Here is a 56237-nt window from a genome sequence, read left to right on the forward strand (position 1 = left end):
CGGCCACTCCTCGGAAGCCACTGAAGACAAGACCCGATAAGCCACATCCGGCCCTCCCGGGCCGCCTAACAACTTACGGAGACCCGATGAGCGACTCGGTACGGCATGAGGTCCGCGATCACGTCTCGTACGTCACCCTCGACCGGCCCGAGGCCCTCAACGCCCTCGGACCGGGGCAGCGGGACCGGCTGATCGAGCTGCTGGGCCAGGCGTCGCGGGACCCGGACGTACGGGCCGTGGTCCTCACCGGGACCGGGCGCGGTTTCTGCGCGGGTGCGGACCTGCGCGGCGGCTCGGGCGGCGGGGAACGCGTCCCGGGGGACGTCGCCCGCACCCTCCGGCTCGGCGCCCAGCGGTTGATCGCCGCCGTGCTGGACTGCGAGAAGCCGGTGATCGCCGCCGTGAACGGCACGGCGGCGGGGCTCGGCGCGCATCTCGCGCTCGCCTGCGACCTGGTACTGGCCGCCGAGTCGGCGCGGTTCATCGAGGTGTTCGTGCGGCGCGGGCTCGTACCGGACGGCGGGGGCGCCTATCTGCTGCCCCGGCTGATCGGTCCGCAGCGGGCCAAGGAGCTGATGTTCTTCGGCGACGCGGTCCCGGCGACGGAGGCGGAGCGGCTGGGGCTGGTCAACCGGGTGGTGCCGGACGGCGAGTTGGAGAAGACCGCGCGCGAGTGGGCGACACGGCTGGCCGGCGGGCCGACCCGGGCGCTGGTGCTGACCAAGCAGCTGGTGAACGCCTCACCGGACACCGACCGTGCGGCCGCCTTCGCGGCGGAGGCGGCCGCGCAGGAGATCAACATGACGACCGAGGACGCCCCGGAGGGGCTGCGGGCGTTCGTGGAGCGGAGGGAGGCCCGCTTCCGGGGGCGGTGAGGGTCAGGACTCGGCCGGCTTCAGGATCCGCAGCGTGCCCGAGTCCGGGTCGCCGAAGAGCACGAACAGCCGGGGGGCGCCCTCGGTGCCGGTGATCGACCAGTGGGTGTCCTCGCCGCAGTCGCCGTCGAGCTCGAGCAGGACGCCGGCGCGCCCGTCGTTGCCCGAGTCCTCGTTGGGCTCCCAGGTACCGGAACCTTCGCACACGACGTAGTCCTCGACGTGGTGGTCGTCGAAGGGGGGCTCGGTGGGCAGCTTGACGGCCTCGGCGCTGCCGTCGGGGCGCAGCCGCAGCTCGGCCCCGCTCGGGCCGTGCCAGACCCCGGCCAGCTGGGCGGGGGTCAGCTTCGGGGGCTCGTACTCCTGGATCAGGCCGGTCTCGGTGGCGAGCACCCCGCCGCCGAACGCCAGCAGGAAGAGCACGACCGAGCCGAGCACCGCCCGCAACCACACCCCCCACTGCCGCCAGCCGCGCCTGCGGGCGAGGCCGACCCAGAGGGTGGGCAGAAGCCCCAGGGCGGCCACGACGGGCACCGAGGTGCCGAGCGACCACCCGAAGAGCGGACCGGTCAGCGCACCCCAGAACAGGGCCGGGACGACCGGTGCCACCACATGCCGGACCCACCCCGGGCCACCCAGCCGCCGGCCCGAGAGCCGCGCGAGCACCACCGAGGGCAGGGTCAGCGCGAACGCCGAGAGCACGCCGAGGATCGGCAGCAGCAGCGGTGCGAAGAGGAGGAAGCACAGCGCGCCGAGGGCCCCGCCCGTACCGGCCCCGTAGTCCTCCTGAGTGGTGGTCGAGCAGATCCACCACAGCAATCCGGCCGCAGGCAGCTGGGCGCCCCCGAGGGCCGCCGCCGCGCTCAGGTCATCGGGCGTCCAGGTCGGCCTGGCCTCCCGCTGCGTTCCATAGGTCTGTCCCCACCCCACGGGGGGGCAGCGTACGCGCACACTTTCGGCCATCCACCGGCCCTCTTCCTATCTGATATACCGTCAGCTTCAATGGAGGGGTGATGGGACACGCAGGGGCGGCGGCCGCCGCCGTCCGTTACCTCAGGTCGGTTCCGGCTCCGGGACCCGTGCAGGCGCTGCCGCGCCCGGAGTTGCGGTGCGTCCGGGAGGACGAGCGGGCACCGGTGGACCCGGCGGAGTTCCGGCGGGTGCTCGGGACCTTCGCGACCGGAGTGACCGTGATCACCGCGCCGGCCGCCGAGGGCGCCGGCTCCCCCGCCGGCTTCGCCTGCCAGTCCTTCTCCTCCCTCTCCCTCGACCCGCCCCTGGTCTGCTTCATGGTGGGCCGTACGTCGGCCACCTGGCCGCGCATCGCCCGCGCGGGGGTCTTCTGCGTCAGCGTGCTGAGCGCCGGGCAGGGCGCGCTGTGCCGGTCCTTCGCGGTGAGCGGCGCGGACAAGTTCGCGGGGGTGGCGTACGACCCCGCACCCGTCTCCGGGTCCCCGCGGCTCACCGGTGCCACCGCCTGGATCGACTGCACGGTCCACGCCGTGCACACCGGGGGCGACCACCTCGTCGTGGTGGGGCGGGTGGACGCCCTCGGAGCCGGGGAGCGGAGCGACCCCCTGATTTTCCACCGCGGGCGGTTCGCCCGGCTCGAGGCCGATTTCTAGGGCTTGGCGGGGAGTCAGGACACGGCGAGTGCGGGGACCGCCGGGCGCCGCCTGATCACCAGGGCCATCAGGGCCGCCGCCGCGCACAGGGTGCCGGAGGCGTACCAGACCATGTCGTAGGTGCCGAAGACGTCGCGGGCGACACCGCCGAGGAAGGCGACGAGGGCCGCGCCGACCTGGTGGGAGGCGAGCACCCAGCCGAAGACGATGGCGCTGTCCTCGCCGTACTGCTCCCGGCACAGGGCCAGGGTGGGCGGGACGGTGGCCACCCAGTCGAGGCCGTAGAAGACGATGAAGAAGATCATCGGCGGGTGGACGGACGGTCCCAGCAGCATGGGCAGGAAGAGCAGCGAGACGCCGCGCAGGGCGTAGTAGACGGCGAGCAGGCGGCGCGGTTCGAAACGGTCGGTGAACCAGCCGGAGGCGATCGTGCCGACGACGTCGAACACGCCGATGACCGCGAGCAGCGAGGCCGCCGCCGTGACGGGCATGCCGTGGTCGTGGGCCGCGGGCACGAAGTGCGTCTGGATCAGGCCGTTGGTGGAGGCCCCGCAGATCGCGAAGGTGCCGGCGAGCAGCCAGAACGGGCCGGTGCGCACGGCGGAGCCGAGGACCGCGAGCGTGCGGCGGGCGGCGCCCGTGACCGGCGCCGGCTTCGGCACGAACTCCGCCGCGCCGTACGGCTTCAGGCCCACGTCGGCCGGATGGTCGCGCAGCAGCATCCACACGAACGGGACGACGGCGAGCGCGGCGAGGGCGACCGTCACGGCGGCCGGCCGCCAGTCGTACGCCTCGACCATCCAGGACAGCAGCGGCAGGAAGATCAGCTGGCCGGAGGCGGAGGCGGCGGTGAGGATGCCGCTGACCAGCCCGCGCCGCTCGGTGAACCAGCGGTTGGTGACCGTCGCGGCGAAGGCGAGGGCCATCGACCCCGAGCCGAGGCCCACCAGCAGGCCCCAGCACAGCAGCAGCTGCCAGGCCGCCGTCATCCACACGGTCAGGCCGGAGCCGAGCGCGATCACCGTCAGCGCGACGGCGACCACCCGGCGGATGCCGAAACGGTCCATCAGCGCGGCGGCGAAGGGTGCGGTGAGGCCGTAGAGCGCGAGGTTGATGGAGACGGCCGCGCCGATCGTGCCGCGCGACCAGCCGAAGTCCTCGTGCAGGGGGTCGATGAGCAACCCCGGCAGGGAGCGGAAGGCGGCCGCGCCGATGATCGTGACGAAGGTGACGGCGGCGACGAACCAGGCCCGGTGCACACGGCGGCGCCGGGCGGGCGGGGCCTGGAGGGGAGCTGCGGCTTCACTTGTCTGAGTCACGTCCTAGAGCGTCCTGTTTCCGGGCTCGCCCAGCGAGTGGCCCGGGGGACAGCATTCGCTAGGATCGGGCCATGACCGTCGGCCAGGATTTCCGCCCGCACCGGATCGTCGTCCTCGCGCTGGACGGCCTGCTCCCCTTCGAGCTGGGCATCCCGCACCGGATCTTCGGCCGCCCCCGGGACGCCGAGGGCCGGTACCTGTACGAGGTCGTGACCTGCTCCGTCCGGCCACCCGGCCCGGTCGGGACGGACGCCGACTTCGAGGTGCACGTGGCGCACGGCCCGGAGGCCCTGGAGACGGCCGACACGGTGATCGTCCCGGCGTCGTACGAGCTGGGACCGGTCTACGAGGAGGGCCGGCTCACCGACGAGCTGTCCGCCGCGCTCGCCCGCATCCGCCCCGGCACCCGCCTCGCCTCCATCTGCACCGGCGTCTACGTCCTCGCCGCCGCCGGATACCTCGACGGCCGCCCGGCGACGACCCACTGGGCGGACGCCGACCGCTTCCAGCGCATGTTCCCGCGGGTCAGGATGGACGCGGACGTGCTGTTCGTCGACGACGGGGACGTGCTGACCTCGGCCGGGGTGGCCGCCGGGATCGACCTGTGCCTGCACATGGTGCGCCGCGACCACGGCACGGCCGTCGCCAACGACGTGGCCCGCCGCACGGTCGTCCCGCCCCACCGCGACGGCGGTCAGGCCCAGTACATCCACCGCCCCGTCCCCGACCCCCAGCTCGCCACGACCACCGCGGCCCGTGCCTGGGCCCTCGGCCGCCTGCACGAGCCGATCCAGCTGCGGGACATGGCCGAGCAGGAGGCCATGTCGGTGCGCACCTTCACCCGCCGTTTCCGCGAGGAGGTCGGCGTCAGCCCCGGCCAGTGGCTCACCCAGCAACGTGTCGAACGCGCCCGCCACCTCCTGGAGTCCACCGACCTCTCGGTCGACCAGGTGGCCCGTGACGCCGGCTTCGGCACGGCCCAGTCGATGCGCCAGCACCTGCAGGCGGCGGTCGGGGTCACGCCGACCGCGTACCGGCGGACCTTCCGGTCTGGGGGCAGCGGTACCGAGGACCGCGGCGGGGTCGTCGTCCTGCGCTGACCGGCCGGCGCGTGTCTCGCCCCACCAGCCGATCGCCGTCAGCAGCACGGTCATGGCCACCCCCGCCAGGATCGCCGTCGAGGGGGCGGTGACGGGGAGCAGGGCACCGGCGAGGGAGCCCGTGGCGGCGTAACCGGTGCCGACGGCGGCCTACACGACCGAATGGCCGGCGGCCAGGGAACCCGGCGGGAGGACCTCGCGCAGACATGGGCGGCGGCGAGGGCCGCGCCCAGGGAGTGGCCGCCGGGGCGTTCGCGGACGAGGAAGACCAGGGCCAGGGGGCCATGGCCACCGGCATGCGGGCGCCGACGGCCACACAGGACCAGGTCAGCACCTGTTTCGAGGCGACGTCGCGGTAGGTCATGCGATGACGGTAGGGGCCGCCGCCGACAACCGCCGACGGATTGTCCCCCGCCTGTGGACAACGTCGGCGCGGCCCCACCTCAGAACGTCAGCACCGCCCGCGCCACCCGCCCCGCCTCCGTGTCCGCCCGCGCCTTCTCGAAGTCCTCCACCGGGTAGGCCGCCGTCACCAACTCGTCCAGGAGCAGGCGGCCCTGGCGGTACAGCTCGGCATAGCGGGGGATGTCCCGCTGGGGGCGGGAGGAGCCGTAACGGCAGCCGAGGATCGCCTTGTCCAGGAACATGGAGGAGACGACGAAGGACGCCTCCGCGCTCGCCCGGGGCACACCGAGCAGGACGGCCTGGCCGTGGCGGTCGAGGAGGTCGACCGCCTGGCGGATCAGCTCCACTCGGCCGACGCACTCGAAGACGTGGTCGGCCCCCGTCGGCAGGATGTCCCGTACACCTTCCGCGGAGGTCAGGAAGTCGGTCGCGCCGAACTGCCGGGCCACCGCCTCCTTCGCCGGGTTGGCGTCCACGGCCACGATCCCGAGGGCCCCGGCGAGCCGGGCGCCCTGCAGGACGTTCAGGCCGATGCCGCCCGTGCCGATGACGACCACGCTGTCCCCGCGGTCCACCCGGGCCCGGTTGAGGACCGCGCCGACGCCGGTCAGCACCCCGCAGCCGATCAGCGCGGCCGACGGCAGCGGGACGTCCTTCGGGATCCGCACCGCCTGCACGGCCTTGACGACCGTACGTTCCGCGAAGGCCGAGTTGCAGGCGAACTGGTGGACCGTCCGGTCCCCGCGGGTGAAGGGCTTGCCGGGGCGGCCGATCGCCTGGCGGCACATCGTCGGGCGGCCCCGGTCGCAGTCCGGGCAGGTGCCGCAGTTGGCGAGCGTGGACAGGGCCACGTGGTCACCGGGGGCGACATGGGTGACGCCCGCGCCGACCGCCTCCACCACCCCGGCACCCTCGTGGCCCAGCACCACCGGGACCGGGAAGGGGATGGTGCCGTCCACCACCGACAGGTCGCTGTGGCACAGACCGGCCGCCGAGATCGCCACCAGCACCTCGCCGGGCCCCGGGTCCCGTACCCCCAGGTCGTCCACCACCCGGACCTGTTTGCCGTCGAACACCACGCCACGCATCACACGACCCCCCTCGGCTCTTTCGGCAGACCGAGCACCCGCTCGGCGATGATCGTGCGCTGGACCTGGTCCGAGCCGCCGTAGATGGTGTCGGCCCGGGAGAAGAGGAACAGGTGCTGGTCGGCGTCGACGTCGTACGGCGCCGACGGCGACCAGTCGGTGGGGCCGGCGGCGGCCCCGGCGCCCCGGACCCGCACCGCGAGCTCCCCGAGCCGCTGGTGCCAGTTCGCCCACAGCAGCTTGGCCACGCTGGGGGCGCCCGGGTCACCGGAGCCGCCGAGGGTGCGCAGGGCGTTCCAGCGCATGGTGGTCAGCTCGGCCCACTGGCGGACCAGCCGCGCACGCACGACCGGGTCGTCGACGGCGCCCGTGCGTGCGGCCGTCCGGACGACTCGTGCCAACTCCTCGGCGAAACCGATCTGCTGCGCCAGGGTCGACACCCCGCGCTCGAAGCCCAGCAGGCTCATCGCCACCCGCCAGCCCTGCCCCTCCCCCCCGACGACGTGCTCCACGCGCGCGCGTGCCCCGTCGAAGAAGACCTCGTTGAAGTCGCTCGTGCCGGTCATCTGGCGGATGGGCCGGACCTCGATGCGGCCGGGTTGGTCCATGGGGACGAGCAGGAAGCTCAGCCCGTGGTGGCGACGGCTGCCCGGTTCCGTGCGGGCCAGCACGAAGCACCAGTCGGCCTCGTGGGCGAGGGAGGTCCAGATCTTCTGCCCGGTGATCCGGTAGTACGTTCCCTCGCGCGCCGCCGAGGTGCGTATGCCGGCCAGGTCGGACCCGGCGCCCGGTTCGCTGTAGCCCTGGCACCACAGTTCCTCACCGGCGGCGACCGGGGGCAGGAAGCGGGCCTTCTGCTCATCGGTGCCGTGAGCGATCAGGGTGGGGGCGAACAGATTCTCGCCGATGTGCCCGGAGCGCGGTGGCGCGGCCGACCGGGCGTACTCCTCGGCCCAGGCGACCTGCTGGGTGAGGGTGGCCGTGCGGTTGCCGTATCCGGCCTCGGGCCAGCCGAGTCCGATCCAGCCGGCTGCGCCGAGCGTCCTTTCCCATGTACGGCGATCCGTGACGGAACTGGCGTGTGCCCCCAGCCAGGCGCGGGCCTCGGCACGGAACGCCTCGTCCTCGACGGTGAATCCAAAGTCCACAGGGCCTCCTTCGTGCCGATCACGCCACCTACCTCAGGGGCGCGGGAAACTGCGCGACACACCGCGGCGATCCCGCGGCCGCCGACGCTCGAAGAGCCCCGGGCTCTCAGGCGTTCGGGCGAGAACCCGTCCGAGCCGCCCCCTCCATCGCCGCCAGCTGCGAAAGCATCGGCATCGGATCCACCCCCACCGACCCCGGCAGGAACTCCGCGATCGTCTCCGGCGTCCACCCACCGGAGGCATACGCAGCGCGGAGTTCGCGGGGCTGCGCCCAGACCGCGATCTTCGGTCCGGCGATCGTGTACACCTGCCCCGTGATCCCCTGGTCCTTCGCCGGTTCGGACAGCAGGTAGACCACCAGCGCGGCCACGTCCTCCGGCTCCCCGATCTCCTTCAGCTCCATCGGCACGTTCGCCGACATCCGCGTGCGGGCCACGGGGGCGACCGCGTTGGCCGTGACGCCGTACTTGTGCAGCCCCAGGGCCGCGCTGCGGACCAGCGAGATGATCCCGCCCTTCGCGGCGCTGTAGTTGGCCTGCGAGACCGAACCCTGGTGGTTGCCGCTGGTGAAGCCGATGAGGGTGCCCGACTTCTGCTTGCGCATGACGGCGGAGGCGGCCCGGAAGACGGTGAAGGTGCCCTTGAGGTGGGTGGCGACCACCGGGTCCCACTCCTGCTCGGACATGTTGAACAGCATGCGTTCGCGCAGGATCCCGGCCACGCAGACGACCCCGTCCAGGCGGCCGTAGCAGGACAGGGCGGCCTCGACGACCCGCTGTCCGCCCGCCATGGTGGAGATGTCGTCGGCGACCGCGACCGCCTCGCCGCCCGCCGCCCGGATCTCCTTGACGACGGCGTCGGCGATCTCACTGGTCGGCGAGGTGCCATCGGTGGACACCCCGTAGTCGTTGACGACGACCTCGGCCCCCTCGGCCGCCGCCGCGAGAGCGACGGCTCGCCCGATACCCCGTCCGGCGCCCGTCACGGCGACCACCCTGCCTGCCAAGAAGTTCCCCACGCCCGGCCCCTTCCCGAAGTTTCTGACGGACCGTTAGATTTTATGACTCGTCAGATGCGCGGACACAAGCCCCGGGGAGGCACCGGATGTCACCGCCGACGCTGCATCCTGCGTTCCATGACATCGCCAAGCGCGTGAACAACTGGGGGCGTTGGGGGGCGGACGACGAGATCGGGACTCTCAACCTGATCACCGACGCGGTGGTACGCGAGGCCGCGGCCTGTGTGCGCTCCGGGCGCCGGGTCCCGCTCGCACTGCCACTGCAGCAGGACGGGGTGCAGACGGGCATGATCCCCGGGCGGGTCAATCCGCTGCACGCGATGGTGCAGCTCAACCAGGAACTGTTCGGGCCCGGCACGGTGGCGTGCAGCGACGACGCGGTGACCATGGGGCTGCAGGCGGGCACCCACTGGGACGCGCTGACCCATGTCTCGCACTCCGGGAAGCTCTACAACGGGCGCCCGGCGCACACCGTCACCGCGCACGGGGGCGCACGGTTCAGCGGCATCGACAAGGCCCGGCATGTCGTCTCGCGCGGGGTGCTGCTGGACGTGGCACGCGCGCGTGGCGTGGACCGGCTGGAGGGCGGGCACGCGGTCACGCCGGAGGACCTGGAGGCGGCCGAGGAGTTCGGCGGGGTGCGAGTGCGGGCCGGGGACGTGGTCCTGGTGCGGACCGGGCAGGTGCGGGTGTATCTGGCCGGGGACAAGCACGGGTACGGCTATCCGTCACCGGGCCTGTCGGTGCGCTGCCCGGAGTGGTTCCACGCGCGCGATGTGGCCGCGGTCGCGAACGACACGCTCACGTTCGAGGTGTTCCCGCCCGAGATCGAGAACCTGTGGCTGCCCGTGCACGCGCTGGACCTGGTGGAGATGGGGATGCTCCAGGGCCAGAACTGGAATCTCGAAAAGTTGTCCACAGCCTGTGGAGAAGAGAGCCGGTACGCGTTCCTGCTGTCGGCGATGCCGGAGCCGTTCGTCGGCGCGACGGGGACACCGGTCGCGCCGATCGCCGTCCTGTGAAGTCCGGTTGGCGGCGCGCCCCCCTGCGTTCGACTTCGCGCCGCCATCCCGTGCGACCCACACTCGGCGAGGACCGCTGTCACCCGAGTCCCCGCCGTCCCCTCACGGCGAATCGTTGCCCACAAGCGTGGTCATACGGTCACAAGCCGTCAACGCCAGTACGGCGAATTATTACTTACGCCCTTTTCGTGACGACGGCGCACGGGTGCACCCCCGGCGCACCACCGCACCGGGCGCCTACACCGCTTCGAACGCGAGGTCCTCGTACGCGGACCGTCCGCCCCCGTACGCCACCGCTGCGCCCTCCCGGGGCTGCGAGCAGCGGTCCAGCTCGCACCAGATGCTCTTGCCCGAACCCTCGGGGCTCCAGCCCCAGCGGTCGGCGAGGCAGTCGACGAGTGCCAGGCCCCGGCCGCCGGTGGCGTCACCGCCCGCACAGCGCGGGACGGGCGCACGGGAGCTGGTGTCGGCCACCTCGAGCCGCACCGTGGCCGAGGCGGCCGACCCGGTCGCCGTACCCGGCAGGGAGAGCCGCAGCACCGCCGGACGGCCGGTGTGCACCACGGCGTTGGTCACCAGCTCGGAGACGAGCAGGACCAGGGTCTCGGCCAACGTGTCGTCGGCCCCTATCCCGAGCCCGGCGAGACGCGACCGGGCCCACCGTCTGGCCCGTCCCACCTCCGCAGGGTCGGGCCGGATCTCCAGCTGCACTTGAAGCACCTGCACCGCTCACACCATCCGAACCGGCGGACTCATGACCCCACGCCACACGAACGCCACAGCGGAAGCCGCGACGAGCATCACGACGAGGGCCACGATCGTAGCCATTTTCTGCATGGCCAGGACAACGGCCAGAGCAAGGGTCACGGAACGTGATTCCCTTACGAGACAGCATGGTTGACGTACAGTCACCCCAACAAGCGCTTCGGGCATATTCCAGCGCGAAGGAGTACGCGTGCGGCATACTGTGCGACGCGTGTGCCGGGGAGTCGAACAAGCGGGGGCACAAGCCCTTACCGCCCTGCCAGCAGCGGCGCGCACCGCGCGGCCCGGGGTCGCCCCAGGGGCACCACCGGCACGGCTCGTGCTCGCAGCCACTCGCATCCCACACAAGGTACCGGAGGGGGCAGCCGACTCCAGGCTGTGACGAGTCACGCAAAGGACACAACACGGTATCAACGCTCAGTGATTCCGGTAGGCCACGATCCGCGACATCCAGGGCCATCGATTCGCCGACCGGCCCCTGGCAGCGCGGTGCCGTACGGTCAGGCCACCAGGTCGGCGGCGAGCGCTTCCTCACTCTCCGTGTTCCCGCCGCCCCGCCGGGCCCGCACCCAGGCCCGTTTGAGATGCAGATGGACCTCTGCCTCCCAGGTGAAGCCCATACCGCCGTGCACCTGGAGGCAGTCGCGCGCGCCGCGCACGGCCGCCTCGTCGGCGAGCAGCCGGGCGGCGGCGATGTCGGCGGGGTCGGCGGTCACGGCGGCCGCGTAGACGGCGGCGCGGGCCGTCTCGGCCCGCACCAGCAGCTCGGCGCACAGGTGTTTGACCGCCTGGAAGGCCCCGATCGGCTGCCCGAACTGCTCACGCGCCCGGGCGTGTTGCACGGCCAGCTCGCACGCGCGCGTGGCCGTGCCGAGCTGCTCGGCGGCGGTGAGGAGCACGGCCTCCGGGTCCGGTGCGCCGGTGCCGGGAACACCGGGAACACCGGGAACACCGGGAACACCGGGAACACCGGGAACACCGGGAACACCGGGAACACCGGGAACACCGGGAAGCCTATGCAGGGGCGTCAGCGGGTCCACCGAGCGCAGCGCCACGGCTTTGGAGGTGTCCCCTCGGACGACGTCCGCCGCGTCCAGCCACTCCACCAGGGAGCCGTCCGCGCGGGCCACCACGGTCTCCCCGGTGGCCGCGCCCGGTACGGTCCCGGCGGCGAGGTGGGTGGCCAGCACGGGTCCCGGCAGCAGCGCGCGGCCGGTCTCCTCGAAGACCAGCACCGCCTCCGGCAGGCCGAGGCCGACCCCGCCCTCCGCCTCCGGCAGCCGCAGCGCGAACAGGCCCGCCGCGCCCAGCTCCCGCCACAGGCCCCGGTCCAGGTGTCCGGGCCGGGCCACGGCCGCGCGCAGCGCGTCCGCACCGAACCGGCGCTCCAGCAGCTGCCGTACGCCGGCCCGCAACGCCCGCTGCTCGTCGGTGAGTCGGAAGCGCACGGTCAGCGTCCCTTCGGCAGGCCGAGGATGCGCTCGGCGACGATGTTGCGCTGGATCTGCGAGGTGCCGGCGGCGATGGTGTACGACAGCGAGGAGAGCCGGTCGAGGACCCAGGGCCGGTCCAGATCGAGACCGTCGGGGCCGAGCGCTTCGGCGGCGGTGTCGTACAGCTCCTGACGGGCGTGCGAGTAGCTCAGCTTGAAGACCGAGCCGCCGACGCCGGGCACTGAGCCGCTCGCCTCCGCCTCGCTCACGTTCCACTGGGTCAGCCGCCACAGCGCGCGGAACTCGGCGTTCAGTCTCCCGAGCCGCCGGCGCAGCACCGGATCGTCCCACCTGCCGTTCTGCCGTGCGGTGCGGGCGAGTTCGCCCAGCACGCGGCGGCAGGCGACGACCTCGCCGACGAAGGCCGTGCCGCGTTCGAAGGACAGCGTCACCATGGTCACGCGCCAGCCGTCGTTCTCCGCCCCCACCCGGTTGCCGGCCGGCACCCGGACCTCGTCCAGGAACACCTCGGCGAACTCGGCCGACCCGGCGAGCGTGCGCAGCGGCCGTACGGTGATGCCGTCGGCGTCCATGGGCATGGCCAGCCAGGTGATGCCCTGGTGCCTGGGCGCCTGCGGGTCCGTGCGGACCAGCAGCTCGCACCAGTCGGCGACCTCGGCGTGCGAGGTCCAGATCTTGGACCCGCTCACCACGTAGTCGTCCCCGTCACGCCACGCGCGCGTGCGCAGCGCGGCGAGGTCGGACCCGGCGTCCGGTTCGCTGAACCCCTGGCACCACACCTCGTCCCCGCGCAGGATGGGCGGCAGCCAGCGGGCCCGCTGTTCGGGGGTGCCCTCGGCGGCGATGGTGGGCCCCGCGTGCAGCAGCCCGACGAAGTTCGCGCCCACGTAGGGCGCGGCCGCCCGCTCGGTCTCCTCCAGGAAGATGAGCCGCATGGTCGGGGAGGCGTCCCAGTGGACGTCGGCGTACCCGGCGTCGTGGAGCATCCGCTGCCAGCCCAGGTCGTAGGCGCGGCGGCCGGGCCAGTCGTCCGGGGGCGGCTTGGCGGGCAGGGTGGGCAGGGCCTTGGCGAGCCACTCGCGCAGCCGGGCCCGGAACTCCTCCTCCTCGGGCGTGTACGAGAGGTCCATTACCTGTCGAGGTCCAGGCCGAGCATGCGGATGGCGTTGCCCCGCATCAGCTTGTGGACGGTTTCGTCGTCCAGGCCCTTCACATGGTCGAGGGCGACCTCCTTGGTGTGCGGGAAGGTCGAGTCGACGTGCGGGTAGTCGGTCTCGAACGTGGCGTTGTCGCGGCCGACGACGTCCAGGGACGCGACCCCGTGCTTGTCGCGGAAGAAGCAGCAGAAGATCTGCCGGTAGTAGTACGTCGACGGCGGTTCCGGGATCAGATCGCGCACCCCGCCCCAGGCGCGGTGCTCCTCCCACACGTCGTCGGCGCGCTCCAGGGCGTACGGGATCCAGCCCATCTGGCCCTCGGAGTAGGCGAGTTTGAGGGTGGGGAACTTCACCAGCACCCCGCTGAAGAGGTAGTCCATCATCGAGGCCATCGCGTTGTTGAAGCTGAGCGAGGCCTGGACGGCGGGCGGCGCGTCCGGCGATGCGGCGGGCATCTGCGAGCTGCTGCCGATGTGCATGTTGACGACGGTCCCCGTCTCCTGGCACACCGCGAAGAAGGGGTCCCAGTACCCGGAGTGGATGGACGGCAGCCCGAGGTAGGTGGGGATCTCGGAGAAGGTCACCGCCCGTACCCCGCGCTCCGCGTTGCGCCGGATCTCCGCGACGGCCGGCTCCACGTCCCACAGCGGGATCAGGCACAGCGGGATCAGCCGGCCCCCGCTGTCACCGCACCACTCCTCCACCATCCAGTCGTTGTAGGCCCGCACGCAGGCGAGGGCGACCTCCTTGTCGTGGGCCTCGGCGAAGGTCTGCCCGCAAAAGCGCGGGAAGGTGGGGAAGCAGAGGCTGGCCTCGACGTGGTTGAGGTCCATGTCTGCGAGCCGGGCCGCGGGATCCCAGCAGCCGCGCCGCATCTGCTCCCGGGTGATCCCCTCCAGGGTCATCTCGTCCCGGTCGAATCCGACGGCGGCGATGTTGCGCTTGTACGGGAACTTCAGGTCCTCGTAGATCCACCAGTCGGTCGGCCGGCCGTCCGGGTCCATGGTGATCTGGTACTTCCCGCCGACGTACGCCAGCTCCCCGATCCCGGCGGTCAGCGGCTTGGGTCCCCGCTCCCGGTACTTCGCCGGCAGCCAGGTCTCGAAGAGGTGGGCGGGCTCGATCACATGGTCGTCGACGCTGATGATGCGGGGCAGTTCGGTCATGGGTCCCCCACCTACATATCTGATGGACCGTCAGATTGGTTTCCAGCAGGCTAGCCCCCGCCCCCTGGACCGACAAGGCGCACGGCCCTACGCTCTGCCCACGATCTGACGCTTCGTCAGCCATGGGGGTCGACGTGAACGACACCGCACACCACCTGAGCGCCTCGCGCACCCTGTGGGAGCTGGTGGACCGCCGGGGCCGACTCACCCCCGACCGGCCCGTCCTGCTCCAGGACGACCGCCGGCTGACCTTCGGCGAGCTGCGGGAACGGGCCGAGCGGGTCGCGGCCGGCCTGTACGGCATGGGGGTGCGCCCGGGCACGGTGGTCGCCTGGCAGTTGCCCACCCGCATCGAAACGGCCCTGCTGTCCTTCGCGCTGGCCCGCCTGGGCGCCGTGCAGTCCCCGGTCATCCCGCTCTACCGGGATCGTGAGGTCGGCTTCGCGCTGCGCGAGTCCAGGGCCGAGTTCTTCGCCGTACCGGGCGTCTGGCGCGGCCACGACCACACGGAGATGGCGCGGCGCCTCGGTGCGAAGGGCGTCTTCGAGGCGTACGAAGACCTGCCCGACGGTGATCCGTCGGTCCTGCCCGCGCCGCCCGCCGAAGGCACTTCGGTCCGCTGGATCTACTGGACCTCGGGGACGACCTCCGATCCCAAGGGCGTGCTGCACACCGACCGCTCCCTGATCGCGGGCGGCTCCTGCCTCGCCCACGCACTGCGTCTCACACCCGACGACGTGGGCTCGATGGCGTTCCCGTACGCCCACATAGCCGGGCCGGACTACACGGTGATGCTCCTGCTGTACGGCTTCCCGGCGGTGATGTTCGAGCAGTTCGCACTGCCGGACGCGCTGGAGGGATACCGGCGGCACGGGGTCACGGTGGCCGGCGGCTCGACGGCCTTCTACTCCATGTTCCTGGCCGAGCAGCGCAAACGGCCCGGAGCGAAGGTGATCCCCTCCCTACGGCTCCTCGCGGGCGGCGGGGCACCGAAGCCCCCTGAGGTCTACCACGCGGTCGTACGCGAGATGGGCGTGCAGCTCACCCACGGGTACGGCATGACCGAGGTGCCGATGATCACCATGGGCGATCCGGAGGACACGCCCGAGAACCTCGCGACGACCGAGGGACGCCCGCCGGAGGGGATGCGGATACGGATCGTGGACGGGGAGGTGCGGCTGCGCGGCGAGGCCGTCTGCCAGGGCTACCTGGACCCCGCCCAGACGGCGGCGGCCTTCGACGAGGAGGGCTTCCTGCGCACCGGCGACCTGGGACACCTGACCGACTCCGGGCATCTCGTGCTCACCGGGCGGCTGAAGGATGTGATCATCCGCAAGGGTGAGAACATCTCGGCCAAGGAGATCGAGGATCTGCTCGCCGCGCATCCGGCGGTGGCGGACGCGGCGGTGATCGGGCTGCCGGACGCCGACCGCGGGGAACTGGTGTGCGCGGTGGTCGAACGATGTTCGGGACGCCACGAGTTGACGCTGGCCGAGGTCGTCTCGTACCTGCGGGCGGGAGGGCTGTCCGTGCACAAGCTGCCGGAGCGGCTGGAGGTGGTGGACGCCCTTCCACGGAACGAGACCCTGCGCAAGGTGCTCAAGCACAAGCTGCGGGAGCGCTTTTCGGGACCCGTCCCTTAGGCGGTCGGGGCGTGGGGGGTGTGCCCATGCCTTCTCGTCCTGCTGCTCGCCGGGATCCCGGGGCCCTTTGCGAGGCGCACCCTGCCATGGGGTACGCGTTCCGGGGCTGCGTGCGCTACTCGGGAACGGTGAAGTAGCGCGCGAACGCCGGGATGATCTCCGCCTCGCCGATCTTGCCGTCGCCGTCCGTGTCGAGTGCGGCGGCGGTCGCCCGGGCGATGCCCTCCGGGACGTGGAAGACCCGCAGGACGCGGATGGTGTCGGAGACGGTGGCCCGGCCGTCCCCGTCCGGGTCCGCCACGGCCAGCGACGCGTGCAGGAAGGGGCGGGCGATCTCGGCGAAGCGGTCGGGGTTGTCGCGCAGGCGCTTGACCGCACCGGTGACGAACTCCTCGCGGGTGATGCGCTGGTCGCCGTCCCGGTCCGCGATGCCCGCCATGCCCTGCCAGAAGGCCTCCGCGCCGGCGTACAGCGCCTGGCCCCTGTCGGAGCGGGCGGGTACGGCGAACTCGGCGAGCAGGGCCTTGGCCGCGGCGTTGAAGTCCTCGCGGTCGATGTAGCCGTTGCCGTCCTGGTCGAAGGTGGCGAACCGGGCGGCGATTCTGCGCTCGTACTCGGTGCTGACCATGTCTGTTCGGGCCGCCTTACGTTGACGTGGGGTTGATCTGGCAGGGAGCGTACGTCGTGGGCGGCGATGAGGTGGCGGGAAAGCGGCGGTTGTGCCAAGACCGGGGAAATTCCGCGACAACCCTGTGGCGGCGGGCGCGGCGACGCTCAGGCCGAGAGGGGGCCCGCCTCGTCGGTGGTGGCGGACTCGACATCGGGGTGGACATCGAAGAGACGGCGGACACCGAGCGCGCCGAGCACCCGGTTGACGTGCGAGCCGTCGTCCGCGCCCCGGTCCGGCAGGATCAACCGCAGCCGCCCCTGGCAGGAGCGGATCAGCCGGCGCGCGGCGATCAGGACGCCGACCCCGCTGGAGTCGCAGAAGAAGACCTCGGAGAGGTCGAGGATCAGACTGTGGTGGCCCTCGGCCACCACATCGTGCACGCCCTGGCGCAACACCGGGGAGGTCATCAGGTCCAGTTCCCCGGACACCCGGAGCACGGCCCACTCACCCTGTTCGACGCCGGTCACCCTGAATGCCACGGCCACGCCCCTCCGCTCGCCGGATCTCGCAGGACCGCCCGGAAACGGAAGCAGTTCCTACGTTTCATTCCGCGCGGCTGCCCAGCGGCCGTTCCCTGAAACTTCGAGCAGCAAACGGCGGGCGATCGACAAGGGGCCTATTTCAGTCACTATCGATCCTGTTCGATCGAAGATAGACACGATTCGAGTGAAGGATGCGTGAAGAGGGCACTATCACCTGCGACGCCTCCGGGGGCGCACATTGGCACAAAGGGGCGTGCGCTGTCATACGTGCCGACTACATTCGAGATGACGGTGCGGAGACGCTGGACAGGCAGGACAGGACCGAGGGGAGGGCAGCATGGCGCACAAGGGGGTACCGCCCCGCTGGGACCGCAAGATGCAGCAGCGGCTCGCGCGGGGTGAGGCGGCCGCCCTCGGCGAGCTGTACGACCGGTTCGCCTCCCTGGTGCACAGCCTCGCCCACCGCGTCCTCGGCGACGAGCGGGCCGCCGACGGTGTCACCCGGGAGGTCTTCGCCCACGTCTGGGAACACCCCGACACCTACGACCCCAAGCAGGGTCCGCTGCGCTCCTGGGTGGCCGCGGTGACGCACCGGCTGGCCGTGCAGCGGCTGCGCGCCACCGAGACCGCCGCGCTCACCCGGGGCGAGAGCGGCTCCGCGCAGGAGCTGGAGAGCCTGGAGAGCAAGGTGCGCCGCGCCTCGGTCGCCGCCCGCGCCGACTACATCGTCCACTCCATGCCCGCCCCGCTGCGCGCCGCCCTGGAACTGGCCTACTTCCAGCGCCGCGACTACCGCCAGACCGCCGCCGACCTGGGCGTCACCGAGGACGAGGCCCGCCGCCGGCTCCGCCTCGGGCTCCAACTCCTGTCCACCGCCCATGACGTGGGCACACCGCCTGGGTACGGGGGCGCGGTGTGAGCGGGACAGGAGGCTTCGAGGCACACGACGGTCACGACGAGGACGCGGGACGGGACGAGTACGGGGGCGCGTGGGTGACGGGCTCCGGTGACGTGCCGCCGGGCGTCGGCGGGCCCGGACCCGACCGGTCGCCGCCCCGGATACCGCTGCCCCGCGCCTCCGTCGAGGACAGCGGCAGGCCGTTGCCCGACCTCACCGACCTGGGGAACCGCGCACCCGTGCCGCTCGACCTGTCGCACGACGTCCTGAAGTCGCTCCTCGGGGCCTGGGCCCTGGCCGCCTGCTCGGCGGCCGAGACGGCGGCCGTGGAGGAACACCTGGGCAGCTGCGGTTCCTGCGCGGAGGAGGCACTGCGGCTGCGCGAGGCGGTCGGTCTGCTGCACCAGCCCGAGAGCCTCGACCTGGACCCCGCCCTGCGCACCCGCGTCCTGGAGAGCTGCCTGGACCGCAGGCCGCCGCGCATCCCGGTGCCCGAGTGGGCGGCCGCGTACGACGCCGAGACCGCGCGGCTGGACGCGCTGCTGCAGGACTTCGGGGACGCCGAGTGGCATGCGCCGGTGCGGCTGCGGTGGTTCGAGGCCGACGCGGCGACGAGTCGCCGTACCACCGTGGCCGGGGTGATCGCGCATCTGCTGTCGGTGGACGGGCTGGTCGCGGTGGCGCTCGGTCTGGAGGACCCGCTGGCGGAGCTCGTCCAGGAAGGCGCCAAGGGTGAGGCCGGCGAGCAGGGGGCGGCGGGGCCGGCCGGGCGGACCGAGGCGTTCTGGCGTGCGTCCCACTTCCCGCCGACGCGGTCCGTGCGTGGCCCGTGGCGGGAGCAGAGCCACAGCCTCGTACGGACGGTGTCCTTCACGGGCAGCACCGCCGGCGGGCTCGCGGTGCCGTACGGCGACTTCGAACTGCACTTGCACGATGCGATGCTGGACCGCGCCTTCGAGTGCTGGGTGCACGCGGAGGACATCGCGGAGGCGGTGGACTATCCGTACGAGCCCCCCGCGCCGCGTCACTTGAACAGGATGATCGACCTCGCGGCCCGGATGCTGCCCGTCGCGCTGGCCGAGCGGCGCCGGGCGGGGCTGTCCGCACCGGGGCGGACCCCGCACCTGGTGCCCGCGGGGACGCCGGGCCGCAGTCTGCGCCTGGAGATCGAGGGTGCGGCCGGCGGGGAGTGGCTGATCCCGCTGGACTCGCCGGCGGCGGTGGGCTCCGCCGACTTCGAGGTCGCCCATGTCGCCCTCGACGGCGTGGAGTTCTGCCGCCTGGCAGCGGGCCATGTCCCACCGGAGGAGGCCGCAGCGGGACAGGTGGGCGACCGGGAGGCGATCAAGGACGTGCTGTTCGCCGCGGCGGGGCTGAGCCGGATGTGAGCCTGAGCTCCGGCAGGGGGAGTGGTTGCGCGGGAGGCGCCGCCCAGTCCGGGCCGGGGCGCCGCACTGCTGCTCAGTGGACGGAGAACCCGCCGTCCACGAAGATCGACTGGCCGGTGACATAGGCGGAGGCCGGAGCCGCGAGGAACACCGCCGCGCCCGCGAAGTCCTCGGCCAGCCCGTTGCGTCCGACCATCGTGCGCTGCGCGAGCGCCGCCACCTTCTCGGCGTCGGAGGACAGCCGTGCGTTGAGCGGCGTCATCACGAAGCCCGGTACCAGGGTGTTGCACGTGACGCCGTACGGCGACCAGGCCTCGGCCTGGGAGCGGGCCAGCGACTCCAGCGCTCCCTTGGAGACCCCGTAGGCGCCACTCTGCACGAAGGCACGGTGCGCCTGCTGGGAGGTGATGTGGATGATCCGGCCGTAGCCGCGCTCGGCCATGCCGGGCCCGAACCTCTGCCCCAACAGGAAGGGCGCCTCCAGGTTCAGGGCCATGGTGGCGTCCCACACGTCCTCGCCCAGCTCGCTCATCGGCGGCCGCAGGTTGACCCCGGCACAGTTGACGAGGATGTCCGGCTCCCCGAACCTTCCGGCCGCTTCCTCGGCCGCCTCGCGCACGCCGTCACGGGTGCTCAGGTCGCCGCTGACCCCGGCCGCCCGGCAGCCGTCGGCCACCAGCTCGTCGACCGTGTCGGCCAGCTGCGCCTGCTTGCGCGCCACGACCACCACGCTCGCCCCGGCGCGCGCCAGCGCACCGGCGACGGCCCGGCCGATGCCGGAACTGCCACCGGTCACCACGGCGACCCGGCCGTCCAGCGAGAACAGTTCGGAGAGGTAGGCCGCCCGCGAAGTCATGGCCGAAGCGTAGTGCTGTGACCGGAAAGGTTCACCGGCTCGCGGCGTCCGGCACGGCACCTCGCCGCGTTGTCGCATCACCCGAGTACATCCAGTACGCGGGCGATGCTCCGCCTGGCGATGCTCTCCCACTGCCTGAACGGCGTGGGAGGTGCCCCCAGCACCGGACGCCGCGAGCTTTCCGGCAAACCCTGCCAGTCACAGCACTAGACGGCCCTCAGGCGAAGATCACCGTGCGGCGTCCGTTGAGCAGAATCCTGCGCTCCGCGTGCCACTTCACCGCGCGCGCCAGCGCCTGGCACTCCACGTCCCGCCCGATCGCGACCAGTTGGTCCGGCGTCACCCCGTGGCCCACCCGCTCGACCTCCTGCTCGATGATCGGACCCTCGTCGAGGTCGGCGGTGACGTAGTGGGCCGTGGCACCGATCAGCTTGACGCCCCTCGCGTGCGCCTGGTGGTACGGCTTGGCGCCCTTGAAGCTCGGCAGGAACGAGTGGTGGATGTTGATGATCCGGCCGCTGAGCTGCTTGCACAGGTCGTCCGAGAGGACCTGCATGTAGCGGGCGAGGACGACCAGCTCGACGTTCTCCTCGCGCACGATCTCCAGCAGCCGCGCCTCGGCCTCCGCCTTGGTCTCCTTCGTCACCGGGATGTAGTGGAAGGGGATGTTGTAGGAGCCCACCAGCTCTTCGAAGTCGGTGTGGTTGGACACCACAGCGGCGATCTCGACCGGCAGCGCGCCGATCCGCGCCCGGAACAGCAGGTCGTTCAGGCAGTGGCCGAACTTGCTGACCATCAGCACGATGCGCATCTTCTCGTCGGCCCGGTTGATCTTCCAGTCCATGTGGAAGGTGTCACCGATCGCCGCGAAACTCGCGCGCAGCTTGTCCACCGTCACCGGCGCCTCCGCCGAGAAGTGGACGCGCATGAAGAACAGACCCGTGTCGTGGTCGCCGAACTGCTGGCTGTCCTCGATGTTGCAGCCGGTCATGAACAGATAGCTCGACACGGCGTGCACGATGCCCTGCTTGTCCGGGCAGGAGAGCGTGAGGACGTACTGGTCTGCCGGGGCGGCCCCGGGGGCGGACTGCTCGTTCATGCACTACAGCGTCCCATACGGCCGACCCGCCGTGGGCGGTTGTCCCGCAGGGCGGGACAGGTGGGCGCGGCCCGCGGGGCGCCGGGCGCCGTCCCGGGAGGCCGGGCACCGTCCTACGCGGTCCTCGTCATGATCCGCAGTACTTCCAGGCTCCGCGGAGGGGCGTCGGGATCGTCGCCGTCACTCGCCGCGAGGCGCAGGTGCGCGTCCCGGGCCGCCCGCACCGCCTCCGGCCACGCGTGGTGGTCCAGGTAGGCGGCGACCGGCGCGTCCGGGCCGACCTGGTGCATGATCCGCAGCACCCGCAGTACGGCGGTGTCGACGAGCGCAGCCTCCTGCGAGTCCCGGAATATCGTGCCGACGTACTTCTCCGCGGACCAGCTGTCCAGCCAGGTGTCCTCCACCAGCCGGTAGACGGCGTCGGTGACGTCGCCGTACCCCTCCACGCCGGCCAGCCAGACGTCCCGCTGGAACACCGGATCGGAGAGCATGTGCAGCGCGGAGCGCACATTGCTGCGCCAGCGCCACCACGGCATGTCGTTCAGGGGCATGCCGCCCATGGTGGAGGAGCGACGGCCGCGACGGGAAGAGTTCTCCGTACCTTGCACGGTCATCGATCGTACGTTCTCCACCACACCAGCCTCACCGGCCCCTGCAATTCACCTCTGTGTCACCTTTCGTTGACCGAGGGTCACTCCCCGGTTCGCGGTGTGAGGGAATCGTGTGTGTGCATGACCGGCAGGCGATGCTTCCGCAGCACCTTCCCCCTTTCCCTCTCCCGGCCCGTCAGAGCGACCGCCCTCTGTGCGGGCGCACTGGCCGTGTGTGCGTCGCTCACCGCCGGATGCGGGGCCCTCCCCGGTGCCACGGGGGGCTCCGGGGAGGGCCCGATCAAGGTCATGACCTGGGCGCCCCAGGACACCGACGCCACCAACAAGCCCGGCATGCCCGCGATGGCCCGCGCCTACGGCAAGTGGATCAACGCCCACGGCGGCCTCAACGGCCGCCATCTCGAGGTCCTGACCTGCAACGACCACAACGACAGCGTGGGCGCGGCGAAGTGCGCCCGGCGCGCGGCGGCCGAGGGCGTGGTCGCCGTCGTCGGCTCCTACAGCCAGTTCGGCGACTCCTACCGCGCCCCGTTGGAGAGCGCCGGCATCCCCTACATCGGCGGCTACGGGGTCACCAACGAGGAGTTCACCGGCCCGATGTCGTACCCGGTCAACGGCGGCCAGGCCGCCCTTCTGGCCGGCCTCGGCAGGGCGCTGGCCGCCACCTGCGGCCCCATCGCCCTGGTCCGCCCCGACAGCGTCGCCGGCGACCAGCTGCCCGCCCTGTTGGACTCGGGCCTGAAGGCGGGCCGGCACGCGGCGGCCGAGGACCAGCTCGCCGCCGAGAACGCCACCGAGTACGGCAGCCAGGCCGAGCGTGCGCTGGTGTCGGCCACCAAGGACGTGGCGAAGAAGGGCTGTGTGGTACCCGCGCTCGGGGACCGCACCGACACCTTCATGGACTCCTTCCGACGGACCCGCAAGGACTTCACCGCGGTGCGGACGGCGACCGTGCTGGGCAGCGTCGACCAGACGGTGATCAACGCGACGGGCGGCGCGTCGGGCCCGTACGAGGGTGCGTACATCACCGGCTGGTACCCGCCGGCGTCCGACTCGCGGTGGGACCCGATGAAGAAGGTGATCAACGAGGAGGCCTTCGGCGACAACCGCATCGACCCCGCGGACGCCGGAGTGCAGACCACCTGGATCGCCTACACCGTACTGAAGGCCGTCCTGGCGAAGATCGGCGACAGGGAAGTGAGCGCCGACAGCGTGCGGCACACCCTCGACGACGGCCTGAAGGTGTCCACCGGCGGCCTCACCCCGGCCCTGCACTGGCCCTACGAGGGCAAGCTGGCCGGGCTCGGCCTTCCGCGGCTCGTCAACGCCGACGTGACCCTCCAGGTGGTCCAGGACGGCCGGCTGGTCGCGGCGAAGAAGACCGCGGGCTCGGGCATCGACGGGATCACCGACATGACGAGCACGCTGGAGAGCGCCGACCTGGACTGACGCGGCTGACGCGACCGGCCCGGCTCCCCGGCACCCGCCTCCCTCACAGCTGGGTGGGCTGGCGCCGGGTCAGGCCGTACTTCTGCGCGATGGTGTTCCACAGCCCCGCCGCCTTCACCTTCTGCGCGCTGGCCGTACCGCTCTCCCGGTTGCCGGCCTGGACCTCACCGGTGACGCGGGCGTGGCCCTTCTTGCAGCCCTTCTTGCCGCCGACCTGGTCGGCCCAGGCCGCGTAGTGGTTGTCGGCGGCCGCGGACGCCTGCCAGGCCTGGGTGAGCGCGGCGGTCAGCTCGGCGTTGCCCGGCAGCTTGTCGACGGGCAGCTTGCCGAGCCGGGTGACCAGGTCGGCACGCTGCTTGGCCGCGTCCCGCAGGTCGGATGCGGCCTGGCCGAGGTTGTTGCACCGCCTGACGTTCCCCACCGCCTGGATCACCGAGGCACGGCTGCTGCCGCTGTCGGCGAGCAGCTTGTCCAGGGCGACCGCCTGCTGCTGGGCGGGGTCGGCGGCGGCCGAGGTGGAGTCCTGGGTGGCCGGGGCGGAGGCGGCGCCGGTCTTGTCGTCGCCGCCCTTGTCCCCGCCACCGCCGCTGAGCAGCGCGCCGGCGCCGACACCCAGGACGACGATCACGACGCCCACGGCGGCGATCAGCGGCACCCGAGAGCCCCCGCGGCCTCCCCGGCGGCCGCCGTCGTCGTCCACGGGCGCGCCGTACGACGACTGCTGCGTCGGCCCCGGGTAGGCGTTCGGCGGCTGCACGCGCGGCATCTGCTGCGTGGCACCGGCCGGGCTCTCGCCGCCCCCGGGCCCGCTGCGGAAGAGGTTGTCGAACTCGGCGGGCGGCTGCCGGTCGCCGCCCGGCGCCTGGGCGGAGTACGGCGGGATGTACTGCGTGGCCTGCGCGTCGGGGTGCGCGGCCGGCGCGGCCGGCTGCTGTGCGCGCCCCAGGTACCGCGTCTCCTCCCCGGCCGACTCGGGCGGCAGCGCGCCGGGGGCCACCGGCGGGATGTACTGCGTGGCGCCCTGGTCCGAGGCGGCCGCCGGGACCGGGGGCAGGTACTGGGTCGCGGCCGCATGCCCCGCCGGGACGGGCGGGAGGTACTGGGTCGCGCCCTCGTCCGCGGGAGCAGGGGCGGCGGAAGCCGGCGGGATGTACTGCGTCGCGCCGTCGGCCGCGGGGGGCAGGGGCGCACTCTGCGCCGGGTACGCGCCCGGGGCGGCGGCCGGGGGCAGGGGCGCGGGCTCGGCCGGGTACTGCCGCTGCGGCTGCTGGTACGGGGCGGGGGCGCCGTAGGCGGGCTGCTGGGCCTCGCCGTACGCCGGCTGCGGGCCGCCCGGACCGTGGGCCGGAGCCTGGCCCACGGAGCCGTGGGCCTGACCACCGTGGTCACCGGAGCCATAGGCCTGACCGCCCTGGTCGCCGGAACCGTAGGTCTGACCGCCCTGGTCGCCGGAACCGTAGGTCTGACCGCCCTGGTCGCCGGAACCGTAGGTCTGACCGCCGTACGTCGGAGCCGGTGCGCCCTCCGGAGGGAGCGGGCCGGGGCCGTTGCCGGCGGGCTGCTGCTGGTCCGGGGTGCCCCACTGCCGGGCGGGCGCCGGGGGCCAGCCCTGGTCCTGCTGGGGCGGCTGCTGCACGCCGGGGCCCCACGGGCCGCCCCAGGCCTGCCCACCGGCCGGCACCGCGGAGGCCGGGGTGCCGGTCATGCCCGGCAGCAGGGGCTCGCCTCCGTCGGAGGGCAGCACGATGCCTTCGCGCGCGGGCCGCGCCGAGGGCTCCTCGCCCTGTCCACTCTGCGTCACCGGGACTCCTACGAATGGGGGACCTTCGGAATCGTCGGCTCACGCTACCGGGTCTCCCGAGCCCGGTGCCACGCAGCTCAGGGCGCGATCTTTTTCCCTGTGACAGCGGTAACAAAACCGCCCCGCGGCACGCTGTATCAGGCACCCTTCGCGCGTCCGGGTGCCGTTTCCCGTGCGTTCACGCAACCGCGGGGCCGGTGTTCATGCGGCCTGCTGGAGTTCGAGGCGGGCCCCGAATTCCCGTACGACCGCTTCGTCACGGAAGGGTTCGAGGCGCTGCTGGAGGTCTTCCAGGTACTCGGCGCCCCGGTTGGAGCGGAGCGTCTCCAGCAGTTCCACCGCCTTCATCCCGGTGCTGCACGCCTGTTCGATCTCGCGCTGCTGCACCTGGGCCGTGGCGAGCAGCACATGACCGATGGCGCGGCGCCGGGCCCGGGACTCGGGGTGTCCGGCCAGCGACTGCTCGGCGTACCGGGCCGCGGCCTCGGGCTGCCCCAGGTCACGGTGGCAGTGCGCCAGTTCGTCGGCCAGGTAGGCCTCGTCGAAGTGGGCGATCCACACCGGGTCCTCCCCGGAGGCCGCGTCCGCCTGTTCCATCGCCGAGATCGCCCGCCCCGACGCGGCCTGTGCCGCACGGACGTCACCGAGCAGGGCGTGCCCACGGGCCTCGGCCGCGTGGAACATCGCCTCCGCACGCGGGGTCACGCGCCCGCGCGCCCCTTCCTGCGCCGCCCGCGCCAACTGGGAGATCTCACGAGGGTTCCCGAGCTGTGCGGCGAGGTGGCTCATGGAGGCGGCGAGGACGTAACCGCCGTAACCGCGGTCACCGGCGGCCTGCGCGAGGCGCAGGGACTGGATGTAGTACCGCTGGGCCAGGCCCGGTTGCCCGGTGTCGACCGCCATGTACCCGGCCAGCTCGGTCAACCGGGCCACGGTGGCGAACAGTTCACGCCCGACCGCCTCGCGGTACGACCCCGCCAGCAGCCCGGAGACGACGCTGTTGAGGTAGTGCACGACGACCGGGCGCACATGCCCGCTGCCGTACTGGTGGTCGAGGTCCACCAGCGCCTGGGTCATGGACCGTACGGCGGCCACGTCGGACGGGCCCACGCGCGGGCCCGCCTGCCGGGCCACCTGGGCGTCCGGCACCGAGATCAGCCAGTCGCGGCTGGGCTCGACCAGCGCGGAGGCGGCGACGGAGGAGCCGGACAGGAAGTCCCGCCGGCCCACGTCGCTGCGCCACAGCTCGCAGACCTGCTCGATGGCCCCCAGTACCGTCGGCGAGAACTGGAGACCGACCCCCGAGGCAAGGTGCTTGCCGTTGGCCATGCCGATCTCGTCGATCGTGACCGTACGGCCGAGCTTGCGCCCGAGCGCCTCGGCGATGATCGCCGGGGCCCGGCCCCGCGGCTGCTGGCCGCGCAGCCAGCGGGCCACGGACGTCTTGTCGTAGCGCAGGTCGAGACCGTGCTCGGCGCCGCACATATTGACCCGCCGGGCCAGCCCGGCGTTCGAGCACCCCGCTTCCTGGATGAGTGCCTGCAGCCGTTCGTTGGGCTGCCTCGCCACGAGAGGCCTTGCGGCCATGTGCTACCCCCTGCGAACCCCTGGAGCGTGACGTTCCGGCCGGAAGGTTCCGGTCACGAAGATCACTGCCCAGCTGACATACCGTCAATGCGTGACATGTGCGGTTTGCCGGGGTAAAGGCTGATGCCAACCCCATCCCTGGCTACCCAGCCCGCACCCCGGTTCCTCCCGCGCGCCCCCACCCGTGCATCCATGCGCCCCAAGTGCGGAATCGATGCTCCTCCCCCGCGCGCGCCGCGGCCGTAACTCCAGGTGAGTGCGGGAGTTGAGTGGGGCGTGGAAGAGACGATCGCGGGCACCGAAGCCGTTCAGATTCCCCAGCAGCGCGGGGAATCGCTGCTGGACACCGCCGTACGCTACGCCGAGGAGCGCCATTGGGACGTGTTCCCGGGCACCTGGCTGGAAGCCGTCGACGGGGTGCAGCGCTGCTCGTGCGGCCATGCCTCCTGCCCCGCGCCGGGTGCGCATCCCGCGCGCCCCGACTGGGCGACGCAGGCGACCGGCAGTGCGACCGTCGCGCGCCGGATGTGGCAGAAGCAACCGACGGCGTCGATCCTGCTGCCGACGGGGCGTACGTTCGATGCGCTGTCCGTCCCGGAGAGCGCGGGGTTCCTGGCCCTGGCGCGTATGGAACGGATGGAGCTGACCCTTGGGCCGGTGACGCTCGCCCCTGACCGGCGGATGCACTTCTTCGTCCTGCCGGGGGCCTGCGTGAAGGTTGCCGACCTGGTGCGGAAGCTGGGGTGGTCGTTGTCCTCGCTGGATCTCGTGCCGTTGGGCGAGGGGGGCTATGTGGCTGCTCCGCCCACCCGGTTCGGGTCCCGGGGGGCCGTGCAGTGGGCTTGCCGGCCCACCCCGGCGAATCGGTGGTTGCCGGATGTGGAGGAGCTGATCTCGCCGCTTGCCTATGCGTGCGGTCGGGACAGGTGACGTGCGCCCACGCGGCGGAGCCGCATGACGAGCACAGGCCCCCGCCCCTGAGGACCTGGCGGTCGCCGTAGGGTTCGGTGCATGACCGAGGCTGCGGTGCGTGTGCGGGGACTCTGGAAACAATTCGGGCAGCAGGTTGCCGTGGGCGGGATCGATCTCGATCTGCCCGCCGGGAAGTTCATCGGGCTCGTCGGCCCCAACGGGGCCGGGAAGACCACCACGCTCTCCATGGTGACCGGGTTGCTGCGCCCCGATCAGGGGTCCGTCGAGGTCGTCGGGCACGACGTGTGGCGGGATCCGGTGGCCGTCAAGGCCCGGATCGGGGTGCTGCCCGAGGGGCTGCGGCTGTTCGAACGGCTCTCGGGACGGGAGCTGCTCGGGTACTCGGGGCGGCTGCGGGGGCTGCCCGGCTCCGAGGTCGACAAGCGGGCCACGCAACTGCTGGACGTGCTCGACCTGGCCGGGGCGCAGCACAAGCTCGTCGTCGACTACTCGACCGGCATGCGCAAGAAGATCGGGCTCGCCGCCGCCCTCCTCCACAATCCCGAGGTGCTTTTCCTGGACGAGCCGTTCGAGGGCGTCGACCCGGTGTCCGCGCAGACGATCCGAGGAGTGCTGGAGCGGTACACCGCCTCCGGGGCCACCGTCGTCTTCTCCTCGCACGTGATGGAGCTGGTCGAGTCGCTGTGCGACTGGGTGGCGGTGCTGGCGGCGGGACGCATCCGCGCCACCGGGCCCTTGGTCGAGGTGCGCGGGGAGCATCCCACGCTGCAGGCCGCCTTCCTGGAGCTGGTGGGGGCGCACGGCCGGGACGCCGGGTCCGATCTGGACTGGCTGGGCGGTAGGGCGGCCCGATGACGAGCGTGACCTCCACCGTCGTACGCCTGAAGCTGTCGCTGCTGCGGAACGGCCTCAGGCAGTCTGCGGGCCGCCGGGCCGCCTTCGTCGCCTCGGCCGTCGTCGCGCTGCTGTTCGCGCTACTGCAACTGCTGGGCCTGCTGGCGCTGCACGGCCATGCGCACGCCGAGGCCGTCGCCGTGCCGGGCACGGCCGTGCTGGCGCTGGGCTGGGCCGTGATGCCGCTGTTCTTCCCGAGCGGTGACGAGACCCTGGACCCGACCCGCCTGGTGATGCTGCCGCTGCGGCCCCGGCCGCTGGTCCGGGCCATGCTGGCGGCCTCACTGGTCGGCATCGGGCCCGTGTTCACGCTGCTGGTGCTGGTGGGCTGCGTCCTGTCGGTGGCGCACGGCACGGCGGGGTACGTCATCGCCGTCGCCGCGGCCGTCCTCGCGCTGCTGGTCTGCGTGGCGCTCGCGCGGGCCGTCGCCGCCGCCAACGTACGGCTGTTGACCAGCAGGAAGGGCCGCGATCTGGCCGTGCTGAGCGGCCTGGTGATCGCGGTCGGGGCCCAGCTCGTCAACTTCGGTGCGCAGCGGCTGGGTTCCTCGGGACTCGGACAGCTGCAGCCGGTCGCGGACGTGCTGTCCTGGGCGCCGCCGGCGTCGGCGGTGGGGGCGGTGCGGTCGGCGAGCGAGGGGGCGTACGGCGCGGCGGCCGGCCAACTTCTGTCGGCGGTGGCCGGGTTGGCGCTGCTGATCGTCGTATGGGCGCGGAGCCTGAACCGGCTGATGACGTCGCCGGACGGTTCCACCCTGCAGGCCCCCGACGCCGGGGCCCGGGAGCGTGCCTTCGCGGGCGGGTCCGTGCGGCTGCTGCCGGGCGGGCGCACGGGCACGGTCATGGAGCGCACCCTGCGCTACCTCTGGCGCGACCCGAAGACCAAGGCCGCATGGGTGACCTCGCTGGCCATCGGGCTGATCGTGCCGGTGTTCAACGCGGTGCAGGGCACCGGCTCCGTCTACTTCGCGTGCTTCGCCGCCGGCATGCTCGGCATCCAGATGTACAACCAGTTCGGGCAGGACACCTCCGCCTTCTGGATGGTGGCCCTGACGATCTCCTCGGCCCGGGACGCGTACGCCGAGCTGCGCGGACGGGCGCTGGCCCTGCTGGTGATCACCCTGCCGTACGCCACGCTCGTGACCGTCCTGACGACGGCCCTGCTCGGCGACTGGCCCCGGCTGCCGGAGGTGCTGGGACTGTCCCTCGCGCTGCTCGGAGCGATGCTGGCCACCGGCGCCTGGACCTCGGCCCGCTTCCCGTACTCCATCCCCCAGGAGGGCCACAAGAACGTGGCACCCGGTCAGGCCGGCCTCGCCTGGATCTCCATCTTCGGCGGCATGGTCGCGGCGGCCCTGCTGTGCTCCCCCGTCATCGTCCTCACGATCTGGCTGAACGTGAGCGCGGGAGGGGACGCGTGGAGCTGGGCGCTGCTGCCGACGGGAGCGGGGTACGGGGCGACGATCACGTTCCTGGGCCTGAGGCTCGCGGCACCGCGAACGGCGGCCCGCCTGCCGGAGATCCTGACCGCGGTGAGCAAGGGCTGAGGGCGCCTTCCACGGCCCGGGCGAGCTGCCCTCAGGCCAACAGAACCCGCTCCAGGAACGGTTCGACGGCCGCCCGCCAGGCCGACGGCTGGTCGTAGTGGACGAGGTGGCCGGCATCGGCGACCTCGGCGTACTCGCCGAGAGGCAACACCCGCACCATCTCCTGCGCCTCGGCCCGCCCCAACTCACCGTCGAGGCCCCGAACGACGAGCGCGGGGCACTGGACCTGAGCCAATTCCTCCCAGTGCGCGTCGTACACCCAGCTCTCCCTGGTCCGGAGCATCTCCTCCGGCTCGAAGACGGGGCGCCAGCCGTCGGCGGACTCGTGCATGACCTCGGCGTAGAAAGCGCCCCGGGCGGGGCTCGGCCGCTCCACCCAGGGATCGTCCTCGCCGAACCACTTGCGGACGTCGGCGAGGGTGGCGAAGGGGACGGGCCAGGACCGGAACCACTCGGCCCACTCGCGCTGGGAGGCCGCGCCGAGCGCGGAGGCCCGCATGTCGCAGATGATCAGGCCGCGCACCAGGTCGGGCCGTTTCGCGGCGAGTTGCCAGGCGGTGAGCGCGCCCATGGCATGGCCGATGACGACGGCGGGGGCCAGGCCGAGCTGTTCGAGGGCGGCCTCGGCGTCCTCGACGTAGGCCTCGCGGGTGTAGGCGGCCTGTGCGGGCTTGTCGCTCCGGCCGTGGCCGCGCTGGTCGAGCGCGACCGCGCGGTGGCGCTCGGCGAGCCAGCGGGCGGTGGACGCCCAGTGCGAGGCACGGCCCATCAGGCCGTGGAGTAACAGCACGCCAGGGGCGCCGGGCTCCGCCTCCGGTTTGGGCGGGTCCGCGAACTCCCAGGCGGCCAGGCGCACCCCGCCCGCTCCCGTCACATCGATACGCCGTGCCATCGGTCTGGCACCCCCCAGCTCCGCCCGCCTCGTACCGGTGTACTGCCGTTGTCGCCGTCGTGCTGCCGTGCTGCTTGCCGCCGCAGACTATCGAATACCTATTCGAAAATACTTCCTCTGCGGACAACACCCCTCATTCGAGTGACACCCCTCAAGGAATGATCGCCGCCGCCGAGGGGATCTTTCTGGCGGGAGGCGGACCGCTCGGGGAAAAACGGTCCGAGGGGGATGACCCTGAGAGCTCGGGGCTCCGGGTCAGCACAGGGGAGGACAGGCCCCGGCGCCACACGGCGCCGGGGCCCTCTCCCGCTCAGCGCTTGGCGACGAACACGTGCGAGGCGACGTCCGCCTCCAGCTCGGCCGCCTCGCCACCGCTGCCCACCAGCACCCCGCCTGCCGACTCCGTCACGCTCACGACCGAGCCGGGCTGCACGCCCGCCCGCCGCAGCGTGTACATCAGCTGGGCGTCCGTCTGGATCGGCTCGCCGATGCGGCGGACCACGACGGTCTTGCCGTCGGTGCCCGGGTCCAGGTCGGCCAGCGACACCATGCCCTCGTCCAGGAACGGATCGGCCAAGTCCTTCTCGCCCAGCTCCTCCAGACCCGGGATCGGGTTGCCGTACGGCGACTCGGTCGGGTGCCGCAGGAGCTCCAGGACCCTGCGCTCCACGGCCTCGCTCATCACGTGCTCCCAGCGGCACGCCTCCGCGTGCACCTGCTCCCACTCCAGGCCGATCACGTCGACCAGCAGACACTCCGCGAGGCGGTGCTTGCGCATCACCCGCGTGGCCAGCCGGCGGCCCTCGTCGGTCAGCTCCAGATGCCGGTCGCTGGCCACCGAGACCAGCCCGTCGCGCTCCATGCGCGCCACCGTCTGGCTCACCGTCGGCCCACTCTGGTCGAGCCGCTCCGCGATGCGGGCGCGCATGGGGACGACGCCTTCCTCTTCGAGCTCGAGGATGGTGCGGAGATACATCTCCGTGGTGTCGATCAGTCCGGACATACGTGCCCCTCGATTACCTCTGCCGGAAGCCCGGCGCGTGCGCTGGCCCTGGCCTCAATTCTGCCGGATCCCACTGACAAGCGTGCGGTACCGGGGAAACGGGGGCGGCTCCCTGGCGGCCGCGGACGGTTCCGGGGGCGGCCGCCCGGGGCCGCGGACGGTTTCCGGGGGCGGCCGCCAGGGGCCGGCCGCGCAGTTCCCCGCGCCCCCAGGCGTTGCGGCGGCCGTATTGACACCGCACTGGTCCAGACCGCACGGTGATCCGCGACACAGACGCTGCGAAGGGGCACCGCATGAGCGACGGCACGCCTGCCGACCTGTTCTTCGACGCCGCCATCGGCCTGCTGCAACGGGTCCGGGAGGAGGAGGCCGAGGCGATCAACGCGGCCGGCACCCTGCTCGCCGACACCGTCGCCGCGAGCGGCCGCCTGTTCGCCTTCGGCGCCGGGCACTCCTCGCTGGCCGCCCAGGACGTCGTCTACCGCGCCGGCGGACTCGCCCTGATGAACCTGCTCGCCGTCCCCGGCGTCGTCGGCGTCGACGTCACCCCGGCCACCCTCGGCTCCGCCCTGGAACGCGTCGACGGACTCGCGAGCGCCGTCCTGGACACCTCGCCCCTGCGCGCCGGCGACGCCCTCGTGATCATCTCCCTGTCCGGCCGCAACGCCCTGCCCGTGGAAATGGCCCGCGGCGCCCGCGCCCTCGGCGTGAAGGTCATCGGCGTGACGTCGGTGGCCTACGCCTCGCAGACCACGTCCCGGCACGCCTCCGGCACCTTCCTGAAGGACCACTGCGACCTCGTCCTGGACTCGAGAATCGCGGTCGGCGACGCGGAACTCACCCTCGACACCATCCCGGCACCCTTCGCCCCGGCCTCCACCGTGGTCACCGCCGCCCTGATGCAGGCCGTCATGGCCACCACGGCCGCCGCCCTGGCCGACCGCGGCATCGAGCCCCCGCTGCTGCGCTCCGGCAACGTCGACGGCGGCCACGACTGGAACGCCCGGATCATGACCGAGTACGGAGACCGGATCTTCTACCGGCACCAGGGTCCATCAGAAGGGCCCTAAGGGCCTGTCCGGCGGATCATGCCGGAATCGCGGGGCATGGCGCGCTCACCCGTGCCGACAGGACACCGTTGCCCGGAGCCCGTCCGATCCGCCGGGCAGGACCTGGGACGGCGAAGGGCCTACTCCCCCGGCTTCTCCCGCACCGCCTCCGCCAGGTCCAGCGCCGCCGCGATCCGCAGGGCCACGTCCTCCGCGTAGGCCGCGTCCACACGCGCGAAACGGCTGCGCCCCGCCCCCCGCAGGAACGTGACCACGCCCAGCGTCCGGCCCCGGCTGCGCAGCACCGCGCACAGCGCGTGCACCGCGTCGCCGGGCCACTGCCGCGCCAGCGCCCACGCGCGCGCCCGCTCGGCCGGCACCGACCCCGCGTCCGCGCGCACGGTTCCGGCCCGCTCGACGCAGCTCAGCGCCGGGTGCCCCTCCTCGTAGCGCAGCGGCAGCCCGGCCGCGCCCGTGACCAGGCTGGGTCCCGGAGCTCCGGCAGGCGTGGCGGCGATCCGCACCAGCCGCACCGGAACCGCATCGTCGCCCTCCGCGCGCGGAGCGCCCGCAAGGCGGTCGAGCAGCGCGTGATCGGCGAAGCCGGCGAGCGCGAAGTCCAGCTGCACGACGGCCGCCTCCGCCGGATCCTCGCACTCGGCGGCGGCACGGGCCGCGCGGTGCAGCTGATTGGTGCGGAAGCGCAGCAGGGCCGCCTCCTGCTCACCCTGCTTGGCCTCCGTGACGTCCTGGAACAGCCAGCCCACCCCGAGCGGCACGGGCTCCTCGGCCAGCGGCGAGGCCAGCCGCAGGAACCCGCTGCGCCAGCAGCGCCGCTTCTCGCCCTCGGACGACGTGCGCACGGTCACCCACATCTCGGCGGGCGCGGGCGGCGCACCCTCCGCCAGGACGTGCGTGAGCGCGCTCTCCAGCTCCTCCACGCCCTGCGCGAGCAGATCGCCGAGCGGCCGCCCGAGCGCGGACGTACGCCCGATGCCCAGGGCCCGCGCCGCATACCCGTTGACGACGGCCGGCCGCAGATCGGCGTCGACCAGGACGACACCCCAGGACGCGTCCTCGAACAACGCCTCGCTGAGCGCGATGGACCGCTCGAGGTCGATCTGCGCGTGCACCTCGCTGAACGCGCAGTACACACCCGCCGGCTCCCCGTCGGGTCCGCGTACGGCAGCGGACTGGGTCCGCACCAGAACCCGGCCGCCGTCCTTCGTGACGAGGGCGAACTCGTGGACCTGCCGGCCGGGCGCGTGCATGGCGGACATCAGACGGGCGTGGACCTCCTCGGCGTCGGCGCTGCGCACCGCCCACCCCGCGAACCCGTGCCGCCCCACCGCCTCGGCCGCGGTCCAGCCCAGGATGCGCTCCGCCTCGCGGTTCCAGTGCGTCACCACGCCGTCCGCGTCGAGGGCGCACAGGGCCGCGTCCATGCCGTCGAGCAGTGCGGCGAGCAGATCGGAGCCGCCGGACTCCTCCGGAGCCGGATCGTCGGGACCGTCGGAGCCGTGCGGGCCGTCCCGCTCGGGCTCGTCCGGCCCCAGCTCGTCGGTGGTCCCACTCCGCCGGGAAGCACTCACCTGGACCCCCTGGAGGCTGCGTCCGCGCACGTGCGGCGCTCGGTTCGCTCACTGGCCTTCATTCAACTCGAACGTGATGCAGCCCACATCCTGTTCCCGCAAGATTGCAGGAATCAATGCCCGGCGCCGGAATCCCGCCCCAGACGCAGGTCGACCCACTCGTCGCTCTCCCCGTCCAGTGCATACCGGTCGATCTCCACGAACCCGCACCGCTCGGCGAACCGCAGCCCGTCCTCGTTCACGGCGAGCACGCACGTCTCGACCGCCTTCGCGCCCAGCCCGTGCGCGTGGGCGAGCCCCTTCTCGTACAGGGCCGTACCGAAGCCGCGCCGCCGGAACCCGGGCAGCACACGCGCGATGACCGTCGCGACGGCGTCCTCGCCGGCCGGCGGCCGGACGGTGGAGCAGCCGACGAGCACATCACCGAGGTACGCGTTCTCCAGCCGGTACCGCCCGAGCCGCTCCCTGGCATCGTCCAGCGACATGGCGGCGGGCGGCACGACCACGTTGTGGACGTGCCGCCACCGGGCGAGCTCGTGGTCGTCTCCCACGGGTTCGATTCGAAGATCGGTCATGGACGGAACCGTAGGACGAGGACCGGCGGATCGTCCTGCGAAAAAACAGTTGAGCCCCGCCCGGCAGCTCCTTAGGGTGGCGGTTACGTAGAAGGGAGGTGATCGGGTAAATGAGTGAAACCCGGACGCGCGAGGTGGCTGCGGGCTAGCGGCTCGCCACCACACCATGTGCGGTGCCGGACCAGCGTGTGCGATCGACACGCAGCCGGCCTAATCCAACGCAGTCACCCGACCCGCGAGCTCGCCGGTACGTCCGGCCGGCTCCCCCGCCGAGCAGGCGGAGGAACCGAGCTCGCGGGTCGTCTGCGTGCGGGGAGGGCGCGGGACCCTCAGGGGCTGAGCCGCTCCACGTCCCAGGCGCCGTCCGGCCGCGCCACGTAGCGCAGCCGGTCGTGCAGGCGGTTCTCCCGGCCCTGCCAGAACTCGACCGTCTCCGGCGCGACCCGGAAACCGCCCCAGTGCGGCGGGACCGGTACCTGCTCGCCCTCCGGATAGCGGGCGCCCAGCTCGGCATAGGCGGCGTCCAGTTCGTCGCGGGATGTGATCACCGAGGACTGCGCGCTGGCCCAGGCGCCCAGTTGGGAGCCGTGCGGGCGGGTGCGGAAGTAGGCGGCGGTCTCGTCCCCGTCGGTTCGGCGGGCGACGCCCGTGACGATCACCTGGCGGGCGATCGGATGCCATGGGAAGAGCAGCGAGACGTACGGGTTCTCCGCCAGATCGCGGGCCTTGCGGGAGTCGTAGTTGGTGTAGAAGACGAAGCCCTCGGTGTCGTAGTGCTTCATCAGGACCGTGCGGGAGCTGGGCCGGCCGCGTGCGTCCGCCGTGGAGACGACCATCGCGTTGGGCTCGTAGAGCGTGCCGTGCAGGGCCGCACGGGCGGCGTCCTCGAACCAGCCGGCGAACTGGTCCATCGGGTGCGCCGGGAGGTCCTTCTCGTCGAGACCGGCGGCCCGGTACTGCTTGCGCATGGCGGCGGGATCGACGAGCGGGTCGAGGCTGGGTTCGCGGTCGGTCACGCGGTCATCCTGCCGTATCGAACGAGCGTGGCACTCAGTGTCGCGTGGTCTCCCCAACTATGGCACTGGGGGTTATCGTGCTGGTTCCCCTTGCGGATTGGGTGACCACCGGCCGATCAGGGCATCACCGGGGTGACCGCCGCCGAACATTCACTAGGAGCCGCCTGATGTCCGATTTCGTACCCGGGCTCGAAGGAGTCGTCGCGTTCGAGACGGAGATCGCCGAACCCGACAAGGAAGGCGGCGCCCTGCGCTACCGCGGCGTCGACATCGAGGACCTCGTCGGCCACGTCTCCTTCGGGAACGTGTGGGGGTTGCTGGTAGACGGCGCCTTCAACCCCGGCCTGCCGCCCGCCGAGCCGTTCCCGATCCCGGTGCACTCCGGTGACATCCGCGTGGACGTGCAGTCCGCACTCGCCATGCTCGCCCCGGTCTGGGGCCTGAAACCACTGCTCGACATCGACGAGGCCCAGGCCCGCGCGGACCTCGCCCGCGCCGCCGTCATGGCACTGTCGTACGTCGCCCAGTCCGCGCGCGGGCAGGGGCTGCCGATGGTGCCCCAACGTGAGATCGACAAGGCGCAGTCGGTGGTCGAGCGGTTCATGATCCGCTGGCGGGGTGAGCCGGATCCGAAGCATGTCGCGGCCGTCGACGCGTACTGGACGTCGGCCGCCGAACACGGCATGAACGCCTCCACCTTCACCGCGCGGGTCATCGCCTCCACCGGCGCGGACGTCGCGGCCGCGCTGTCCGGAGCGGTGGGTGCCATGTCCGGACCGCTGCACGGCGGCGCGCCCTCCCGGGTCCTCGGCATGATCGAGGAGATCGAGCGGACCGGTGACGCGGAGGGGTACGTCAAGCAGGCCCTGGACCGTGGTGAGCGGCTGATGGGGTTCGGGCACCGGGTGTACCGGGCCGAGGATCCGCGGGCGCGGGTTCTGCGGCGTACGGCGCGGGAGCTGGGTGCTCCGCGGTTCGAGATCGCCGAGGCGCTGGAGAAGGCCGCGCTGGAGGAGCTGCACAACCGCCGGCCGGATCGGGTGCTGGCCACGAACGTGGAGTTCTGGGCCGCCATCATGCTGGACTTCGCCGAGGTGCCGGCGCACATGTTCACGTCGATGTTCACGTGTGCGAGGACCGCTGGTTGGTCCGCGCACATTCTGGAGCAGAAGCGGACGGGGCGGCTGGTGCGGCCTTCTGCTCGGTATGTGGGGCCGGGGGCGCGTCGTCCGCAGGAGATCGAGGGGTACGCGGACATCGCCCGCTGAAGGGATCGCTGGGGCCGCGGGCGGCTGAGGATCCGTCGTGGCCGGTCGAGCCCACCCGGCGGAGCCGCGTATGGTGCGGCCCCGCGCCCCCAGGGGTTGATCACGCCGCGGTGAGCAAGTGCGTGTGATGCCGTTCCGCGACCAGCGGGTGTGCCCTGAGCTTGCCCTTCAGTTCGTTGTAGCCGTACTCGGCGAACAGGGGGTTGGCCGGGTCGGTGGTGATGCCGGGGGCCGTCGAGGCGTGCGGGAAGGGCAGGGGCTCGACCCGTGCGTCCAGGCGGGGGTTGTAGAAGAACGGGACCGAGAAGCGTTCCGTCGCTCCGGGCGGGCTGATCACGCGGTGGTTGGTGGCGATCAGGTAGCCGTTGGTCGCCACCTCCAGGAGTTCGCCGAGGTTGACGACGAAGGCGCCGTCCAGCGGGGGCACGTCGTGGAAGCGGCCGTCCTCGCGCTGGACCTGGAGGCCGCCGACGGTGTCCTGCAGGAGCAGGGTGAGGAAGCCGTAGTCCTTGTGGGCGCCGACGCCCTGGTCGGTGCCGTCGCCGGCGCTGCCCGGGTAGCGGACGAGCTTGAGGTGCGGGTGGGCGTGCTCGCCGAAGACGGGGCCGTAGAAGTCGGCGGGGGCGCCGATGGCGGTGAGGAGTTCGCGCAGGAGGCGCTGGGCGACCGCGCTCAGCTTGGCGATCCAGGCCAGGGCGGCGGTGCGCAGCTCGGGCAGGGCGGCCGGCCACTGGTTGGGGCCCTCCAGCCACCAGTACGGCGGCTCGCCCGGGCCGGGGACGTGGGCGGGGCGTTCGGCGCCTATGTCGAGCTGGTCGCGCCAGTCGCGGGCGCCGCGGGTGCGCTCGTCGCCGGTGCGGGTGTAGCCCCGGAAGTGCGGGGAGTTGACGTTGTCGAGGGCCAGCCGGTCGGCCTCGGGCAGGTCGAAGAAGGCGCGCATGGCGGTGAGCAGCGCGGCGGTCTCGGCCGGGGTCACGCCGTGTCCGACGAGCTGGAAGAAGCCGACGTCGTGGGCGGCGCTGTGCAGTTGGGCGTGGAGCAGGGCCCGGGCCCGGGGGCCGCGGTCGGCGGCCGACAGGTCGATGATGGGGAGCTGGTCGTACGACGGGGTCGTCGCGGTGTGCGTCGTCATGGGTGCGTCCACAGGGTGTGTGGGCCACGGGCAGGCCGCCGAGGGTAGGGCGGCGCCCAGGATGCCGTAAGAAAGGGGAAAAAAAGGGGCTGATTTCAGGCCGAAGGCCGACAGCCCGTGCTCGTGACGCGCACGTAGTCCACGCGGCGGCGGCGAACGAGCATCGGAGGCATGGGCCCAAGGGTAACGCGCCCCCGTGGTGGCCCCCTCAGCCGAGCGCGTCCTCCAGCAGCGCCGCCCACTGGGCCACTACGCGCTCGCGGCGGGCGGTGTCGTCGGTGAGGAGGTTGGCGAGGCCCAGGCCGCGGGCCATGTCGAGCAGGCCCTGGACGGTCTCCCGGACGCCGGGGCGGGACTCGTCGGCGCCGAGCAGCTCGACGGCGATGCGGTGCGTCTCACGGCCGACGCGGGCCTCCAGCTCGGTCACGCGGGGGCGCAGCTGGTCCTCGTCACAGGCGGCGACCCACAGGTGCAGGGCGGCGCGGAAGAGGGGGCCGGTGTAGAGGTCGACGAGGGCGCAGACGACGGCACGACGGTCGGCGGCGCCGTCCGGGAACAGTGCCCTGAGCGCGGTGGAGCGCTCTTCGGCGACGTATTCGACGGCCGCCGTGAACAGGTCCTCGCGGGTCGGGAAGTGGTGCTGGGCGGCGCCGCGGGAGACTCCGGCGCGTTCGGCGACGACCGCGACCGTGGAGCCCGCCCAGCCGTGTTCGGCCAGGCAGGCCACGGCGGCCTCCAGGAGCCGCTGCCGGGTGGCGCGGCTGCGGTCCTGCTTGGGTACGCGGTCGCGTTCCGCCGTACTCACACCACCCATGCCGCATCCCGTCTTTCCAGGAAGGCCGTCATCCCCTCCCGGGCCTGGGCGGAGGCGAACAGCCGGGCCGAGAGCGCGGTCAGCTCCGCCGCGTCCCGGTCGAACGTCTCCAGCACCCTAGCCGTGAGCAGCTGTTTCGTCTCGGCCAGGGCCTCGGGGGAGGAACGGCGCAGGCCGTCCAGGATCGGGGCGAGGGCTTCGTCCACGTCGTCGGCGGTGACGGTGAGGAGGCCTGTGCGTACCGCCTCGACGGGGGAGAAGCGTTCGCCGGTGAGGTAGTAGCGGGCCAGCGCGCGGGGGTCGGCGCGCGGGAACACCGGCAGGGAGATCACCGCGGGGGCCACGCCGATGCGGACCTCGGTGAAGGCGAAGGTGGCGCCGGTGGCGGCGGCGGCGATGTCGCAGGCGCCCAGGAGGCCGAGGCCGCCCGCGCGGACGTGTCCGGTGATCCGGGCTACCACGGGTTTGGGCAGCTCCACGAGCCGGCGGAGCAGACCGACCAGGGCTTCGGGGTCGGGCGGGTCGCGCAGGTCGGCTCCGGCGCAGAAGGTGGTGCCGGTGTGGGTGAGGACGACGGCGCGTACGTCCGGGTCCTTGCCGCAGTCGGTGAGGGCGGCGGCGAGTTCGGCGACGAGCGCGGCGGACAGGGCGTTGCGGGTGCCGGCCGCGTCGAGGCTGAGGGTTTCGACGGCACGCGCGCGCGTGCGTCCGATCAGTGCGCTCATGTGTGCTCCCTGAGCTGCCGGCGCAGGATCTTGCCCGAGGCGGCGCGGGGCACGCCCTCGATGAAGGTGACCTGGCGGACGCGTTTGTAGGGGGCGACGCGTTCGGCGACGTACAGCATGATCTCGTTCTCGCTGAGGCCGTCGGCGGTGGGCTGGCGGACGACGAAGGCGTGCGGGACCTCGTTGCCGTCGTCGTTGTAGGTGCCGATGACGGCCGCGTCGGCGATGCCGGGGTGGGTGAGCAGCAGGGCCTCCAGTTCGGCGGGGGCCACCTGGAACCCCTTGTACTTGATGAGTTCCTTCACGCGGTCGACGACGAAGAGCCAGCCGTCCTCGTCCACATGGCCGACGTCGCCGGTGTGCAGCCAGCCCTCGGGGTCGATCATGGCGGCGGTCGCGTCGGGGCGGCCGAGGTAGCCCTTCATCACCTGCGGGCCGCGGATCAGGATCTCGCCGGGCTCCCCGGTGGCGAGGTCCTTCCCGGGGTCGTCGAGGGAGACGATCCGCATCTCGGTGCCTGCGACGAGCTTGCCGACCGTGCCGGGAGGCGCCTGGTGCAGGGCTTCCAGCGGGACGATGTGGGTGCCGGGCGACAGCTCCGTCATGCCGTAGGCCTGGCCGATCGGGGGCAGGCCGAGGCGTTCAGCGCAGGCGGCGGCGAGCTTGGCGTCCAGCGGGGCGGCGGCGCTGATGACGTATTTCAGGGAGGAGAGGTCGTAGCGGGCGACCGCGGGGTGCTTGGCGAGGGCGAGGACGATCGGCGGGGCGACGTACAGGCCGGTGATGCGGTGGTTCTCGATGGCCGCGAGGAAGGTCTCGAGGTCGAAGCGGGGCAGGACGACGACGGTGGCGCCCTTGCGCAGGGGCGCGTTCATCAGCGCGGTCAGGCCGTAGATGTGGAAGAACGGCAGCACGGCGAGGATGCGGTCACCGGGGCCGGCCGGGACGGCTGGTTCGAGCTGGGCGAGGTTGGTGGCGATCTGCCGGTGGGTGAGCATCACGCCCTTGGGAACGCCGGTGGTGCCGGAGGAGTACGGCAGCGCGGCGATGTCCTCGGCCGGGTCGAGGGCGATCTGCGGTTCGGGTGCGGTGGTGGCGAGCATGTCGATGAGCGAGCGGTGCCCGGGAGCGCTGTCGCACACGAATATCTCCCCCACTCCGCCCGCGAGTTCGGCGGCCCGGCGGGCGGACTCCAGCAGCGGGGAGACGGTGATGACCCAGCGGGCCGCGCTGTCGCGGAGCTGCTTGGCGAACTCCTCGGGGGTGGCGAGCGGGTGCACGGTGGTGACGGAGGCACCCGCGCGCGTGGCCGCGTAGAAGGCGGTCGGGAAGGTGATCGTGTTGGGGCTGTGCAGGGCGAGGACGTCGCCCTTGCGGACCCCGGCGTCGGCGAGGGCGGCGGCGAGGCGCCGGTGGAACCGGTCCACCTGCTCGTACGTGAGGGTGGTTCCGTCCGTGCCGTCGATCAGGGCGGGCCGCTCACCGAAGTGGGCGGCACGGCCCAGGACGGCCTCGTGGATGGGGAGTTCTACGGGCGGGACGTCTGCGTACGCGCTGCGGAACACGGTTCCTCCAAGCGGCTGCGGCGGCCTAGTAGGACTTGGGCAGGCCCAGGGTCTGGTGGGAAACGTAGTTGAGAATCATCTCCCGGCTCACCGGAGCAATACGAGCCACGCGTGCGGCCGTTATCAACGAGGCGAGTCCGAACTCGCGCGTGAGGCCGTTGCCGCCGAGGGTGTGCACGGCCTGGTCGACGGCCTTCACACAGGCCTCCCCGGCCGCGTACTTGGCCATGTTGGCCGCCTCGCCGGCGCCGATGTCGTCGCCGGCGTCGTACAGATGGGCCGCCTTCTGCATCATCAGCCTGGCCAGTTCCAGGTCGATGTGCGCCTGCGCCAGGGGATGCGCGATCGCCTGGTGGGCGCCGATCGGGGCCTTCCAGACGGTACGGTCGCGGGCGTACTCGATCGCCTTGGAGAGTGCGTAGCGGCCCATGCCGATCGCGAAGGCCGCCGTCATGATCCGCTCGGGGTTGAGGCCGGCGAACAGCTGCAGCAGGCCGGCGTCCTCTCCCCCACGGCCGACAGCGTGGGAGGGGCCCCCACCGACGAGCGCGTCGGCGGGCAGCCGTACGTCGTCCAGCACCAGCTCGAACTGCTTCTCGGCGGCGTTGAGTTCCATGTCGATGGGGTGCCGTGCGAAGCCTTCGGCGTCACGCGGGACGATGAAGAGGCAGGGCTTGAGGGTGCCGGTGCGGGCGTCCTCGGTGCGGCCGACGATGAGGGTGGCGTCCGCCTGGTCCACGCCGGAGACGAAGACCTTGCGGCCGGTCAGGAGCCAGTCGGGGCCGTCCTTGCGGGCGGTGGTGGTGATGCGGTGGGAGTTGGAGCCGGCGTCGGGTTCGGTGATGCCGAAGGCCATGGTGCGGGTGCCGTCGGCGATGCCGGGGAGCCAGGTTCGTTTCTGGTCCTGCGTGCCGAAGCGGGAGATCACGGTGCCGCAGATGGCCGGTGAGACGACGAGCATGAGCAGGGGGGAGCCTGCCGCTCCCAACTCCTCCAGGACTATGGACAGTTCCGAGACACCGCCGCCTCCGCCGCCGTACTCCTCGGGGAGGTTGACGCCGAGGTAGCCGAGTTTGCCCGCCTCCGACCAGAGTTCGGTGGGGTGGCGGCCCTCCGCGATGGTGCGGGTGAGGTAGTCGCGGCCGTAGCGCTTGCCGAGGGCGGCGACCGCGGACCGGAGGGCCTTGTGCTCTTCGGACTCGATGAGGGTCATGTGACTCCTAGAGTTCTTGTACGACCGCCAGCAGCGTTCCTGGCTCCACCTGTTGTCCGGCTGTGGCGTGCAGAGCGCTGAGGGTGCCCGTGACGGGTGCCGAGATCTGGTGCTGCATCTTCATCGCCTCGAGCCAGACCAGGGGCTGTCCGGCCTGTACGGCGGTGCCCTCGGTCAGGCCCTCGGCGATGCGCACGACCGTGCCCGGCATCGGGGCCAGCAGGGAGCCCGGTGCGTGCTGGGTCGTCGGGTCGGGGAACCGGGGCAGGGCCGTCAGGGCGGTGGCGTTGACGTGGACCCGGTCGCCGTAGCGTGCGACCTCGAAGCGGCGTTGTACGCCGTCCACGTCGAGCACGACCAGTCGCGCGTCGGCGTGCACGACCCGGACGCCGTCGGCCGCGAGGCCCTGCCGGGTGTGCCGGTAGCGCACCTCGTGCTCCTGCCCCGCCATCTCGTACCGCTTGACCTGCGGCTGCGAGGGCACATTGCGCCAGCCGCCGAAGCGGGAGCGGCCGTGGGCGTCGGCGAGGGCGGCGGCCAGGGGGGCGTGCGGGTCGGGGGCCGGGACGGTCAGTTCGGCGAGGTGGCGGCCGTAGAAGCCGGTGTCCATGCGGCCGTCGGCGAATTCGGGGTGCCGCAGGGAGCGGACGAGCAGGTCGCGGTTGGTGACCGGCCCGTGGAGCGCGGTTCGCTCCAGGGCGCCCGCGAGTTTGCGGACCGCCTCCGCGCGCGTGGGGGCGTGGGCGACGATCTTGGCGAGCATCGGGTCGTAGTGGACGCCGATGGTGTCGCCATCGGTGTAGCCCGTGTCGAGGCGGACGCCGGCGGGTACGGCGAGGCGGTGCAGCACGCCGGTCTGCGGGGCCCAGTCGTGGGCGGGGTCCTCGGCGTACAGGCGGGCTTCGACGGCGTGGCCCCGCGCGCGGGGCGGGTCGGCCGGCAGGGGATGGCCCTCGGCGATGCGCAGCTGCTCGGCGACCAGGTCGAGGCCGAAGACCTCTTCCGTGACGGGATGTTCGACCTGGAGGCGGGTGTTCATCTCCAGGAAGTGGGCCCTGCCGTCGGCGACCAGGAACTCGACCGTGCCGGCGCCGACGTAGGAGACGGCCCGGGCCGCGCGTACGGCCAGCGTGTGCAGCTCCTCGGTGAGGCGGGAGGTCAGACCCGGTGCCGGGGCCTCCTCGATCACCTTCTGGTGGCGGCGCTGGAGCGAGCAGTCGCGGGTGCCGAGGGTCCACACCGTGCCGTGGGTGTCCGCGAGGACCTGCACTTCGACGTGGCGGCCGTCCTCGACGTACGGCTCGACGAAGACCTCGCCGTCGCCGAAGGCGCTCGCGGCCTCGGCGCGCGCACCCTCCAGCGCGGCCCGCAGGCCCTCCAGACGGCGCACGATCCGCATCCCGCGCCCGCCGCCGCCCGCCGCCGCCTTCACCAGCACCGGCAGGTCGGCCTCCGTGACCTCGCCCAGGGGCGCGATCCCCATCAGCTCCTTGGCGCGCGTCTTGGACGCCATCGCCTCGATCGCCTCCGGCGGCGGACCGATCCAGACCAGGCCGGCGTCGAGGACGGCGCGGGCGAACTCGGGGTTCTCGGAGAGGAAGCCGTACCCGGGGTGCACGGCGTCCGCGCCAGCGGCGAGCGCCGCCTTCACGATCAGGTCGCCGCGCAGATACGTCTCGGCGGGCGTCGCCCCCGGCAGCCGTACCGCCGTGTCGGCCTCGCGCGCGTGGAGCGCGTTCTCGTCGGCGTCCGAGTGCACGGCGACGGTCCGGATTCCCAGCTCGCCGCAGGTGCGGAAGATCCGGCAGGCGATCTCGCCCCGGTTGGCGGCCAGCAGAGTCGAAATCATGAGCCTCACATCCGGAAGACGCCGAAGCCGCCGCGCGCGCCCTCGTAGGGGGCGGTGTGGATCGCGGACAGGCACAGGCCGAGGACGGTGCGGGTGTCGCGCGGGTCGATGACGCCGTCGTCGTACAACCGCCCGGACAGGAACATCGGCAGCGACTCGGACTCGATCTGCTGCTCCACCATGGCGCGCAGGGCCGCGTCCGCGTCCTCGTCGTACGGCTGCCCCTTCGCCGCCGCCGACTGCCGGGCGACGATCGACAGCACGCCCGCGAGCTGCTGCGGGCCCATGACGGCCGACTTGGCGCTGGGCCAGGCGAACAGGAAGCGGGGGTCGTAGGCCCGACCGCACATGCCGTAGTGGCCGGCGCCGTACGACGCGCCCATCAGCACCGACAGATGCGGGACCCTGCTGTTGCTCACCGCGTTGATCATCATCGCGCCGTGCTTGATGATCCCGCCCTGCTCGTACTCCCTGCCGACCATGTAGCCGGTGGTGTTGTGGAGGAACAGAAGCGGGATGTCGCGCTGGTTGGCGAGCTGGATGAACTGGGCGGCCTTCTGCGACTCCGCGCTGAACAGGACACCCTGGGCGTTCGCCAGGATGCCGACCGGATAGCCGTGCAGGCTTGCCCAGCCGGTCGTGAGGCTCGTCCCGTACAGCGGCTTGAACTCGTCGAAGTCGGAGGCGTCGACCAGGCGGGCGATGACCTCGCGCGGGTCGAAGGGGATCTTCAGGTCGCCCGGGACGATGCCGAGCAGTTCGTCCTCGTCGTACTTGGGCGGGGCCGCCGGGCCCGGATCGCCGTGTGCCTTGCGGTGGTTGAGGCGGGCGACGACCCGGCGGGCCTGGCGCAGGGCGTCCTGCTCGTCCACGGCGAAGTAGTCGGCGAGACCCGACACGCGCGCGTGCATCTCGGCACCGCCGAGCGATTCGTCGTCACTCTCCTCGCCGGTCGCCATCTTCACCAGCGGCGGGCCGCCCAGGAACACCTTCGCCCGCTCCTTGACCATGATCACGTGGTCGGACATGCCGGGGACGTACGCCCCGCCTGCGGTGGAGTTGCCGAAGACGACGGCGACGGTGGGGATGCCGGCGGCGGACAGCCGGGTGAGGTCCCGGAAGATGGCACCGCCGGGAATGAAGATCTCCTTCTGGGACGGCAGATCGGCGCCTCCGGACTCCACCAGGCTGATGCAGGGCAGCCGGTTGGCGAGCGCGATGTCGTTGGCGCGCAGGGCCTTCTTCAGGCTCCAGGGGTTGCTGGCGCCGCCGCGCACGGTCGGGTCGTTGGCGGTGATCAGGCACTCCACGCCCGCGACCACGCCGATCCCGGTGACCAGGGAGGCACCGACCGTGTAGTCGCTGCCCCAGGCGGCCAGCGGCGACAGCTCCAGGAAGGGGGTGTCGGGGTCGAGGAGCAGCTCGATGCGTTCGCGGGCGAGCAGCTTGCCCCGCTTCCGGTGCCGCTGGACGTACTTCTCACCGCCGCCCGCGAGCGCCTTGGCGTGCTCGGCCTCCAGGCCGGCGAGCTTGGCGAGCATGGCCTCGCGGTGGGCCTGGTAGTCGGGATGCTGGGTGTCCAGGGCCGTCTCGAGAACGGTCACAGCAGGGCCTCCGGGATGTCCAGGTGGCGGGAGCGCAGCCATTCGCCGAGAGCCTTGGCCTGCGGATCGAAGCGGTGCTGGGCGGCGACGCCGGCACCGAGGATGCCGGTCACGACGAAGTTGAGGGCGCGGAGGTTCGGGAGCACGTGCCGGGTGACGGGCAGCTCCCGGCTCTCGGGGATCAGCTGCCGGAACCGGTCCACGGTCAGCTCGTGGACGAGCCACCGCCAGGCCTCCTCCGACCGCGCCCACACCCCCACGTTGGCGTTCCCGCCCTTGTCCCCGCTGCGGGCCCCGGCGACCAGGCCGAGAGGGGCGCGGCGGACGGGCCCGGGCGGAAGCCGCTCCGGGAGCGGCGGTTGCGGCAGGTCGTCGGCGACGAGGGTGTCCTGGGCCGGTGCCACGGTCACCCGACGCCCGTCATGGAGGACCGCCACATGGTCGACGGCACCATGGGGGACGTACACATCCTCGAAGACCCCATAAGGTGCGCCCTTTCCAGGTGGCGCCAGCACATGGAACCCGGGGTAGCTGGCCAGCGCCAGCTCGATGGCGGCTCCGCTCAGCGCACGCCCGACAACCTGCTGGTCCGGGTCCCGTACGACGAGCCGCAACAGCGCGCCGGCCGTCTCCTCGGTGTCGGCGTCGGCCCGGTCGGTGCGGACGAGGTCCCAACGGACCTCCGTGAGCGGCGACTTGGCGAGCACGTCGCCCAGCTGCTCCCGCACGAGATCCGCCTTGGCCTCGATGTCGAGCCCGGTGAGAACGAAGGCGACCTCGTTGCGGAAGCCGCCGAGCCGGTTGAGCCCTACCTTGAGGGTCGGCGGGGGTGCCTCCCCGCGCACGCCCTGCACGCGCACCCGGTCCGGCCCGTCCTGGCTCAGCCGTACGGTGTCCAGCCGGGTGGTGACGTCGGGGCCGAGGTACCGGGCGCCGCCGGTCTCGTAGAGCAGCTGCGCGGTGACCGTGCCGACGTCCACGAAGCCGCCGGTGCCTGGGTGCTTGGTGATGACACTGCTGCCGTCGGCGTGGATCTCGGCGAGCGGGAAGCCGGGACGGCGTACGTCACCCTCGCGGAAGAAGGAGTAGTTCCCGCCGGTCGCCTGTGTCCCGCACTCCAGCACATGCCCGGCGACGACGGCCCCGGCGAGGCGGTCGTACTCCCCCGGCTGCCAGCCGAAGTGGGCGGCGGCGGGCCCGGTGACGAGCGCCGCGTCGGTCACCCGCCCGGTGATCACGACGTCGGCGCCGGCCCGCAGGCACTCGGCGATACCGAAGCCTCCGAGGTAGGCGTGGGCGGCGAGGGCGCCGGGATACTCGGCGGTGAGGTCGTCACCCTCGACGTGGGCGACCCGCACCGGGATACCGAGCCGCTCGGCCAACTGCCGTACGGCGGCGGCGAGACCGGCCGGACTCAGACCGCCCGCGTTGGTGACGATCCGCACCCCGCGCTCGTGGGCGAGACCGAGGCAGTCCTCCAGCTGCCGCAGGAAGGTACGGGCGTACCCGGCGGCCGGGTCCTTCAGCCGGTCCCGGCCGAGGATCAGCATGGTCAGCTCGGCGAGATAGTCGCCGGTGAGGACGTCGACCTCGCCGCCCGTGAGCATCTCGCGCAGGGCGTCCGCGCGGTCGCCGTAGAACCCGGAGAAGTTGCCGATGCGCAACGGGCTCACCGGCTGCCCTCCTTCGGCGGGCGCCCGGTGCCGGGTGGGCCCGCGAAGGCCTGCGCGATGTCGAGCCAGGGGTCGGCGTCCGGGCCCTCGGCATGGAGGGCGAGGTCGGCGCGGTGGGCGCGCTGGGTGACCAGGAGGCAGAAGTCGAGGGCGGGACCGGTGACGCGTTGCGGGGCGTCTTCGGGGCCGTAGGTCCACAGGGCGCCGGAGGGCGCGGTCAGTTCGACACGGAACTCCTCGGCCGGCGGAGTGAGTCCGTGCACCCCGAAGGCGAAGTCGCGGGTCCGCACGCCGAGCCGGGCCACATGCCGGAGGCGGTCGGAGGGGTGGCGCACCACACCGAGGGCGTCGGCGACATCCAGTGCGTGGGCCCAAGTCTCCATGAGCCGGGCGGTGGCCATGGAGGCGGCGGACATGGGTGGGCCGTACCAGGGGAATCGGGCGCCGGGTGGCGCCTCGCGGAGGGCCGTGTCCAGGGCGGCGCGCCCCTCGCGCCACGTCGACAGCAGCTCTGCGGCCGGGAGCTGAGCACCCTCCTCCGCCCCTTCGTCGACGAACGAGTCGGGGCGGGTGAGCGCCTTCTCCACCAGGGCCTGGAAGGCGTCGGCGTCGGTGACGGCCAGCAGCGCCGAGCGGTCGGTCCAGGCGAGGTGCGCGATCTGGTGAGCGACGGTCCAGCCGGGCGCGGGAGTCGGAAGCCCCCACCGCTCGGTACTCAACTCGGCTACGAGCAGGTCGAGTTCGTCGCTTTCGGCACGCAGGTCGTCGATGACGGGCGTCGGGTCGGCCATGGCAGGGAGCATGGCAGCGGCCCGAGAAACAATCAAGCATGCTTGCATGAATTTGTTTCCGCGGCTTGAGCCCGCCAACTGATCAGCCCCCGCCGGGAGCCGACGGGGGCTGATCAGTTGGTCTCTGGCACGCGGCGGTGCCCACGAGTGGTTACGAGTGGTACAGCACCCTGACCACCATCGTCTCGGGCGGCAGGGCGTCGAGGTAGGCGTTGAACTCCCGGCGGTAGTCCGGTCCGCCGTACTCGACCCACCGGCCGTCCAGCGTGAGCAGGGCGGGGGTGGGCAGCACCTCTGCGACGCGGTCCGCCACGAACGCCTCCCGGTCGGGGCCGAAGTAGCCGATCGGGTCGTACGGGAACCGATCCGCCAGCTCCGGGTCCTCGAGCACGGCCCGGATCAGCGGCTGGGAGGCGTACTCGGCCCGGGCACGCTGCTCGGGGTAGCCCACCGGGTCGAGGTACGCCCGATCGAGATAGGGGCCGACGGGCAGCGCCGGGGGGTGGCCGGCGGCGAACCGTACCCAACCGTCCCACCTCCTGGCGGCCTCGTCCGCGACGGCCCTCCGGTCAGTGTCGAGGTCGAGAAGGGCCCGGGGCCCGCCGTGGCAACGGTCCAGGGGCAGTTCCTCCGACGACTTCTCCCACTCGTCGTACCGGACCAGCCGGGGGTCGTCCTCGTGACCGGGGAGAACCGCAAAGGGGCAGTTGGAGCCGGAGACGTACCAGTAGTCCCACTCGCCCACCCAGCCGGGGTGCGGGATGGGCTCACGGTCGTAGTAGTACGGCGCCATGGCTTCCCCGATCGCCCGGCGCAGGGCTTGGGGGTCGGCGGGGCCGCCGAGCGGCGGGATGCAGACGGTCATGCGCTGTTTGCCCATGCTGTTCTTGTCGTGTCGTCGTCGGGTGGGGCGGTGGCCGGGCCTCAGGCGGTCGGCGGCGGCCCGCATTGGACCACCACATCGTCGCATCCGCGTTCCAGGGTCTTCGCGCCCTCCCAGATGAAGAGCAAGTCGCCCAGGACGCCCGCGCCGCCGAGCAGTTTCCCGCCGAGGCGGCCGCCGCCGCCCCGCTTGCCGCCGCCGCCCTCGCCCTCGCCTTCGCCACTGGCCCGGGGGGTGCCCGCGCCTATACCGCCCGCGCCCTTGACCCCGCCCGAGATATGGGTGTCGAAGATCGTCTCACCAGGTGCTCCGGTACCGGGGTAGACCACGCGGACATTGGCGTTGCCGACAGTCCTGCAGGCAGCGCTGCTGGAGCAGGAAGTTGGCGACGCAGTCGATGAGCTCGCACCATGTGCGGGTGGTGGACGGCCATGCCACGTACCTGTCCGTTCCGTTCCGGTACGTGTGGCCGGCGGAGCTGGATCTGATGGCCCGGCTCGCGGGGCTGCGGCTGCGCGAGCGGTGGGACGGCTGGAGCAGGGAGCCGTTCACGAGCGAGAGCCGGCAGCACGTGTCGGTGTGGGAGAAGGCCCACTGACCGGGGGTGGGAGAGGCCGAGCGGCCGAGCCCGGCCGGCAGGCGTGCGTCAGGCCTCCGGCGTCTGCGCCCGGACCTTCCCCCGGCCCACCTGGGTCCGCACCGCGCCGATGCTCGCCGCGATGACCAGGGCGATCGCGGCGGCCTCCGTGGCGGACAGGGCCTGGCCGAGGATGAGGAAGCCGGCCGTGGCCGCGATGGCCGGTTCGAGGCTCATCAGGATGGCGAAGGTGGAGGCGGGCAGGCGGCGCAGGGCCAGGAGTTCGAGGGTGTAGGGCAGCACCGAGGAGAGCAGGGCCACCGCCGAGCCGAGGGCGACGGTGGTGGGGTCGAGGAGACGGGTACCTGCCTCGGCGATGCCCAGGGGCAGGAAGAGCAGGGCCGCCACGGCCATCGCGAGGGCCAGTCCGTCCGCCTGCGGGAAGCGTCGGCCCGTACGGGCGCTGAAGACGATATAGGCCGCCCACATGGTGCCGGCCCCCAGGGCGAAGGCGACACCGGTGGGGTCGAGGTCGCCGAAGCCTCCGCCGCCGAGCAGGAAGACGCCCGCGAGGGCGAGACCCGCCCACACCGCGTTGATCGCACGACGGGACGCCAGGACGGACAGGGCCAGCGGGCCGAGGACTTCGAGGGTGACCGCGGGGCCCAGCGGAATGCGGGCGACCGCCTCGTAGAAGAGGCCGTTCATCGCGCCCATGGTGATGCCGAAGACGACCACCGTGCCCCAGTCGGTGCGCGAGTGGCCGCGCAGCCGGGGCCGGCAGACCACCAGGAGGACCCCGGCCGCCGCGAGAAGCCGCAGTGTGACGACGCCGAGCGCGCCGGCCCTCGGCATCAGGGTCACCGCGAGCGCCCCGCCGAACTGGACCGAGATCCCGCCGGCCAGCACCAGCCCGACGGGTCCGAGCGAGCCGAGGCGGCCCGGGGCGCCACCCGGGGGTGCGGGCGCTTGCTGCGTCGTGGGTGCGGTGGCGCTGGGGGTGCTCACGGGCGTTCCTGGGGGCTGGCTCGGATCATTGTTCATCTCGATGCACTACTGAGTCCAAGGTAATAGACCCCGTCAGGAGTGTGAACCCCTTGTGCAGCTGTCCTGGATGCTGAGATGCGTGGCGGTCAGATGCCGGACCAGGGCTGCTCCTCGTCTCGGAACAGGGGGCGGCCGTCGGGGAGGGTCGTGGGCACCGGCGCGTGGGCCTCCGGCGTATCGACCTCCGGCAGGTGGACCTCCGGCACGTGAGGCTCGTACACGGGCTGGGGCCAGACCGTGGCCTCGGCGGCGGCCGTGCTGTACGGGTCGTAGCCGTACGCCACATAACCGGGCGCGTATTCATGCGCCGGGGCCGGCGTCGGCGCAGAGGGCTGCGCCTCCTCGAACAGCGGCAGTCGCAGTTCGGCCGTGTCCATCACCGCGTTGTTCTGCGAGCGGTGCAGCCGTGCGTAGGCCCCGCCCCGTGCGAGCAGTTCCTCGTGGCGGCCCGTCTCGACGATGCGGCCGCGGTCCACGACGAGGATGCGGTCGGCGTCGGGGGCCAGGTTGAGGTCGTGGGTGATCATGATCGTCGTGCGGCCGGTCATCAGTCGGCGCAGCGGCTTGACCACCCGGCGGGCGGCCATCGCGTCCAGGCCGGTGGTCGGCTCGTCCAGGACCAGGACCGGGGCGTCGCGCAGGATCGCGCGGGCGATGGCCAGGCGCTGGAGCTGGCCGCCGGACAGCCGGGCCGAGTTGGGGTCGACCCTGGTGTCGTAGCCGTCGGGGAGCCGGACGATGAAGTCGTGCGCGTCGGCCGCCCGCGCCGCCTCCTCGATGGCCTGGTCACTGGCGCCGGGCCGGCCGCAGGCGATGTTGGCGCGGACCGTGTCGTGCAGCACCAGGGTCTCCTGCGGGAGGAGGGTGACGTACTCGCGCAGGCGGGCCAGCGGGAAGTCGCGCAGGGGCACGCCGTCCAGCAGGACCTCGCCGGCGTCCGGGTCGTAGAAGCGGAGCAGGAGCTTGGACACCGTGGACTTTCCGGCGCCGCTCGGGCCGGTGACGATCACCAGTTCGCCGGGGCTGACCGCGAAGGACAGGCCTTCGAGGGCCGTGCGGTCGGCGCCCGGGTAGCGGAAGGAGACGTCGCGGACCTCGATCGTGCCGTCCGGGCGGCCGGTCTCCGTGCCCCGCCGGGGGTCGCTGACCGAGGGCCGCACGTCCAGGATCTCGATCAGCCGCTCGGCGCCCGCCGTGGCCGCGGTGACCGTGAGCCCGAGCTGGGCCAGACCCCGCACGGGCGGGTACAGGTAGCCGAGGAACGCGGCGAAGGCGAGGAGCCGGCCGAGGGTCATCCGGCCGGTGGAGATCTCCCAGGCACCGATGCCGATCACGGCGAGCACGCAGACCGTCTCGATGACCTGGACGAGCTGCTCGTAGGCCTCGTTGAGCCGGGTCGAACGGACCGAGGCGCGGAACCAGGCGTTCGCCTCCTCGCCCAGCCGCCGGCGCTCGGCGTCCCGGCGGTCGTAGGCCTGGGTGAGCACGATGTTGCCGAGGGACTCCTCGACGACGGAGGTGATCGCGCCGTCGGCGACCCGGCCCTCACGGGAGACGTCCTTGATGGATCCGGAGAAGCGGCGGGCGGCCAGCCAGAACAGGGGCGCGAGGACGAAGGTGGCGACGGCCAGGTCCCAGCGCAGCCAGAACGCGGCGGCCGCGTAGAAGAGGGCGGAGAAGGCGGCCGAGGCGGCGCCGACCAGGCCGGACACGACCATCGTCTCGATCGCCTCGACGTCACTGGTCAGGCGGGAGAGCAGGTCGCCCTGACGGTGGCGCTGGAAGAAGTGCGGGGGCAGCTGCTGCACATGGTCGAAGACGTGCTCGCGCAGCCGCATCACGAAGCGCTCGGTCGCCCACGCGGCAAGAGAGTTGCCCGCGTACGCGACCAGCGCGCCGACCACGGCGACGCCCAGCCACTTGACGGCCGGACTCCAGAACGCGGCCGGCGAGCCCTTCTGCAGGGCGTGGTCGGTGAGGTCGCCGAAGAGCAGAATGGCCTCGGTCTCGGCGAGCGCGGCGAGCACCGTGCACACCCAGACGAGAAGCAGCCATTTCCTGAGGCCCCTGGTCAGCGGCCAGAAACGGCGGAACGCCGTGCGAGCGGGAATGGTCGGGGTGCCGTACTCGAATTCCTCACCCTCGTCATCCATCACGAATTCCCTTCTGGATCACCTTCCCGAATGAACAGACGAAAGGGGCCGACGGTGCACCATCGGCCCCTTTCGTTTCAGCGCCGGACGAGGAGGATCAGTGGTCCTGGCCGGGCAGCGGCTTGGGCAGCGGCTTGTGCGCGTGCCTCTTCGCCTTCGGCTTCGGCGGCGGGGGGAGCTGCTTCGACTTGGGCTTCGGGGGCAGCGGGGCAAGCTTCTTGAAGCTCATTTCGACTCCTAGTGTTTCGCGGTTCGGTGGTCCGGGAATTCCGCGTCCGGCTCCCGACACCGAAGAAGCTACACAGGAGCCCTGTGATTCCCCTTGGAATACCTGGGAGTTGCATAGGGGGCTCAGCGCCGGGACATGCAGACGTCGAACGCCTTGTGCAGCAGCCGGTTGAGCGGGAAGTCCCACACCCCCACGTACTCCACCGCCTCGCCGCCCGCGCCCACCTTGAAGCGGAGCAGTCCGAGCAGGTGGCCGGACTCCTCCAGGGGTGTCGGTGATGCCCCTGAAGTCGTAGACGTGGGCGCCGAGTTCGTGGGCATCGGCCATCGTCCGCCACTGCATGGCGTTGTTGGGCTGAACCTCGCGCCTGCCTATGAACCCGCCGCTACGAAACCTCGGAGGCTGTTTCTCTGCCGTCCCTCGGCCCGAACGCCGTCAGCGCCTCCGTGTCCGTCACACGGGAGTTCAGGTAGAAGTCGGCCCACTCCGCGATCTCCGGGTACGCGCATTCGGCGGTGAGCCGGGCCACCGCCCCCGGTATGTCGTACGACGTCACGCGCAGGTCTGCTCCGGGGCCCAGGAGGCACCAGTGGGCGCCGGGGCGCCCGTACGGCATACCGATGCTGCCCGGGTTGACCACCAGACGACCTTGGGCCAGGCGGACGTACGGCATGTGGGTGTGACCACAGACGAGCGTGCCGACGTCGGGGTCGAGGCCGGTGAAGATCTCGGCCCAGCGCTCAGGGCGGGAGTCCACCAGCACCACCTCCTCGTCGTCGCGCGGCGTGGCGTGGCAGAACAGCACCTTGCCCAGGCCGCGGACACGCAGGGTGCGGGTTCCGGGCAGGGTGGCGAGGAAGTCCACCTGGTCCTCGCGGAGCGCCTGCGCCGCGAACGGGCCGATGGGGTCCGGAATCTCCGTGCGCTCGCCCCGCCGGTACTCCACCAGCTCCCGGTCCGCGTTCCCGCCGACCCACAGCACCCGGTCGCCCAGTGACCGCAGCAGGTCGAGCACCTGGGCCGGCTGGGGGCCCGCCGTGATGTCCCCGGTGAGGACGATGCGGTCGGCGGCGGCCACTTCGGGCTCTGCCAGGACCGCCTCCAGGGCGGGGAGCACCCCGTGGATGTCCGAGAGGACTGCCAGCCGCCCGTGTTCCTCGGTCACTTCTCCAACCCCGTTTCCTTCTCCAGGCCCTCCGCCAGCACCTCCGCCAGATGCCGCCCCCGCACCCCCGCCAGCTGCTCCAGCTGGGTGCGGCACGAGAAACCGTCCGCCAGGATCACCGCGCCCTGTGGTGCTTCCCGTACCGAGGGCAGCAGCTGCTCGTCCGCGCACGCCTTCGACACCTCGAAGTGTCCTTTCTCGAAGCCGAAGTTGCCCGCGAGTCCGCAGCAGCCGCCGCTCAGCTCGCCGGTCAGGCCCGCGGACTCGCGCAGGCCGCGGTCGGCGGTGTCGCCGAGGATCGCGTGCTGGTGGCAGTGGGTCTGGCCCGCGACCGGGCGGTCGACGGCGGGCGGCGTCCAGTCGGGGGCGTGGCGTTCGAGTGCCTCGGCGAAGGTGAGGATCGATGACGCCAGCCGGGGCGCTCGCGGGTCGTCGTGCAGGAGTTCCGGGAGGTCGCCGCGGAGGGCCGCCGCACAGCTCGGTTCCAGGACGACGACCGGGGCGCCCCTGCGCAGCACCGGTTCCATCAGGTCCAGCGTGCGGCGCAGCACCGCGCGAGCCCGGTCGAGCTGGCCGGTGGAGACGTAGGTCAGGCCGCAGCAGACCCCGCCGCCCCGTGGGCGGGACGGTGGCAGGACCACCCTGAGGCCGGCGGCCTCCAGCACCCGTACGGCCGCCTGCCCGACCGAGGGCGAGAGGTGCTCGGTGAAAGTGTCCGGCCACATGACGACCAGGTCTCCCGTGGTGCGCCGCTTCCGCCGTCGCCACCAGTGGGTGAACGGCTCCTTCGCGATCCTCGGGATCTGCCGTTCCGGTGCGATTCCGCCCAGGCGTTTGCCTGTCCGGGCCGACAGACGCACGGACGCGAGCTTGTTGAGCAGCGGGGCCGTGCGGGTTCGTGCCACCCAGCGCAGCCATACCGGCAGCCATCCCATCGTGTAGTGGGCGGCGGGGCGGCGTCGGCCCTCGTAGTGGTGGTGCAGGAACTCGGCCTTGTAGGTGGCCATGTCGACGCCCACCGGACAGTCCGAGCGGCAGCCCTTGCAGGACAGGCACAGGTCCAGGGCGTCCCGGACCTCGGTGGAGCGCCAGCCCGTCGTGACCAGTTCGCCCGCGAGCATCTCGTGCAGCAGCCGGGCCCGCCCGCGAGTGGAGTGCTCCTCCTCGCCGGTCGCCCGGAAGGAGGGGCACATCACGGCGGGTCCGGCGGCCGTGGTCGTACGGCACTTGGCGACGCCGACGCAGCGGCGGACGGCCGCGCCGAAGTCACCGCCGTCGGCCGGGTAGCCGAAGGCCACGTCCACCGGGCGGCGGGGCAGGACGGAGAAGCGCAGGTTCGCGTCCAGCGGGGCCGGGCGGACCAGCATGCCGGGGTTGAGGAGGTCGTCGGGGTCCCAGATCGCCTTGGCCCGCTCGAAGAGC

The 56237-nt window shown here is 72.3% G+C and carries 51 protein-coding genes and 2 pseudogenes (1 of these 53 running past the window's edge); 15 read left to right on the forward strand and 38 right to left on the reverse strand.

All coding sequences use genetic code 11. The annotated features are described in order from the left end of the window. Positions 1-86: 86 nt before the first annotated feature. Positions 87-875: an enoyl-CoA hydratase-related protein gene (locus tag ACFZDC_RS29585; RefSeq protein WP_391328799.1), complete on the forward strand. Its 789-nt coding sequence runs from the start codon at positions 87-89 to the stop codon at positions 873-875. A gap of 3 nt (positions 876-878) precedes the next feature. On the opposite strand, the gene ACFZDC_RS29590 is transcribed toward ACFZDC_RS29585, so the two are convergent. Continuing rightward, positions 879-1805 (reverse strand): hypothetical protein, encoded by a 927-nt coding sequence (locus ACFZDC_RS29590; RefSeq protein ID WP_391328801.1) that lies wholly within the window; start codon positions 1803-1805, stop codon positions 879-881. Between the two features lie 83 nt (positions 1806-1888). Here ACFZDC_RS29590 and ACFZDC_RS29595 point away from each other — a divergent pair, with 83 nt between their 5' ends. Next, positions 1889-2500, forward strand: a complete 612-nt coding sequence (locus ACFZDC_RS29595) for a flavin reductase (protein WP_391328802.1) — start codon at positions 1889-1891, stop codon at positions 2498-2500. Positions 2501-2514: 14 nt separating this feature from the next. Here the strand turns inward: ACFZDC_RS29595 and ACFZDC_RS29600 are convergent, their stop codons facing one another. Continuing rightward, positions 2515-3819 (reverse strand): MFS transporter, encoded by a 1305-nt coding sequence (locus ACFZDC_RS29600; RefSeq protein WP_391328805.1) that lies wholly within the window; start codon positions 3817-3819, stop codon positions 2515-2517. A gap of 71 nt (positions 3820-3890) precedes the next feature. On the opposite strand from ACFZDC_RS29600, the gene ACFZDC_RS29605 reads away from it, so the two are divergent. Further along, complete coding sequence (locus tag ACFZDC_RS29605; protein WP_391328806.1) at positions 3891-4919, forward strand: helix-turn-helix domain-containing protein; 1029 nt, start codon at positions 3891-3893, stop codon at positions 4917-4919. Between the two features lie 206 nt (positions 4920-5125). After that, the gene (locus tag ACFZDC_RS29610) at positions 5126-5278 is read left to right on the forward strand and encodes a hypothetical protein (RefSeq protein WP_391328809.1); all 153 of its coding nucleotides are present in this window, start codon (positions 5126-5128) and stop codon (positions 5276-5278) included. An 84-nt stretch (positions 5279-5362) separates the two neighbouring features. Here the strand turns inward: ACFZDC_RS29610 and ACFZDC_RS29615 are convergent, their stop codons facing one another. The 3 genes from ACFZDC_RS29615 to ACFZDC_RS29625 form a co-directional block, all read right to left on the reverse strand. After that, the gene (locus ACFZDC_RS29615; protein WP_391328811.1) at positions 5363-6412 is read right to left on the reverse strand and encodes an alcohol dehydrogenase catalytic domain-containing protein; all 1050 of its coding nucleotides are present in this window, start codon (positions 6410-6412) and stop codon (positions 5363-5365) included. Then, the gene (locus tag ACFZDC_RS29620; RefSeq protein WP_391328812.1) at positions 6412-7560 is read right to left on the reverse strand and encodes an acyl-CoA dehydrogenase family protein; all 1149 of its coding nucleotides are present in this window, start codon (positions 7558-7560) and stop codon (positions 6412-6414) included. The genes ACFZDC_RS29615 and ACFZDC_RS29620 overlap by 1 nt, the downstream gene beginning before the upstream one ends. 106 nt (positions 7561-7666) lie before the next feature. Further along, the gene (locus ACFZDC_RS29625) at positions 7667-8578 is read right to left on the reverse strand and encodes an SDR family NAD(P)-dependent oxidoreductase (protein ID WP_391328814.1); all 912 of its coding nucleotides are present in this window, start codon (positions 8576-8578) and stop codon (positions 7667-7669) included. An 86-nt stretch (positions 8579-8664) separates the two neighbouring features. Here ACFZDC_RS29625 and ACFZDC_RS29630 point away from each other — a divergent pair, with 86 nt between their 5' ends. Then, positions 8665-9600 (forward strand): cyclase family protein, encoded by a 936-nt coding sequence (locus ACFZDC_RS29630; protein WP_391328816.1) that lies wholly within the window; start codon positions 8665-8667, stop codon positions 9598-9600. 237 nt (positions 9601-9837) lie between these two features. Here the strand turns inward: ACFZDC_RS29630 and ACFZDC_RS29635 are convergent, their stop codons facing one another. From ACFZDC_RS29635 to ACFZDC_RS29650, 4 genes are all read right to left on the reverse strand, one after another. Continuing rightward, positions 9838-10311, reverse strand: coding sequence for an ATP-binding protein (locus tag ACFZDC_RS29635; RefSeq protein ID WP_391328988.1), 474 nt, complete (start codon positions 10309-10311; stop codon positions 9838-9840). 554 nt (positions 10312-10865) lie between these two features. Beyond that, positions 10866-11813: an acyl-CoA dehydrogenase family protein gene (locus ACFZDC_RS29640; RefSeq protein WP_391328818.1), complete on the reverse strand. Its 948-nt coding sequence runs from the start codon at positions 11811-11813 to the stop codon at positions 10866-10868. A 2-nt stretch (positions 11814-11815) separates the two neighbouring features. Further along, positions 11816-12949, reverse strand: a complete 1134-nt coding sequence (locus ACFZDC_RS29645; protein WP_391328819.1) for an acyl-CoA dehydrogenase family protein — start codon at positions 12947-12949, stop codon at positions 11816-11818. After that, complete coding sequence (locus ACFZDC_RS29650) at positions 12949-14142, reverse strand: amidohydrolase family protein (RefSeq protein WP_391328822.1); 1194 nt, start codon at positions 14140-14142, stop codon at positions 12949-12951. The genes ACFZDC_RS29645 and ACFZDC_RS29650 overlap by 1 nt, the downstream gene beginning before the upstream one ends. A 134-nt stretch (positions 14143-14276) precedes the next feature. Between ACFZDC_RS29650 and ACFZDC_RS29655 the strand changes: the two genes are divergently transcribed. After that, a complete protein-coding gene (locus ACFZDC_RS29655) occupies positions 14277-15785 on the forward strand; it encodes an AMP-binding protein (RefSeq protein ID WP_391328824.1) in 1509 nt (502 codons plus the stop codon). Between the two features lie 115 nt (positions 15786-15900). Here the strand turns inward: ACFZDC_RS29655 and ACFZDC_RS29660 are convergent, their stop codons facing one another. Continuing rightward, positions 15901-16413, reverse strand: coding sequence for an EF-hand domain-containing protein (locus ACFZDC_RS29660; RefSeq protein WP_391328826.1), 513 nt, complete (start codon positions 16411-16413; stop codon positions 15901-15903). A 146-nt stretch (positions 16414-16559) separates the two neighbouring features. Then, positions 16560-16940 carry an anti-sigma factor antagonist gene (locus tag ACFZDC_RS29665; RefSeq protein ID WP_391328828.1) on the reverse strand — a complete coding sequence of 127 codons (381 nt, stop codon included), beginning with the start codon at positions 16938-16940 and terminating at the stop codon, positions 16560-16562. Between the two features lie 334 nt (positions 16941-17274). Here ACFZDC_RS29665 and ACFZDC_RS29670 point away from each other — a divergent pair, with 334 nt between their 5' ends. After that, a complete protein-coding gene (locus ACFZDC_RS29670; protein WP_391328830.1) occupies positions 17275-17856 on the forward strand; it encodes a sigma-70 family RNA polymerase sigma factor in 582 nt (193 codons plus the stop codon). Beyond that, positions 17853-19223, forward strand: a complete 1371-nt coding sequence (locus ACFZDC_RS29675) for a zf-HC2 domain-containing protein (RefSeq protein WP_391328833.1) — start codon at positions 17853-17855, stop codon at positions 19221-19223. The genes ACFZDC_RS29670 and ACFZDC_RS29675 overlap by 4 nt, the downstream gene beginning before the upstream one ends. 73 nt (positions 19224-19296) lie before the next feature. On the opposite strand, the gene ACFZDC_RS29680 is transcribed toward ACFZDC_RS29675, so the two are convergent. The 3 genes from ACFZDC_RS29680 to ACFZDC_RS29690 all read right to left on the reverse strand — a co-directional run bounded on the left by ACFZDC_RS29680 (position 19297) and on the right by ACFZDC_RS29690 (position 21792). Continuing rightward, complete coding sequence (locus ACFZDC_RS29680; protein WP_391328835.1) at positions 19297-20079, reverse strand: SDR family oxidoreductase; 783 nt, start codon at positions 20077-20079, stop codon at positions 19297-19299. 217 nt (positions 20080-20296) lie between these two features. Further along, on the reverse strand, positions 20297-21178 hold the full coding sequence (purU, locus tag ACFZDC_RS29685; RefSeq protein WP_391328837.1) for a formyltetrahydrofolate deformylase: 882 nt from the start codon (positions 21176-21178) through the stop codon (positions 20297-20299). Between the two features lie 113 nt (positions 21179-21291). Continuing rightward, complete coding sequence (locus ACFZDC_RS29690) at positions 21292-21792, reverse strand: hypothetical protein (RefSeq protein WP_391328838.1); 501 nt, start codon at positions 21790-21792, stop codon at positions 21292-21294. A 117-nt stretch (positions 21793-21909) separates the two neighbouring features. On the opposite strand from ACFZDC_RS29690, the gene ACFZDC_RS29695 reads away from it, so the two are divergent. Beyond that, entirely contained in the window at positions 21910-23238 is a 1329-nt protein-coding gene (locus tag ACFZDC_RS29695; RefSeq protein ID WP_391328840.1) for an ABC transporter substrate-binding protein, read from the forward strand. 43 nt (positions 23239-23281) lie between these two features. Here ACFZDC_RS29695 and ACFZDC_RS29700 read toward each other — a convergent pair whose 3' ends face one another. Together ACFZDC_RS29700 and ACFZDC_RS29705 are read right to left on the reverse strand one after the other, a co-directional pair. After that, positions 23282-25039 (reverse strand): hypothetical protein, encoded by a 1758-nt coding sequence (locus tag ACFZDC_RS29700; protein ID WP_391328842.1) that lies wholly within the window; start codon positions 25037-25039, stop codon positions 23282-23284. A gap of 201 nt (positions 25040-25240) precedes the next feature. After that, the gene (locus ACFZDC_RS29705) at positions 25241-26626 is read right to left on the reverse strand and encodes a transcriptional regulator (protein WP_391328844.1); all 1386 of its coding nucleotides are present in this window, start codon (positions 26624-26626) and stop codon (positions 25241-25243) included. Between the two features lie 276 nt (positions 26627-26902). Here ACFZDC_RS29705 and ACFZDC_RS29710 point away from each other — a divergent pair, with 276 nt between their 5' ends. The 3 genes from ACFZDC_RS29710 (at position 26903) to ACFZDC_RS29720 (ending at position 30000) form a co-directional block, all read left to right on the forward strand. Further along, the gene (locus tag ACFZDC_RS29710) at positions 26903-27556 is read left to right on the forward strand and encodes a bifunctional DNA primase/polymerase (RefSeq protein ID WP_391328846.1); all 654 of its coding nucleotides are present in this window, start codon (positions 26903-26905) and stop codon (positions 27554-27556) included. An 81-nt stretch (positions 27557-27637) separates the two neighbouring features. After that, a complete protein-coding gene (locus ACFZDC_RS29715) occupies positions 27638-28414 on the forward strand; it encodes an ATP-binding cassette domain-containing protein (RefSeq protein WP_391328848.1) in 777 nt (258 codons plus the stop codon). Beyond that, entirely contained in the window at positions 28411-30000 is a 1590-nt protein-coding gene (locus ACFZDC_RS29720; RefSeq protein WP_391328850.1) for a transporter, read from the forward strand. The genes ACFZDC_RS29715 and ACFZDC_RS29720 overlap by 4 nt, the downstream gene beginning before the upstream one ends. 31 nt (positions 30001-30031) lie before the next feature. Here the strand turns inward: ACFZDC_RS29720 and ACFZDC_RS29725 are convergent, their stop codons facing one another. Both ACFZDC_RS29725 and ACFZDC_RS29730 read right to left on the reverse strand, forming a co-directional pair. Continuing rightward, the gene (locus ACFZDC_RS29725; protein WP_391328852.1) at positions 30032-30892 is read right to left on the reverse strand and encodes an alpha/beta fold hydrolase; all 861 of its coding nucleotides are present in this window, start codon (positions 30890-30892) and stop codon (positions 30032-30034) included. A gap of 310 nt (positions 30893-31202) precedes the next feature. Beyond that, positions 31203-31895 (reverse strand): iron dependent repressor, metal binding and dimerization domain protein, encoded by a 693-nt coding sequence (locus ACFZDC_RS29730; protein WP_391328854.1) that lies wholly within the window; start codon positions 31893-31895, stop codon positions 31203-31205. Between the two features lie 293 nt (positions 31896-32188). Between ACFZDC_RS29730 and ACFZDC_RS29735 the strand changes: the two genes are divergently transcribed. Beyond that, positions 32189-32965: a sugar isomerase domain-containing protein gene (locus tag ACFZDC_RS29735; RefSeq protein ID WP_391328856.1), complete on the forward strand. Its 777-nt coding sequence runs from the start codon at positions 32189-32191 to the stop codon at positions 32963-32965. Positions 32966-33084: 119 nt separating this feature from the next. Here the strand turns inward: ACFZDC_RS29735 and ACFZDC_RS29740 are convergent, their stop codons facing one another. The 3 genes from ACFZDC_RS29740 to pdxH form a co-directional block, all read right to left on the reverse strand. After that, positions 33085-34536, reverse strand: a complete 1452-nt coding sequence (locus tag ACFZDC_RS29740) for a PAS domain-containing protein (protein ID WP_391328858.1) — start codon at positions 34534-34536, stop codon at positions 33085-33087. Between the two features lie 113 nt (positions 34537-34649). After that, positions 34650-35111 carry a GNAT family N-acetyltransferase gene (locus tag ACFZDC_RS29745; RefSeq protein WP_391328860.1) on the reverse strand — a complete coding sequence of 154 codons (462 nt, stop codon included), beginning with the start codon at positions 35109-35111 and terminating at the stop codon, positions 34650-34652. Positions 35112-35440: 329 nt separating this feature from the next. After that, a complete protein-coding gene (gene pdxH / locus ACFZDC_RS29750) occupies positions 35441-36127 on the reverse strand; it encodes a pyridoxamine 5'-phosphate oxidase (protein WP_391328862.1) in 687 nt (228 codons plus the stop codon). Between the two features lie 167 nt (positions 36128-36294). Here pdxH and ACFZDC_RS29755 point away from each other — a divergent pair, with 167 nt between their 5' ends. Next, a complete protein-coding gene (locus tag ACFZDC_RS29755; RefSeq protein WP_391328864.1) occupies positions 36295-37395 on the forward strand; it encodes a citrate synthase in 1101 nt (366 codons plus the stop codon). A 100-nt stretch (positions 37396-37495) separates the two neighbouring features. Here the strand turns inward: ACFZDC_RS29755 and ACFZDC_RS29760 are convergent, their stop codons facing one another. From ACFZDC_RS29760 to ACFZDC_RS29810, 11 genes are all read right to left on the reverse strand, one after another. Then, a complete protein-coding gene (locus ACFZDC_RS29760) occupies positions 37496-38527 on the reverse strand; it encodes a 2-oxoglutarate and iron-dependent oxygenase domain-containing protein (protein ID WP_391328866.1) in 1032 nt (343 codons plus the stop codon). Between the two features lie 208 nt (positions 38528-38735). Then, positions 38736-39341: a TetR family transcriptional regulator gene (locus ACFZDC_RS29765; RefSeq protein ID WP_391328868.1), complete on the reverse strand. Its 606-nt coding sequence runs from the start codon at positions 39339-39341 to the stop codon at positions 38736-38738. Beyond that, positions 39329-40066 (reverse strand): enoyl-CoA hydratase family protein, encoded by a 738-nt coding sequence (locus tag ACFZDC_RS29770; protein ID WP_391328870.1) that lies wholly within the window; start codon positions 40064-40066, stop codon positions 39329-39331. Before ACFZDC_RS29770 ends, ACFZDC_RS29765 begins: the two co-directional genes overlap by 13 nt. Next, positions 40063-41631: an AMP-binding protein gene (locus ACFZDC_RS29775; RefSeq protein ID WP_391328872.1), complete on the reverse strand. Its 1569-nt coding sequence runs from the start codon at positions 41629-41631 to the stop codon at positions 40063-40065. Before ACFZDC_RS29775 ends, ACFZDC_RS29770 begins: the two co-directional genes overlap by 4 nt. Positions 41632-41656: 25 nt before the next feature. Continuing rightward, positions 41657-42844 carry an acyl-CoA dehydrogenase family protein gene (locus ACFZDC_RS29780; protein ID WP_391328874.1) on the reverse strand — a complete coding sequence of 396 codons (1188 nt, stop codon included), beginning with the start codon at positions 42842-42844 and terminating at the stop codon, positions 41657-41659. A gap of 7 nt (positions 42845-42851) precedes the next feature. Next, entirely contained in the window at positions 42852-44693 is a 1842-nt protein-coding gene (locus ACFZDC_RS29785; RefSeq protein ID WP_391328876.1) for a biotin carboxylase N-terminal domain-containing protein, read from the reverse strand. A 5-nt stretch (positions 44694-44698) separates the two neighbouring features. Continuing rightward, positions 44699-46297 carry a carboxyl transferase domain-containing protein gene (locus ACFZDC_RS29790; protein ID WP_391328878.1) on the reverse strand — a complete coding sequence of 533 codons (1599 nt, stop codon included), beginning with the start codon at positions 46295-46297 and terminating at the stop codon, positions 44699-44701. Continuing rightward, the gene (locus ACFZDC_RS29795) at positions 46294-47970 is read right to left on the reverse strand and encodes an acyclic terpene utilization AtuA family protein (protein WP_391328880.1); all 1677 of its coding nucleotides are present in this window, start codon (positions 47968-47970) and stop codon (positions 46294-46296) included. The genes ACFZDC_RS29790 and ACFZDC_RS29795 overlap by 4 nt, the downstream gene beginning before the upstream one ends. Further along, positions 47967-48761 (reverse strand): TIGR03084 family metal-binding protein, encoded by a 795-nt coding sequence (locus ACFZDC_RS29800; RefSeq protein WP_391328881.1) that lies wholly within the window; start codon positions 48759-48761, stop codon positions 47967-47969. The genes ACFZDC_RS29795 and ACFZDC_RS29800 overlap by 4 nt, the downstream gene beginning before the upstream one ends. A 151-nt stretch (positions 48762-48912) precedes the next feature. Continuing rightward, a complete protein-coding gene (locus ACFZDC_RS29805) occupies positions 48913-49641 on the reverse strand; it encodes a hypothetical protein (protein WP_391328882.1) in 729 nt (242 codons plus the stop codon). A 44-nt stretch (positions 49642-49685) separates the two neighbouring features. Beyond that, positions 49686-49973 carry a hypothetical protein gene (locus ACFZDC_RS29810; protein WP_391328883.1) on the reverse strand — a complete coding sequence of 96 codons (288 nt, stop codon included), beginning with the start codon at positions 49971-49973 and terminating at the stop codon, positions 49686-49688. Between the two features lie 53 nt (positions 49974-50026). Here ACFZDC_RS29810 and ACFZDC_RS29815 point away from each other — a divergent pair. Beyond that, positions 50027-50242: pseudogene (locus tag ACFZDC_RS29815) on the forward strand (SAM-dependent methyltransferase); the annotation flags it as partial. Positions 50243-50290: 48 nt separating this feature from the next. On the opposite strand, the gene ACFZDC_RS29820 reads toward ACFZDC_RS29815, so the two are convergent. The 6 genes and pseudogenes from ACFZDC_RS29820 to ACFZDC_RS29845 form a co-directional block, all read right to left on the reverse strand. Further along, positions 50291-51265, reverse strand: a complete 975-nt coding sequence (locus ACFZDC_RS29820) for an EamA family transporter (RefSeq protein WP_391328884.1) — start codon at positions 51263-51265, stop codon at positions 50291-50293. Between the two features lie 89 nt (positions 51266-51354). Further along, positions 51355-53421, reverse strand: a complete 2067-nt coding sequence (locus ACFZDC_RS29825; protein ID WP_391328885.1) for an ABC transporter transmembrane domain-containing protein — start codon at positions 53419-53421, stop codon at positions 51355-51357. A gap of 97 nt (positions 53422-53518) precedes the next feature. Continuing rightward, positions 53519-53650, reverse strand: a complete 132-nt coding sequence (locus tag ACFZDC_RS29830) for a hypothetical protein (RefSeq protein WP_391328886.1) — start codon at positions 53648-53650, stop codon at positions 53519-53521. A gap of 122 nt (positions 53651-53772) precedes the next feature. Further along, a pseudogene (locus ACFZDC_RS29835) lies at positions 53773-54019 on the reverse strand (peptidoglycan bridge formation glycyltransferase FemA/FemB family protein); the annotation flags it as partial. Positions 54020-54035: 16 nt separating this feature from the next. After that, positions 54036-54815 (reverse strand): metallophosphoesterase family protein, encoded by a 780-nt coding sequence (locus tag ACFZDC_RS29840; protein WP_391328887.1) that lies wholly within the window; start codon positions 54813-54815, stop codon positions 54036-54038. Continuing rightward, positions 54812-56237, reverse strand: partial view of an FAD-linked oxidase C-terminal domain-containing protein gene (locus tag ACFZDC_RS29845; protein ID WP_391328888.1) — the 3' portion only. 1394 nt of this gene lie beyond the right edge of the window; 1426 of the gene's 2820 nt are visible here — the last part of the coding sequence; the start codon falls outside the window, past its right edge — the gene reads right to left on this strand; its stop codon occupies positions 54812-54814. The genes ACFZDC_RS29840 and ACFZDC_RS29845 overlap by 4 nt, the downstream gene beginning before the upstream one ends.

The sequence above is a fragment of the Streptomyces sp. NPDC007905 genome (assembly GCF_042959345.1).
Lineage (GTDB): Bacteria > Actinomycetota > Actinomycetes > Streptomycetales > Streptomycetaceae > Streptomyces.

What these genes read in the sequence shown, in the direction of transcription:
- ACFZDC_RS29585 (WP_391328799.1), top strand. Translation starts at nt 87, where the DNA reads ATGAGCGACTCGGTACGGCATGAGGTCCGCGATCACGTCTCGTACGTC.
- ACFZDC_RS29595 (WP_391328802.1), top strand. Translation starts at nt 1,889, where the DNA reads ATGGGACACGCAGGGGCGGCGGCCGCCGCCGTCCGTTACCTCAGGTCG.
- ACFZDC_RS29605 (WP_391328806.1), top strand. Translation starts at nt 3,891, where the DNA reads ATGACCGTCGGCCAGGATTTCCGCCCGCACCGGATCGTCGTCCTCGCG.
- ACFZDC_RS29610 (WP_391328809.1), top strand. Translation starts at nt 5,126, where the DNA reads ATGGGCGGCGGCGAGGGCCGCGCCCAGGGAGTGGCCGCCGGGGCGTTC.
- ACFZDC_RS29615 (WP_391328811.1), bottom strand. Translation starts at nt 6,412, where the DNA reads ATGCGTGGCGTGGTGTTCGACGGCAAACAGGTCCGGGTGGTGGACGAC.
- ACFZDC_RS29630 (WP_391328816.1), top strand. Translation starts at nt 8,665, where the DNA reads ATGTCACCGCCGACGCTGCATCCTGCGTTCCATGACATCGCCAAGCGC.
- ACFZDC_RS29645 (WP_391328819.1), bottom strand. Translation starts at nt 12,949, where the DNA reads ATGGACCTCTCGTACACGCCCGAGGAGGAGGAGTTCCGGGCCCGGCTG.
- ACFZDC_RS29650 (WP_391328822.1), bottom strand. Translation starts at nt 14,142, where the DNA reads ATGACCGAACTGCCCCGCATCATCAGCGTCGACGACCATGTGATCGAG.
- ACFZDC_RS29660 (WP_391328826.1), bottom strand. Translation starts at nt 16,413, where the DNA reads ATGGTCAGCACCGAGTACGAGCGCAGAATCGCCGCCCGGTTCGCCACC.
- ACFZDC_RS29670 (WP_391328830.1), top strand. Translation starts at nt 17,275, where the DNA reads ATGGCGCACAAGGGGGTACCGCCCCGCTGGGACCGCAAGATGCAGCAG.
- ACFZDC_RS29680 (WP_391328835.1), bottom strand. Translation starts at nt 20,079, where the DNA reads ATGACTTCGCGGGCGGCCTACCTCTCCGAACTGTTCTCGCTGGACGGC.
- purU (WP_391328837.1), bottom strand. Translation starts at nt 21,178, where the DNA reads ATGAACGAGCAGTCCGCCCCCGGGGCCGCCCCGGCAGACCAGTACGTC.
- ACFZDC_RS29690 (WP_391328838.1), bottom strand. Translation starts at nt 21,792, where the DNA reads ATGACCGTGCAAGGTACGGAGAACTCTTCCCGTCGCGGCCGTCGCTCC.
- ACFZDC_RS29695 (WP_391328840.1), top strand. Translation starts at nt 21,910, where the DNA reads ATGACCGGCAGGCGATGCTTCCGCAGCACCTTCCCCCTTTCCCTCTCC.
- ACFZDC_RS29705 (WP_391328844.1), bottom strand. Translation starts at nt 26,626, where the DNA reads ATGGCCGCAAGGCCTCTCGTGGCGAGGCAGCCCAACGAACGGCTGCAG.
- ACFZDC_RS29715 (WP_391328848.1), top strand. Translation starts at nt 27,638, where the DNA reads ATGACCGAGGCTGCGGTGCGTGTGCGGGGACTCTGGAAACAATTCGGG.
- ACFZDC_RS29720 (WP_391328850.1), top strand. Translation starts at nt 28,411, where the DNA reads ATGACGAGCGTGACCTCCACCGTCGTACGCCTGAAGCTGTCGCTGCTG.
- ACFZDC_RS29725 (WP_391328852.1), bottom strand. Translation starts at nt 30,892, where the DNA reads ATGGCACGGCGTATCGATGTGACGGGAGCGGGCGGGGTGCGCCTGGCC.
- ACFZDC_RS29730 (WP_391328854.1), bottom strand. Translation starts at nt 31,895, where the DNA reads ATGTCCGGACTGATCGACACCACGGAGATGTATCTCCGCACCATCCTC.
- ACFZDC_RS29735 (WP_391328856.1), top strand. Translation starts at nt 32,189, where the DNA reads ATGAGCGACGGCACGCCTGCCGACCTGTTCTTCGACGCCGCCATCGGC.
- ACFZDC_RS29745 (WP_391328860.1), bottom strand. Translation starts at nt 35,111, where the DNA reads ATGACCGATCTTCGAATCGAACCCGTGGGAGACGACCACGAGCTCGCC.
- ACFZDC_RS29755 (WP_391328864.1), top strand. Translation starts at nt 36,295, where the DNA reads ATGTCCGATTTCGTACCCGGGCTCGAAGGAGTCGTCGCGTTCGAGACG.
- ACFZDC_RS29760 (WP_391328866.1), bottom strand. Translation starts at nt 38,527, where the DNA reads ATGACGACGCACACCGCGACGACCCCGTCGTACGACCAGCTCCCCATC.
- ACFZDC_RS29765 (WP_391328868.1), bottom strand. Translation starts at nt 39,341, where the DNA reads ATGGGTGGTGTGAGTACGGCGGAACGCGACCGCGTACCCAAGCAGGAC.
- ACFZDC_RS29770 (WP_391328870.1), bottom strand. Translation starts at nt 40,066, where the DNA reads ATGAGCGCACTGATCGGACGCACGCGCGCGCGTGCCGTCGAAACCCTC.
- ACFZDC_RS29780 (WP_391328874.1), bottom strand. Translation starts at nt 42,844, where the DNA reads ATGACCCTCATCGAGTCCGAAGAGCACAAGGCCCTCCGGTCCGCGGTC.
- ACFZDC_RS29785 (WP_391328876.1), bottom strand. Translation starts at nt 44,693, where the DNA reads ATGATTTCGACTCTGCTGGCCGCCAACCGGGGCGAGATCGCCTGCCGG.
- ACFZDC_RS29800 (WP_391328881.1), bottom strand. Translation starts at nt 48,761, where the DNA reads ATGGCCGACCCGACGCCCGTCATCGACGACCTGCGTGCCGAAAGCGAC.
- ACFZDC_RS29805 (WP_391328882.1), bottom strand. Translation starts at nt 49,641, where the DNA reads ATGGGCAAACAGCGCATGACCGTCTGCATCCCGCCGCTCGGCGGCCCC.
- ACFZDC_RS29820 (WP_391328884.1), bottom strand. Translation starts at nt 51,265, where the DNA reads ATGAACAATGATCCGAGCCAGCCCCCAGGAACGCCCGTGAGCACCCCC.
- ACFZDC_RS29825 (WP_391328885.1), bottom strand. Translation starts at nt 53,421, where the DNA reads ATGGATGACGAGGGTGAGGAATTCGAGTACGGCACCCCGACCATTCCC.
- ACFZDC_RS29830 (WP_391328886.1), bottom strand. Translation starts at nt 53,650, where the DNA reads ATGAGCTTCAAGAAGCTTGCCCCGCTGCCCCCGAAGCCCAAGTCGAAG.